The organism is Geobacillus thermopakistaniensis, assembly GCF_000498995.1.
GTDB classification, from domain to species: domain Bacteria; phylum Bacillota; class Bacilli; order Bacillales; family Anoxybacillaceae; genus Geobacillus; species Geobacillus thermoleovorans.
The window spans coordinates 92,667-135,693 of sequence record NZ_AYSF01000111.1 but is presented as its reverse complement, the minus strand read 5'-3'; the positions used below and the strand labels follow the sequence as shown (position 1 = coordinate 135,693).

Genomic DNA, 43,027 nt, shown 5'->3' with positions numbered 1-43,027 from the left:
CCCCATCATCTCAAAAGAAAGCCGAAAACCGCTAAGGCCGCAAGCTCTTTCCACAGCTCTGGCTCGGATTTGGCCGGTTTCACCTTCAGCTCGCCGCGGAAGCGGACTTGTTCTGGAATATCGGCAAACAAGTCGTCAATCGAGGCGACGCCGATCGTCTTCAGCATCTCCTGTTTGTCTTCTTCCGTCATCGGCAAATAACGATGGAGCACTGCGTTTTTCCCCTTTCCTTGTCGCTTTGGAATCGTCACTTGGCCCGCCTGTAAAACGGAATCGGCACGATGTTCGCTTTCAGCCGCTTGCCGCGGATGTCCACCTCCACCTCCCGGCCGATGGCAGCCACATCCGCTTTCACCAAGGCCAAGCCGATGTTTTTCTTCAGCGTCGGCGACTGCGTGCCGGTCGTGACGAACCCGACCTCTTCGCCGTCGGCAAATACAAGGTATCCGTGGCGCGGAATGCCTCTGTCGATCATTTCAATGCCGACGAGCCGGCGCGGCGGCCCTTCCTCTTTTTGCCGTTTCAATACAGCTTGGCCGATAAACGGCGTCTCTTTTTCCGTTTTGACGGCAAAACCAAGCCCGGCTTCAACTGGTGAAATCGAGTCGGACAGCTCTTGACCGTAAAGCGGCAGGCATGCTTCAAAGCGGAGCGTATCGCGCGCCCCCAGTCCGCATGGGAGAACGCTGTCACGAGCTCCGGCCGCTAGGATCGCCTCCCATAGCGCGGCGGCGTCTTCCGCTTTACAATATAGCTCAAACCCGTCTTCCCCCGTATAGCCGGTGCGCGAAACGAGCGCCTTCACGCCCGAGACTTCGACGCCGTCGGCGAATGAAAACGGGCGCAGCGCCGCCAAATCAAAATCCGTCAATCGCTGCAAGACGCGCTCCGCTGCCGGCCCTTGCAAGGCAAGCTGAGCCGTTTCGGACGATACATCTTGAAGCTCGACGTCGCCCTCAACATGCCCGCTTAGCCAAGCGAAGTCTTTTTCCGTATTCGCTGCGTTGACGACCAGCAAGTAGTCATTCTCTCCTTTTTGATAGATGAGCAAATCATCGACTGTGCCGCCGTCCTCATAGCACATGAGCGTATATTGCGCCCGGCCGGGCCGCAGTTTGGCGACGTCATTGGTCATGAGCTTTTGCAAAAACGCGAGGCTCCCACGGCCGCGGACGACAATTTCCCCCATATGGGAGACGTCAAACAGCCCGGCGCGCGTTCTTACAGCCTCATGTTCTTCCTTGATGCTGGAAAACTGCACCGGCATTTCCCAGCCGCCAAATTCAATCGTTTTGGCGCCGCAACGGGCGTACACCGAGAATAGGGGCGTGCGCTTTAGCATCTGATTCCCTCCTTTGATCCACGTCACACAAAAAAGGACAGACTTCCCCTATCAACAAGTAAGGGGGCTCTGTCCTGGCACCTGAAAGTTTCCCGCCGGCCCGTTTGGCGCGTCCGTTCGCGGTCCATGGGGCCGATCGGTTTCCTCTTGGGTGGCCTGCGTGAACGCAGGCGCTCTCCAGAGCTGCGTCAAGCAAGAGTCTTTTTGCCTGAGAGATTCGCGTTTCCGCTTGCTCCTTCGGCGCTACATTCCGTAGTCTCTCCCCTTGCCGTCATCCGCCCATCAATAAATTGTTTCCATATCGGGCATACTAACAAACACCCTGATCAACGAGTCATGAGAATGTTCTAAATTTATACTACCATCAATCACAGTCAAAGGGCAATAGGAAATAATCGAACTTTCATGGCAATTAGTCATAATAATGTTCTTTTTTTATTCAACATACCACATGCAATCTATATAAACATTCGCAACAAGGGAAGGGGATCGCCATGAACATTGACCTTGAAATGGATGAAACATGGAAGGAGGAATTTTTGGCACGCATCGAAAAAGACGGTCCGTGGGCGAGCTGGGAAATGTACGAACTGGCTCTTGAGGCCGCCCATCATTTAAGCGTCCCAGAATTTAATGGCTTGCAGGCGCCCAAACACCTGCCCCACTTGACGATCCTTCCGCACCAGCTTGAAGTGGCGCGCCGCGTCGTCGAGGAGATGAACGGCAAAGCCATTTTGGCGGATGAAGTCGGGCTTGGAAAAACGATCGAGGCCGGGCTCGTCTTAAAAGAATATATGATTCGCGGCCTTGTGAAAAAAGCGCTGATTCTCGTTCCCGCCTCCCTTGTTTCGCAATGGGTGAGAGAGTTGAACGAAAAATTTTTCATCCCGGCCGTCCAGCAGAAAAAGAGCTACGTCTGGGAGCAGTGCGATATCGTCGTTTCCTCGATCGACACGGCGAAAAAACCGCCGCACCGTGACATCATCTACGGGCAGTCGTACGACATGATCATCATCGACGAGGCGCACAAACTGAAAAATAACAAAACGAAAAACTACGAGTTTGTGCAAAATTTAAAAAAGAAGTTTTGTTTGCTCCTGACAGCGACGCCGATCCAAAACCGGATCGAAGAAATTTTCAACCTCGTCTCGCTGTTGAAACCCGGCCATTTAGGCAGCTCGGAACAGTTTGCCAAAACGTACGGAAAAACGCGGGCCGTACAGACGAACGACCATTTAAAAGCGCTCGTCAACAAAGTGATGATCCGCAACCGCCGCGCCGATACGCCGATCGAATGGGCGAAGCGCCACGTTGAACCGGTGCTGATCGAGTTTACGAATGAGGAGCGGGAACTGTATGAAGCGGTCAAGGCGCTCCGCCGCGAATCGTTCGCCGGCTCGTTTTCGCTCATCACGCTTCTTCGTGAGGCGTGCAGCAGCCGCGAGGCGCTGTTTCTCACGATCAAAAACATGATCGATAAATGCAGCGGAGCGGTTCCGGAGCCGCTTGAACGCGTATTGGAAAAAATCAACGCCGTCACGACGAACTCAAAGGCGGAAAAAGCGCTCGAGCTTATCCGTTCCATTCATGACAAAGTCATTATTTTCACGGAATACCGGGCGACGCAGCTTTACTTGCAATGGTTTTTAAAGCAGCACGGCATCTCGTCCGTTCCGTTTCGCGGCGGCTTCCGGCGCGGCAAAAAAGACTGGATGCAGGAACTGTTTAAACACCACGCCCAAGTGTTCATCGCCACCGAGGCGGGCGGCGAGGGCATCAACTTGCAGTTTTGCCGCTATGTCATCAACTACGACTTGCCGTGGAACCCGATGCGCCTTGAGCAGCGAATCGGCCGCGTCCACCGGCTCGGGCAGACGGATGACGTCTACATTTATAACTTCGCTGTCAAACAGACGGTCGAAGAACATATTTTAACGCTTCTGTACGAAAAAATCCGCCTGTTCGAACGAGTCGTCGGCGAGCTGGACGACATTTTGGCGAAAATGAACCTCGCCAACCTGGAGCGCTACTTCGAAGACGCCTTCGTTCATTCACGAAGCGAAGGGGAGATGAAAATCAAAATGGAAAACATCGTCGCGATGATCGAGCTGGCGGAGCAGCTTGGAAAGGAAGGAGGAGAGCGGCATGCAGCAACATGAAATCCGCCGCTTTGTCGAACGCTATTTTGCGGCCAACGGCTGCACGTTTGTGGAAGCAAGCGACGACTACCTCACCGTGCAGCTGACGGCAGAAATGGACAAAGAACTGATGAATCGGCCGTTTTACTGGCATTATATTGAACGGACAGGCGGCGTGCCGCAGCCGATGCGACTGACGCTCATCACCCGCGCGAGCGAGCGGACGGACAAACTCAAAGGCGAGCGCCTCCATTTCGGCGCTCCCCGGCTGCACCAGCTGTTCCGCTCAGCGCAAAAACGCGGCAGCTTCATCCGCCTGTATGAGGAGCCAAGCGCGCCTTTGGACGGCAACGCCGCCCTCCATCCATGGCTCGGCATGAACGTCACGATTTCGTACGAATGCGACCGAAAAAAAGATGAAATCGTCTCCCTTGGCCTTCATCTCATTAGCGGAACGATCGTCGAGTCGTTTCATGAGCGGATGCGCGAGCGACGGCTGACGCCGAAAATCCCTGATTACTGTTTCACCATCTCCCCGCTCATTAAACCGAGAAGCGGCATCGGCCGTCTCGAGCAATACATACGCAGCCGCATCGCCGCCGACAACCATGCGTGGGCGGATGAGGCGCGCCGACGCTGGGCCGACGATTTGGCGTTGCTTGATGAATTTTACAAAGACTGCGAAGAAAAGCCGGAGTGCTATTATATTGAGAAGGAAGCGTTGGAAAAGCAGTACAAGCCGCGCATCACCGTTTCCGTCATCAACGGCGGACTGTTTTATTTGCTGCCCCGCTCATCGTGAATCAACCCCGGGATGGGTCCATCCGGCTCACAGCGCTCAAACCGACGAACTCCCTTCCGTCGGCACGAAAACCGCCCGCCGGCCTAGGCCAGCGGGCGGCTGCTACGGGCGGCGCCGAAACAGCAAGCGAAGCGAAAGCGGCACCATGCCAAACAAGCGGTATGAAAGCGGAAGCTGCTCTTGTTTCCGCACCTGACGCCGCTGCCTCCGCTCCTCTTTCGGCAAGTCCATGTAGGCGACAAATTGTTGGGTGACAAACTTGACATAATCGTTGACCGCCATCAAATCCCCCCTTTTTTCTTTTAGTTTTTCCGCTTCTTTCCTCTTTTAACCGTTTTGCTCGCTCCATTCGACAATATGAAGCGCCGGAAGCGTGACAGTAAACATGACAGCGCGCCTCAGCCCAGAGGCTGAACGGATGGACAAAGAAACCCGAACGTGCGCTGCATCTTCCCGCACCCACCGGTAGACGGCCCTTCCGCGCGGATAGGTCCATTCCCCAGCCTCTCCCGCGGTCGACGGATCGGCTGATGCGATGCGTTCTTTTACGTCAAACACGGCCATCTGCACAAGCTCGTCCGCCTCGGCTGCCTGCCGGGCCGCATAAGCCGCCTGTCGTTCCGCTTCATAGAGGAGCAAGACATGCGTGACAGAAAAGACAAGCAACAAAGAAACGACAGCCACAATCGGAAAAATGACACCATCTTGTCGACCCATTTCCCCTTCCCTCGTTTTTCCAGTCTAAAAGGGGGAAGCGGCGGTCAAGGGGGTCTCACCGTACAAGCCGCCCGCTAAAACGCCCGCGCCACAAACGCCTCGCAAACGGTGCCGTCATCAGCCGTCACTTGCAAAAATATCCCGCGGGTGCCGGCGCGGTACGAAACAGCGCGCACATGACGGAGCGCCGTTTCATTGCCAGCGCCGTCCACCTGGCGGATCAGTTGGGCTCTTGACGCAACAACAGAAAAACTGACCGTCTCACCGCTCCATTTTTGCAAATAGAGGACATGGCCCCCAGTCGACCACTGCCTCGTTTCATTCAGCTCGATTTGCAGCTGTTGCAAAAACAGCCGCCATTCCAATCGGGAAAACGCGTCCGTCGGCTCCGGAGCCAGCAAGCGGACGGACAACAACGCCGGAACGACCGCCGCCACCGCCATCGCAGCCGCCAGCGCCAACAGCGCTTCGATCATCGTAAACCCGTTTTCTTTTGCCGCTACCGCTTGCCATACCCGCACCGCTCCATCTCGCGGCCGACGTAATCGTTCCAACGCACGCATACTTTCCACATTCGTCCCCCTTCATCGCTCGCTTGCAGCCGAAATACTGTACGCCCGTCGGCGATCATGGTTTCTCCGGCAAGCGGCTCCTCATACAACGCGATGGCCAACAGCCGGCGCGCTTTCTCCTCGAGAATGAAGCTGTTGCGCTCATGCGCCATTTGCATCAACAGTGGAAGAAGAACGGCCGCTGTCGTCCATAGCAGCGCCAAAGCGAACAATGCTTCAACAAGCAAAAATCCGCCGCTACATTTTTTGCACATAAAATCGCCCTTTCCCCAGCAAAAAGGTGACTTTATAAGTTATTTGGCCACCCCCTATCCAAATAGTTCCAGCCCGTTCAATGTTGCCGTTGTCAGTAAAGATGAGCGGATTGCGCAGCGTGCCGAGCCGAAACCGCCACGGAGAAGGGAGCGAACGAGCGACAATCTGCCGGCCGCTCGTTGCATCAATCGCCTTGTACCCAGCGCCGCCGTCTGTAAAAAAAACCGCTACATTCACCCGCCGGGCGATGGCATGCTGCTGCGCGCCATACAAATCCGCGCGCAGCACAGCCAGCATATACATCTCCTCTTGATGGCGCACAGCGCCGCCAAGCGTCGGAACAGCCAGCGCGGCAAGCACCAGCACCACCGAGAAAACGATCAGCATCTCAAGCAGCGTAAACCCGCCGTTACGAGCCACTTTCACTCACATCGCCGTTCGCGCTGATTTGGATGGCATGACCGTTCGGACATTTGTCCGACTTGATATAGCGGCCAGCGAGCAATTCCTGCACCGTCGGAATTTTGTTATGCTCCATCTCATACGCTTTCACCTGCGCTTGCACGGTGTTCAAAAACGCCTCGCATCCTTTCGAATTGATCATGCTGTTGTGCTTTGTCATATTCGGAATGGCAATCAGCAGCAGGACAGAAATCACCATCATAACGATCAACATTTCGATCAATGTGAATCCCTTTTGATTCATTGTCACTCCTCCTCGCATACGAAATTTCAGAAAGAGCGCTTAGCGAATGGCCGGTTCAGTTCGATCCGTTCCTTGACCATCGAGTCTGTTCATTGATTGGGCCTTGGGAGGAGGGGCGCGTCCCTCTCTCAAGGAGCCAACATATCAAGATTGAGCATCTTGTTCCTACAGAGCCGTCCCATCCTTGTTAAACGGAAGTTATTTACAGTTCATTCAACATAGAAAACATCGGCAACAAAATCGCCAAATACATGCCGACGACAAACGAGCCAACCACCGCCAACAAAAGCGGCTGCATGCATTTTAAGACCGACTCGATTCGTTGTTCCATCACCTGCAGCAAAAACTCGCTGTAATGTTCAAGTTCTTTGCCAAGCTCGCCGTTCGACTGGCCGTGGCGGATGACAAGCGCCAGCTCTTGTTCGTAATAGCGGGCGACGCCGATTAATCTGTCAAGCGCCATCCCTTTCATCAACCCGTGGCGAAGGCGCCGGCCTTCCATTTGCAAAAATGGCCAGGACGACGGCTCGCTGAACACGCCGAGCGCATCATAAACCGACAACCCGGCCTGCAGCAAGCGCCCGAGCTGTCGGGCAGTCAGGCAGGTGAGGAACAGTCTCAGAAACGAAGCAAGCCCTGGAATTCGCAAGGCGAATTGAAGTTTTCGGGAGACCGGCCAGCGGCGGAAATAAGCGGTGTAAAACAGCCCGGAGAACACCGCCAAGACGGCGATGGCCGCCATCGCCATAGGGGCATGGGCGACCACCGCAAGCAGCCAAGCGGTGTGCCCGCGTTGTGGAGAAAACGCCGCCGCCGCCCGTTCAAACTGCGGCAGCAGCCACCATTCCATCAAGACGAGCATGATGATGAGCAAAGAAAGAAGGAACAGCGGATAGCGGCTGAAGCGGTGAAGCTGCTCGTAGAAGCGCGCTTTTTGCGCCAGCGCTTCCCCTGTCTCTGCCATGCCGCGCGGTAAATCGCCATGCCGTTCGGCAAAAAAGAGAAGGTTAACCGCCATGCGGTCGACCGACAGCGCTTCGACAGCCGCAAACAGCGGCAACCCGGCGCGCAGCTGCTGCAGACAGCGTTCCACTTCCATCCGGCGGTGTGTGGGAGCCTGAATGGCCAAAAACTCAAGCGCTTGCCCAAGGGGGTAACCGCGCTCGAGCAACCGGCCGAGCCGAGTGAAAAACAACGCCTGTTCAGCGAGCGGCCACATTTTGCGTTTCATCTTTCTCCCCCTCCGACGAGCTCAAGCATGCGAACGGGCAGGTAGCCGAGCGCAATCCCCTTGCGGATCAAGCGCGCCAGCGTCATATTAGAGCGCTTTGGCTTCCCTCTCCCATTGGAGAGGGAACGAATCACGTCCTCCAGCGCTGAACCGCAAAGCAACTCATAAACAGCCGTGCGCCGGCGTCGTCCAAGACGGCCGCACGATGGATGGCAATCGTCGCCGCACAGCGGGCAGCAAAGCTCGACAAGCCGCTGGGCAGAGACGGCAAGCAGCGTCTCGGCCAAATCGCCGAGCGGAATGCCGAATTCATGCAGCCGGTAGACGGCGCCGACTGCATCGGCGGCGTGCATCGTCGAGACGACCAAATGGCCGCTCAACGCTGAACGGATGGCAATGGCCGCCGTATCATGATCGCGGATCTCGCCGACCATCAACACATCCGGGTCATGGCGCAGCGCCGCTTTTAACCCGGCGGCGTATGTGATGCCTGCTTTTTCATTGATTTGCACTTGCAACAATCGTTCGTTCTGTTTTTCGATCGGATCTTCAAGCGTGATGATGTTGCGTTGCCTTTCAGCTTGGCAAAGATCAAGAAGGGTGTAGAGGGTCGTCGTTTTTCCCGACCCCGTCGGGCCGGTCAACAGCACAAGCCCTTGCGGATGCTGCATGAAGGAAAATAATCGTGCGGTGGAGCGGAAGAATAAAGATAGTTCGCGAAGCGGCAGCGAGAGGCGCTGCGGCAGAAGCCGAATGACGAGGCTTTCATCGTAGAGCGTCGGCAATGTCGATAAACGCAAATACACCGTTTCCCCAAACTCAGCCACTTCCATGGCGCCGCTTTGCGGACGGCGTCGTTCCCCGATGTCCATGCCGGCTAAAAATTTAAAGTGGGCGATGAGACGTTCCGCCGTTTCCTTCGAAAGCACGCCAACGTCGACAAGCATGCCATCAAGCCGAAGACGAACAGCGGCATCGCGGCGGCGCGGAACGAGGTGAAGATCCGAGGCGCGGCGCTGCACCGCTTCGGCGAGAAGGCGGTTTGCCGTTTGTTCGATCTCGTTCAGCACATATTCCCTCCTTTCGACAGACTGCTTTGTATTTCGACGAGCATGAGTCGTTATCCTGCTTTTGGCGCAGCTTTTTTGTGAAATTTTTTTGAATGTCAGTCCACTCACTGCCAATAGTGACAAAAATCATTCCTCGCTTTGGACGATTTCATTATAATAACCATATCAATGATTCATTTAGGAGGGAAACCAATGGAACAAACGCTGAAAATCACAAGCGTATTGTCTGACCCGACAAGATTTCATATTTATGAATATATGGCAAAAGTGCATCGCGAAGTTTCTGTTCAAGAAATCGCAGAAAAATTTCATATCCATCCAAACGTTGCCCGCTTGCATTTAACGAAGCTTGAAGACGTTCGCATGGTCGTATCGGATACGCAAAAAACGGGAAAAGGCGGGCGGCCGAGCCGGCTGTACCGCCTGTCCGACGAAGTGATCGGGCTGTATTTTCCGTTCCGCGATTATCAACTCCTCGCCCGCATCGCCATTCAAACGATGGCCAAACTCGGTCCCATTGGAAGCGAGGCGTTGCGTGAAACAGGAAAGCGGTTCGGCCGTGAGCTCATCGCCAGCCGTTTGCCGCATAACGGCACAGCGAGCGCGCTCACCATGGCGGACAAAATCGCCATAATGGAAGAGGCGGCCGAAGCGGCTGGATTTTTGCCGCAATTGCACTATGATGAAGAAAAAGGAGTGCTATACCTCGATATTTTCAACTGCCCGTTCAAAGAAATCGCCGCGCAAGCACCTGATACCGTCTGCGGCATGCACCACGCTTTTTTGGAGGGAATGGTCGAGACGCTGTTTGCCGGTGCTGAAGTAACGGAAACGGAAAATATGATGGAAGGCAGCCACCGCTGCGCCTACCGCACCATCATCCGTCCGTGACAGCGTCCCTCCTTCCTTCTTTTTTGTCTGAAGCAAGCAACGGCCGGCATTGGCATCATTTCTTACCACTTGTCCGAAAGCGTTATTTACATTCCCAATCATTGTACATTATAATAAGTAAGGACCAATGGTTTGCACAAACAAAGGAGGGATACATAATGGACCGCATGTTCCGCGTGCTCGCCTTTTGGACCGGCATTTTTGCTGTCATGTTTTACCTTGGCCATATGCATACGACGTCGCTCATCTTCTTTGGCCAAACCGTATTTTTCCTGTTCCTCGGCTTTTTAAAGCTGACCGAGAGAATGTACATTTACATTTTCGGGGCATATTTGACGATTTTCTTCGCGGCATTTACGTATTGGACGACTTTTATGATGGTGCCCGGCATGGGTGAATAAAAAACAGGCAGAACCTCCTGCCTGTTTTTTTGCCGCTTTGACCGGAACCCCTTTTCTCCATTGCAGATAGGCGAAGGAAGCCGTTAATCGGCCGGCAAAAACTCGGGCGCTGGCCAAAAGTCTCGCGCGGGGAGACTCATTCCTTTCTGCAAAATAAGCACGTCAAAAAAGCGGCTGACGCCATCGTCGGCGATCAGCGCGCGGATCATTCGATTTTGGCGGCTTGCCGGCGAAAAGAAATCGCCGCCTTCTGAAACGTTCCATTCATGCAAAAGGCCGGCCGCGAGCAAAAACCGATCTTGGCGAACGAACGCCACTTCCTCCCACCCAGCCTGACGGGCGTACAAGCGAAGCGCATCCCATTGTACATGGCTCGTCAAGTCCATCTCCCCCGGATGGCGAAGCGGGTCGGCAACAAGCTGATGGCGGAAATATCCGCGCAAGCTTCCATGCCGCCGTGCCGGGGCGCGCAACTGTTCGTCCGTATAGCCATAGTCGACCGTCACCATCACCGCCTGATGAAACAGCGGCCCAACCTCGAGCCAAAACGCCTTCATCGCGAGAGGCACCTCAAGCCTTTGCCCTTCAGCAAGATCCAATCCGCGCTCATGTAAATAGCGGACAATAGCGGGACGGCAAAGCGGCGCCTTTTCTTCAACGAGCCGGCCATCGCGGGCGGCGACAAAACATTCGTGCAAAACGCCGCCTTCCTTTACAATGACGTGAACGGGAAACGCATCAAAAAATTCGTTGCTAAACACAATGCCGGAAAACGGCCCACGCTCGGCCAGCCAGCGAGAGACATCGTCATATTGCTCCACCTTCTCGGCTGCGGGTTGAAGCGTTTCGCGCTGGCGCCGGCGGTGGAACGGGCTTTGGTCGATGATCGTATACGACAAGCGGTCGTATGTATGTGGACTTTTTTTCTTCCATTCTTCCAATACCGAAAGCGCCAATCTTCCGTCTCCGCCCCCCCACTCGCAAACAGCGGGCGGCAGGCCGCTCTGTTCCACCATCCGAACCCAAAGCGAAGCAAGCGCTTTGCCAAACACCGGCGCGAATGAGCTGTTCGTAAAAAAATCGCCTTCCTTGCCGATTTTCGCCCGCTCTCGCATATAGTAGCCGAATCGTTCGTCGTAAAGAACCATCTGCATGTAATCGGCGTACGACACCCGCCCACCCGGCGCTGCGGCAATCTGTTCATACAATCGACCCATCACCATTTCTCTACCCCGTCTTCATCATCATTCCGAAAGAAGCTCCCGCCTCAAGCAAAGTGAAGTGGGAGTCGTTCACTTTTTTACTGTTGACATAGTGAAAATAATCATATATTGTTATAGTAGCAGCTTAACTATATCCCCTCCCATTATTGTGGATAGAACATCCCCCAAAAACCCTTCTTGGCGCGGCTAAGAAGGGTTTTTTTGTGTGTTCCGGCGCCAGGAGGCCTTCCGTTGCGCTTTTCCTTGCCCAAAGGAGCCGCCTGCGTTTGCCCGAGGGAATTGCTTGTGTGAAGCCGACGTAGACGGCTTTTTTTCTTACGAAAACCCATGCAAAAACGGATTTGCATCCATCTCCGCGGCGATCGTCGTCTCTGGCCCATGGCCTGAAAGAACGATCGTTTCCTCCGGCAGCGTAAGCAGTTCGTCATGAATGCTTTTCAACAGCTGCTGATGGTTGCCGCCTGGCAAATCCGTGCGTCCGATGCTGCCGGCAAACAGCGCATCGCCGGAAAACACAATATTGGCTTGTTTGCAATAATACGAGACGCTGCCCGGGGAATGACCCGGCGTTTCGCGGACATCCAACGCAAACGGACCAATGTTCAGCACCGTCGGTCCTTTCAGGCATGTCGGTTCGCAGCGGACAGCGACCGGACCGCCGAAATAAAGCGAGCCATTCAATGCCGGATCTTGCAGCCATTGTTTTTCCTTTTCGTGCACATACACTGGAATGTCCCAGCGGGCAAGCACGTCCGGGATGCCGCCAATATGGTCAAAATGCGCATGCGTCAGCAAAATCGCCAACGGGGTCAGCCCTTTTTCCTCGATCCGGCGGACGAGCGCCGCGCCTTCCGCGCCGGGGTCAACGATCAGGCATTGTCGATCTGCAGACGACAACAAGTAAGCGTTGGCCTGAATCGGGCCGACAGGGATGCGCGTCCATTCCATGGCCATCTCCTCCTTTCCTTGACATGTCCAATATTTAACTTTATTTTACTGCTTTTTTTCAAGCGATGGAAGAGAAAAGAGAAAGGGACCTCGACAAATGGAGGAAAAAAGATTACAATGAAAAAGAATGGACACGTTTGTACATACTGTTTCATGAGGGGGTAAAACGATGGGTACGGTCATTATTTTTGCACTTGTGACGTTGCTTGCCCTTTATGGAATGCTCCGTACATTGCGCGAGAAAAACGTGCTCGGATTTTTGTTTGGACTTGCCACTACCGCCGTATTCGGCTGGTTTACCATCATGACCATTTTACATCATGGCATTCCAACCGGCACGCACTGAAAACGCAAGAGGCGAATCATGCCTCTTGCGTTTTTTTATGCCATTTTGAGCGCTGCTAAAAACAGGCCGAGGCTGTCGCGGTATATTCGCGCAAACTGCGAGAGCGGCAATGGATTGACACCCTCGCCGAGCTCCACCGTGTAACCGCGCCGTCTCCACGTTTGAATGAACCAATCGCGGTAGCCGGCATGGCTGTCAATGTAGCGAACAGCCTGGTAGCCGCTTGCTTCAGCCATCGCCTGAACCGTTGCCTTCGCCTCCGGCGGCTCGAACCCTTCATATCCCCAATAAATTTCCTTGCCTTGTGTATGAAACGCGACGACCATCGCAAAATCGCCCGACTCGGCGAGCTCCGCCATCGCTTTCGCCTCCGGCTCCGTAAGTGGGGCGAATCCTGGAAAATCACGCGGTGCCGGCGCTTTCGGCGGTTTGCGGGCCTGTTCTATTTCCCAGTTAGCTGGGAATTGATTGTTTAAATCAACGCCGCGGATGTTCGCTTTCCATTGCGAAAAGTCGAGCGATCCACCGTTGATGCAGACGACTTCGCTCCGATGCGGCTCTTCTTCCGGCGGGCCGTTCAGCACAAGGTTGACGCCGTCAGGATTGACCATCGGCACAACGGAAAGAGTCACTTTACGGTAATAATCAAGCACCCGATGGCCAGCAAGCTCGTCATCGTTAACCAACGCCCTCGCGTACTCGTCGATGAGCGCCATGATTACGGCCGTCGTGATCCACTCATTCGCGTGGAATGATCCGTTCATATGCACGCGCACCGGCCCGCGGCCGATTTGCAGTTCAACGAGCGGCAAGCCGAGAACGCTATGGCCGATCGTCCGCTGGCGCACAAACGGATAGCGACAGACGAGGGCGGTGATATCCTCCATCAAAGCGGCAAAATCGTACGGACGGACGCTGCGGACGACCGGGGACGAAATCCGCTTCGGCAGCGGCGCTGTTCCGTTGATGACCGCCATCGCCCAAAACAGCGCCGAAAANGTCCGCTGGCGCACAAACGGATAGCGACAGACGAGGGCGGTGATATCCTCCATCAAAGCGGCAAAATCGTACGGACGGACGCTGCGGACGACCGGGGACGAAATCCGCTTCGGCAGCGGCGCTGTTCCGTTGATGACCGCCATCGCCCCCGGCAGCCGCCGCAGCACCTCCGTCGGCAGCGATAGGCGGTCAGCGAGCGCTTCCCACGTATCGATCGGCGCGTATCCCGGGATGGCAACGGTCTGCCCAGGGCGCAATCCCTCTTCCACATGCGGATTCGAATCGATGATCAGTTCAGTCGGCACCGAAAACCATCGTCCATATGTTTCAAACGTATCGCCGGGCCATGCTTGAAGGTGCATGCGCCGTCTCCCCTTCCCATTTCTTTACCTTAACATATGTCGGCAGACGGCAAAAAATGAGCGCCTGGCAGGCGGCAGTGCACGAATGTTCGCAAACATCTCCTTCTTTAAAGTTCGTTCCAATCTCATATCATCCAACAATAAGAAAAGGCGCCCCAACCTTTTTGGGACACCTTCCGTTGTTTACGCGCCGACAAGCTCTTTCGCCAGCCAGGCGGCGCCGATGACGCCGGCATCGTTGCCAAGCGTCGCTAAAACAAGCTTCGCCCCAGCGGCGACGCGCGGGAACGCGAAGCGGCGGAAATGGGCGGCCACGCGCTCGACAAGCATGTCACCCGCCTTGGACACGCCGCCGCCGATCACGATTTTCTCCGGGTTCGTCACATTGGCGGCATTCGCCAACGCCCAACCAAGATAGTACGTTGCTTCATCGACCACTTCCAATGCCAGCGCATCGCCCGCTTTGGCGGCGTCAAACACCGCTTTGGCCGTCACATCCCCGTTGCGAAGCTCACTCGGACGCTCATCTGCGGTCAATTTCTCCTTGGCGATCCGCACGATGCCGGTGGCGGACGCAATCGTTTCCAAACATCCGGTTTTGCCGCAGTTGCAACGGGCGCCGCCATCAGGGATCATCGTCATATGTCCGATCTCTCCGCCGGCGCCGTTTATGCCGCGCACAATGGCTCCGTTGGCAATCACACCGCCGCCAACGCCGGTGCCAAGCGTCACAAACAACAAATGGCGCGCTCCTCCCCCTGCTCCTTTCCACATTTCGCCAAGCGCGGCGAGATTGGCGTCATTATCGACCGAAACGGGCAGCCCCGTCGCCTCTTCCAGCCGTTGCTTCAATGGATAATTCGTCCACCCTATATTGACCGTCTCATACAACATGCCGGTTTCCTCTTCGACCGGTCCGGGGGCGCCGATGCCGGCGGCAAGCAGCCTCTCTTTCGCTCCGCCGAGCTGGGCGAGCGTCTTTTCAAGCGATCGGGCAATGTCAGCGACGATATGCTCACCGCGATTGGCGGTGTTCGTCGGAATTTCCCATTTGTGCACGATGTCACCCTCGGTGGTGACAAACGCCATTTTGATTGTCGTGCCCCCGAGGTCAATGCCTACCAACCATGGTTCCATTGCATCCTCATCCTTTTTTCATCCGTTTTTCCCGCTCCATTTGCGCTTCCTGCCGCAAAATAAACAAAGCGGCTTGCAGCTGTTTCGCATCGATCAGCTGGGACTGGTACAGCTCTTTCACTTCCTCTTCCATCAGCTCCAGATCAGCGAGCCGGTCGCCCACGTAAATGATCGTGCCAAACCGTTTCAACAGCTGCTGAACATCGTATACCGTCTTCATCATCATTCATGCTCCTTTTTTCCTCTTTTAATGTAGCGGCAAACGGCCGCGGCCGTCAAGACAAAAAACGCAGGCGCTAAAAATCAGCACCTGCGTCAGCGGTCAGGGTCGCGCGGGTGAAGAATCGCCGGTCGCCGGTTTTTGAGCGGCATCGGCGACCGGATGAGCACGTCGCGCATCGCTCGGTAGGAGAACGGGATGAACGGCCATAAGTACGGAACGCCAAATGACGTCATCCGCGCCAAGGCAAGAATCCAAACGGTGATGCCGATGACATAACCGTACAGGCCGAACAGGCCCGACAAAATGAGCAAGGCAATGCGGACGAGCCGGTTCGCCAAACTCATTTCATAGCTGGGCGTCGCAAACGTACCGATGGCCGTAACGGAAAAATACAAAATCACTTCATTGGAAAAGAGTCCAACTTCCACCGCGATGCCGCCGATCATAAGCGCGGCGACGAGGCCGAGCGCGGTCGCCAGCGAAGACGGTGTATGAATGGCGGCCATTCGCAGCATATCCATCCCGATTTCAATCATCAAAATTTGTGCAAACAGCGGAATGTCTCCCAATTTGGCCTTTCCCAAAAACTGGAGTGGATCCGGCAGCAGTTCCGGCTCGATCATGAGCAAATACCAAAGCGGCAGCAAAAACACCGACGCCCAAACGGCCAGAAAGCGGACGAGCCGCAAATACGCCCCGACGATCGGCTTATTCCGGTACTCTTCAGCGTGCTGCAAATGATGCCAAAACGTTGCCGGGGTAATAATGACACTTGGCGATCCATCGACGATCACAAGCACATGGCCTTCATACAAATGGGCCGCTGCCGTATCAGGGCGTTCCGTATAGCGGACAACCGGGTACGGATTCCAATGCCGTCCGGAAATAAACTCTTCCACCGTTTTCTCAGCCATAACCAGCCCGTCTGTGTCAATGGCGGTAATCGATTCCCGAACGCGGCGAACGAGTTCTGGGTCGGCTATTTCCTCGATATAGCAAATGCAAATATCGGTCTTCGAGCGCCGCGCCACCTGCACGTACTCCATGCGCAAGGAAGGGTCGCGGACGCGGCGGCGGATGAGCGCGGTGTTAAAGACGATCGTCTCGACAAAACCGTCGCGCGCCCCGCGTACGACCCGTTCCGTATCCGGCTCTTGCGGCCCGCGCACCGGATACGTGCGGGCGTCAATCAAAATGATCCGCTCAACGCCGTCAACGACTAATGCCGTCGGCCCAGCAAGCACCATCGCGACCGCTTCTTCCAAGTCGTCTGTCTGTCCGATCTCGACGTACGGAAGATATTTTTTCAGGAGCTTCTCAAGCGGGTGAACGTCCAGTTCGTGTTCCTCAAGCCGGGACAAATATCTCATCAAATAATGCAAAATATCGTCTTTGACAAATCCGTCAATCATAAACAACGCCATCGCCCGGCCGCCATATTCGACGTCAAGGCGAATGACATCGAAGCTCTTCCCGACTCCAAGCCGTTCGGCTAAATAGGATGCATTGTCATGAAGGCGACGGGACGCCAGGCGTTTGGGCATCTGTTTCTCCATCGTCATCCCCCTGCATCGTTTGCACTGTATACTCCCCATCATAGACAAGCATGAGGAAATTCATACATAAATGTTCCTTGCAATGCATATATTGGTGAAAACCTTGTCCAATCCGGGAGGATGTCATGAAACGATGGATGATCCCCTTCATGGCGCTTGCTTTTTTCCTTGCCGCCGCGCTCGCCTCGCTGTGGGAGCACGATCAGACCGCTGAAACGATCAAGTTTTTCCCGCTTGATCGCGAAGCGGCGTTCATCGAAGCGAAAACATCGCTTGCGCTTGAGGGCGGCAATGAACCCGGACGCTACGCGCTCCGCTGGTCAGCCGCCTCCATTTTAAACCGCCGCGCCTATTTGCGTCAGGACGTCTCGTTGTTGTTTGCCGATGGCCGCTTGGCCGATGTGCTGTCGAAATGGAAAACGAACACGGATGCCATCGACATGGAAAAGAAGGTCCGGATGCGGGACAGCCGCTTTTTTCAAGCCGTCTCGTTCCATCACGGCGAGCTGCATACAGGAGAGAACATCACAAGCAGCCAAACGATGTCAAGCAGCTATTTGTACGTCATTGACTCACCGTACCATCCGCGCGCATCGTTCCGGCGGCCAAGAACAGATGACGAGCGCGAATGGCAGCGCGTCTTGAACAAAGCCACGAATGAATTTCTTCGTCATAAAGCGGACGAGCTGCTCACCCACTTTTCTTTGTCAAAGAAAGATTATTACGCCCTTTATTTGCCGGAGCTCGTCGCCTACACGGAACAACCGTTGCCGGGGTTGTCAACGGCAAAAACGCAAACCGTCATCGGCCGTCTTTGGGAAGGATTGTACAAGTCGTACATCCTTGGCATAAAAAAAGAGGATGGATCCATCCTCTCGCCAATCGGCAGCACGATGCCGCTCATTCTCATTCGCAAAGATTACAGTAGGCTCTTCGTTCTCATTGAAGCGAAAACCGGGGAAAAAGTGATGCTCGTGCAACTTCTTTAACACATTTCGAAAAGAGGCCTCCCACTTCAAACAAAGCGAAGTGGGGGCGTTTACCGAAATCCGATCCATAAGCCAGCGGCGACAAGCAACGCCGCCACCGCCAACGCTCCCGCCTGCCGCCCTAAAGCGGTGTGTTTTGGCAAATGAACGACGCCAGCCGCCAAAAAACCGCCAACCAGTCCGCCGATATGGCCGGCGTTGTCGATGCCGGGAACAAGCAGGCCAAACAACAGGTTGACGATGATTAAACTGATGACGTTCATCCCCATCGTTCGAAAAAATAAATGCCGGTAGACAGTGCCGAAGTAAAGAAGAGCCCCGAACAGCCCGAAAATGGCTCCCGACGCCCCGGCCGATAATGACGGTGTAAACAAAAAACTCGCCAGCGCTCCGAAAAATCCAGCCGTTACGTAAATGAACAAAAAGCGAAGCGAGCCGTACAGCCGCTCAACCGTGATCCCTAAATAATACAAGGCGAGCGTGTTGGTCAGCAGATGCAAAAAACCAATATGCAAAAACATTGGCGTCAACAGCCGCCACCATTCTCCCGCCTCAATGAGCGGATTGAATTTGGCGCCGTAGTGGATCAACACATCCGGATTCGTGCTCCCGCCGCTCCATTCGAGAACCAAAAACATCGCAACCTGCACGACGATGAACAGCCGGGTGAACATCGGCTTGCCATACTCAAAAATGCGCCGTTCCTCCTCACGGCGGCGCCGCCATTCGCGGACCACCTCGCGCTTTAAGCGCTCGGCGGCAGCAAACGGATCGGACGTTTCCACAGGCGGCTCAAAACGGAGCGCAACACCCGTCATCTCCGCAAGCCGCGGCAGCACGTCCCCCATATTGCCGCTGTGAAGGAGGAGCGTATGAAGCACGCCATCGGACACTCCAGAGAGCGGCAACGGCTCGGCGACAAGAAATTCCCAATCGTCAACCGGCGGATACACCATCACATAAACATTGATGACCCGGCCCGCTTTGCTGAAATTCCATCCCCTCATTTGCTGAACGAATTGCCATGTATATTCCATATCAAGGCGCAACGATCGGCTCCAATCAAAATCAGCGCGCACGAGGCGGATGAGTGTTGGGCGACGCCAATGGTTTGATTCCAGCCATACTTCATCGGCCTGCTCAGACATCCGTACGATGCGGTAGCCGCCGCGAGACAAACGCTGAACAAGCTGCCAAAACAGTACATCCATCGTTCCCATCACGTTCTCCTCTCCCTTTCCCTGGCGAGGCCAAGTCCGACAAACAGCAACAAAGCCAACTCATCGACCGTCCGGCAAACCGGAGCGAATGGGCCGGCGGGCGCCGGCCGCGGCGGCCGGTTTTTTCATAACCGACTTCTTCAAAAATGATTCACCGCTATTGCATCATGGACGCAACATTTGCGAAACAAGAGCGTTGCGCACAGGAGGAATGTGGAGCGCAAATCGGACAAGTTGCTTTCGCAACGACGGAACGCGCAATGCGAAGGCGGCCATTCGGTAGCGATAGCGGTAAGCAAGACATCCAGCGGCAACGACAAGCAGCGGGTACGACCATTTATTCATCGTTGTTCCTCCTTCATCATATGACATGCTCGTTATTCTTTTTCCCTTTTTCTCTCCAAATATGAAGCGGGGCGCGTCTAACGCGCCAGCACGAAGGCGGCCAGCACCGCAAAGATGACCGAAAGAACGTTCACCGCATCATTGTCAAGCCACCGCCAGCCTTTCATATGAATGGTCGCCTGCCCGCAATGCCATTTCCGCTCAGTCGTCGCCCCGCATGCCGGACAGCGGTAAGCCGCTTGCCAAGCCGCGCCAAGCCACGTATCGAACCAGCTGCCGAGCCAACCGAAAAAGGCAAGAGTAAAAACGGGTCGGACGTCGAGAAAAAACACGCCAACAGCCGCAATAAACAGTGCGCCGGCAAACGAAGCAGCCGTGCCAAGGAGCGTCACAGCCCCTGAGGTGCCGGCTTCCACCGGCCGAAAGCTCGGCCAAACCCGAGGCGGCCACGGGCTTAAAGAACCGATTTCAGATGCCCACGTATCAGCGTTCGCTGCAGCGACGGCGACAACAAACAGATCATCCCAAATCGGGTCGGGACGGACAGCGGCCAATAGCGCCAACACNAAAGATCGCCCAAAACCCATTTGGAAACAAGCCCCCATGGTCTGTAAAGTTCGAGAAAAAACACGCCAACAGCCGCAATAAACAGTGCGCCGGCAAACGAAGCAGCCGTGCCAAGGAGCGTCACAGCCCCTGAGGTGCCGGCTTCCACCGGCCGAAAGCTCGGCCAAACCCGAGGCGGCCACGGGCTTAAAGAACCGATTTCAGATGCCCACGTATCAGCGTTCGCTGCAGCGACGGCGACAACAAACAGATCATCCCAAATCGGGTCGGGACGGACAGCGGCCAATAGCGCCAACACGGCCGGCACCCCGCCATTGGCCAGCACTTGGATGGCATCGCGCCGCCCGCCTTTCGCCAATTTTTCAGACAGTTTTGCCTTGCGTTGCCTTCCGATGTGGCTAAAGAAGCTGGAGCTGACAAAAAAGCAGCCTAACACCCATATTCCGCCCCATGAAAAGCCGCATCCAACCGCTGCGCCGATGACAACGGTTGCCGCCGCTCCTGATATGGACAACAAGCGCAACAACCACCCGCCGCCGGCGGCGAGGGCAGAGACCGCGATATACCACCATTCATCGCTCACAGTGAAGAACTCCTTGATCAGTAATAATGAATTTCACCGGCACATCATGCTCCTCGGCCGGAATGTCGTCCATCACTTGAAAGGAGTAAGCCAGCGCTGCCGTCACCGCCGAAGCTCCCGGCAAATATCGGTCGTAATACCCGCCGCCATAGCNCTGGCTTTTTTTGTATAAATATTCGTCTAATTTGAAACCGTTTGCAAAAAAATTCATTATAAAAATACAGAAAAATTGATAAAAAAGTGGCCGAAAATAATGAATTTCACCGGCACATCATGCTCCTCGGCCGGAATGTCGTCCATCACTTGAAAGGAGTAAGCCAGCGCTGCCGTCACCGCCGAAGCTCCCGGCAAATATCGGTCGTAATACCCGCCGCCATAGCCGATCCGGTAGCCGGTTTTGGCAAAACAGACCCCCGGGACAATGATGAGATCAAACTCATCGCGGTCGATCGGCGTTGTTTGTTTTTCAATCGGCTCAAACAATCCGGCGTACGCTTTTTCGAGCTGGGCAAACGACTCAAGCCGCCGAAAGGACATCGTTTTCGCCCTTGGATCGCATTTCGGGACGCCGATCGTTTTTCCTTCCCGCCACGCCTGTTCCATGATCGGCAAGGTGTTGACTTCCGTCTCTCTCGACACCGTCATGGCGATCGTCCGCGCCGTTTGCCATAATGGCCACCGATATAAATGAGCGGCGATTTGCCGATCGTACATCTCTTTTTCTGCCGCTTTAAGCTGCCGAAGCTGATTCAACATGCGCTGGCGCCATTCCTGTTTGCCGTCCATCATCTTCCCCTTCCTCCCATAAAGATAAAAAGCAGCAGGAATCATCTTCCCACTGCTTACTTCGTTTCGCGGTGCAACGTGACTTTGCGATCGCGCGGGCAATATTTTTTCAATTCCAAACGCTCTGGGTTGTTGCGTTTATTTTTCGATGTAATATAGTTGCGTTCGCCGCATTCTGTGCATGCCAATGTAATGTTCACGCGCATCTTTTTTCCCTCCAAACGAGCTTTATACTTTATATATAATCAGACCTTTCTATGATACCATTTTTCTTCGGCGATTTCCACCTCTAAATTTCATCTTTGTTCAATAAGAGCGCCACAAGCAGAGAATGGTATGGTATAGTGAAAAGGGGAGGGATGCATGTGGTGGAATACGCAATCATCGCTTTGGCAGCTCTAGCCATTATTCTCCTTGTTCTTTCCTTTTTTGCGAAAGATGAACTGAAACCGCTCGAAGAACAAATCGATCATTTGACCGTTTCCCTGGCGCAAGAAACGTACCAGATCAAAAAGCGGCTGCAAGTCATCGAGGAGGAGCTCCTCATTCCGGAGCGGCAACGGTCCGCTTCGCCGCGGCTTGGCGGATCATTGTCGCCGGCCGATCGGCGCATCTTGTTTTTGCATAAACAAGGATTCCCGCTCGAAGACATCGCCCGTGAGACGGGGCTGACCGTTGCGGAAGTCGAGCGGGCGGTAAGGAGGTTGCGCCGATGAACAAGCGATCCATGCGTTCGTTTTCCCTCGGGTTGCTTGTATCGACAGCACTGATCGGCGCCTCGTATTACGCTTCACCCCCGGCTGCACCGACGGAAGCGGAAATCAAGACGTTCCTCAAACAGCATGGGCTTGTCGCCGTGGCGAAAGAGGAATACGACAGGCTCCGCAGCGCTCAGCCGAACGCCGCTCCGAAAGCGGCGTCCAAGCAGATGTCCGAACCATCAGGGCAAACCGTTTACGTCTATCGACTCGTTATTCAAAAAGGAGATACGCCAGAGACCTTTGCCCGCGAACTTGAAGAGGCTGGCATCATTCAAAGCGCCCGCGCCTTCAACGACTACTTGGAACAACATGGGCTGACGCGCTCCATCCGCCCCGGCGTCTACAACGTGCGGAGCGATATGGACTACGCAGCGATCGGCCGTTTGATTGCCGAACCATAACGAAAGAAGGTGTCCCTCCCAAAGGACCGGGACACCTTTTCTTAAGGCTGTGTCTGCGCATCAAACAGCGTTTTTTTGAAAGAAACACATCTTTTTTGAAACGAACTTTTTGTCCGTCATGGCCGACGCAGCCCGGCCGCTTTTATCATCCGAACCGCCCGGCGATATAATCCGCCGTCCGCTGATCAGCTGGACGAGAAAACAACGTTTTTGTCTCTCCGTACTCAATCACTTCTCCGTTTAAGAAAAACGCTGTCCGATCGGAAATGCGAGCCGCCTGCTGCATATTATGCGTGACAATGATGATGCTGTATTTTGTTTTCAGCTCGCCCATCAACTCCTCGACCTTCGCTGTCGAAATGGGATCGAGCGCTGATGTCGGTTCATCCATTAAAATGACATCCGGCTCGACGGCCAAACAGCGGGCGATGCACAGCCGCTGCTGTTGGCCGCCCGATAAACCGAGGGCATTTTCATGAAGCCGATCTTTGACTTCCTCCCAGAGCGCCGCTTGGCGCAAGCTTTTTTCGACGATCTCATCGAGCCGCCGCCGGTCGCGGATCCCATGAATGCGCGGCCCATAGGCGACGTTGTCATAAATCGACTTTGGAAACGGGTTGGGCTTTTGAAACACCATGCCCACTTGCGTCCGCAGCTGTTCAACAGGGTATGACGTGTCAAAAATGCGGCGGCCGCGATACAAAATCTCCCCTTCGAGCCGGACGTTTGGAATGAGCTCGATCATTCGATTGAGCGTTTTGATATAGGTTGACTTGCCGCATCCTGACGGGCCGATAATCGCTGTAATCTCGCGTTCATAAAAAGACAGGTGAATATGTTTTAACGCATGATGCTCGCCATACCATACGTTCAGTCCATTCGTTTCGTAAACAACCTCTTTTTTCACCAACTGGGCCGAAGGAATGTCCTCTTTTCGGCGCTCCACCACCGCCATCGTACTCATCGGCGTGACTCCTTTCATTTCCTTCCGCCCTCACTGGCAGCGGAAGATCGAGTTTTTCCTATCATAAGCATACAAAACGATCGTTAACGCTGTGTGGACGGTATGTAAAGTTTTTGTAAACGAACATCATTTTTTGGCTCTTCACCACAACATGTACTTGACAAGCAATACGGTTTCCTGCACAAAGATATGCAAAAAGTGCTGATTTTCCCTCACAAGCGTAAATAGGGTATGTTCAGAAAAAATCAAGTACAACTTTTAGTGAAGAGCCATTTTTTTACAAGCGCAAAAAAAGAGGCGCCTGGCTAGGCGCCTTTCATGTCAGCGCGCATCGGCGGCCTCCGCACCGCCTTGCGCATCGAAGCTGCTCCCGTCTCCGGCCGCCCGCTTCGCTTTCAATTCAAAATAGGCGTCCAAAATGCGGCGGCCGATCCGGTCATTAATCCCGTCGCTCTCCCCTTGCGTCGCCCACGGGACGACAACGGCGAACGACACTTCTGGATCGTTGTACGGCGCATAGCCAACAAGCGTCAAGTTGTACGTTGGATCATTCCGTCGGCTTTGGATCGGTCCATCGTAAAACGCCTCTGCCGTCCCCGTTTTGCCGGCCGGCTTGTACGAAGCACTCGCAAAGTACGAATACGCCGTTCCGCCCGGCTCTTGCATCACACGGCGGAATCCTTCTTGCACCCGCTTGATGTATTCCGTCTTCATATCAATCCGGTTTAGCACAACCGGTTCGAACCGTTTCATGATCCGGCCAAGTTTTTTTCCGTCAGCCGACGGCTCACGAATTTCTTTGACAAGCTGCGGCTTCATCCGATAGCCGCCGTTGGCGATCGTCGAGACGTATTGCGCCAGCTGCATCGGCGTATACATATCGTACTGGCCGATGGCTAAGTCGAGCAAAAATCCGCCGCGCGTGCTTTGTCCTTGGAAGCCGCTAAGTTCGTTCGGCAAATCGATGCCCGTTTTCACGCCAAGGCCAAATTGGCTGAAATAGTGGCGAATCGTCGCAAATGCCTCTGGATTGATGCGAAGCGGCGCATGCGGACGGTACACACCGCCCCCGATGGCGATCGCTGTTTTGAACATATAGACGTTCGACGACTGCTTGAGCGCTGTCAGTTCGTTGATCGTCCCCATCGTCTTCCATGATTTTTTCACCGGGGTTCCTTTAATATACAGCGGCTCGTCCTTTATATACGTATTCGGATGAAGCACCCCGGTTTGAAAGCCGGTGAGAACGGTCGCCCCTTTCACCGCCGATCCCATCGCATAGGCGGACGTGATGTTGCCGATGGCAAAGTCGACAAATTTGCCGTCTTGAAGAAGCTTGCCGGCCATCGCCAACACTTCGCCCGTCTTCGGGTTCATCATGACGACAAACGCCCGGTCCAAGAGCGGCGATCGGCCTTTGCGCTTCGTCGCCAGAATCTCTTGTTGAATGATTTGCTCAACCTTTTGCTGGAGCTCGGCATCAATGGTTAACACGAGGTCTTTGCCGCGCTCGCCTGGATACACTTGCTCAACCGAGATGACATTGCCCGATTTGTCAACAACGTTTTTCACTTTTGCCTTTTTGCCGTGCAGCACTTCTTCATACTGCATCTCCAAATAGCTTTTGCCGACGCGGTCATTGCGGCTGTAGTCGCGGGCTAAAAAGTAATCGAGCCGTTCGCGCGGGACGCCTTCGTCTTCTTCAGTCACACTGCCGAGCACAGAGCGGAATGTGTTGTCATAGACGTATTTCCGGTCCCAATCCACCGTCGTATTGACGCCGGGCAGCTCGCTCAAATGCTCGCTGACGACCGCATATTCGCGGTCGGTCACTCCTTTGCTTTTGACCGTCTGTGGCGTCAAGGCGTAGCCGCTCTCCATCTCATGTTTAATGGCGATCACTTCAAGCTCTGCTTTCGAAATTTGCGCCAAATCTTGCTTGGTGATGCGATCGAGCGTCCACTCGTACACTTTTTTGTCGATCTCTTTTTGCGTCAATCCTTGATCAGCGAGCTTTTTCCGTTCTTGTTCGCTCACCTTCCGTTTCGCTTCTTTCGGATGCGTTAAAATCCAATAATCTTTCATATCGCGCTCAGTTACTTTTTTCTCAGCATCGGGAATGTCGATGTATTGGGCAAGTTTCCTTGCTATGTCCAATATTTCTTCCGGCTGTGTCGTTTTGGAGCGCGTGTACGTAATCGCCTTTTGCGGTGTGTTGTCGACGATCACGCGGCCGAATCGATCGTAAATTTTGCCGCGCGGCACCGGCGTGCTGACGATTTCATCCTGCGTTCGCTCCACTTCGCGCCGATAATCTTCACCGTAGACGATTTGTACGACGCCAAGGCGTAAAATCAGTGCTGAAAACAACAAAAAAACAAAGAAAAACAAAATGTTTAACCGAATCGGCACTTGTGCTCGCTTTTTCCGTTTCATCCCCCGGTCCTCCTTCTCCTCCCCCTATTGTAAAAGAAAAAGTCGGTCATGGCTAGGGAAAAACTTGGCCCCTCACACCGGCGAACGGCCTCGTTCGCCGGCCAGCTTCGGCCGAAGCAAAAGCCTCTCGCGCTGATCGCGCTCCGGACGGCCATCGGTGAAGCGAATGCGGCGGACAAACCAATAAATCACCAAATGCCCGGCCCCGCACACAAACATAAGCACCCGAATGCCAGCCTCTTCACCAAAGAGCGCCATAGCCGTCAAAAAGGCTAAAATCGATGCCACCCGTCCGGCGTTTAAAAACAATTCCCGGACAACAATGTATTCGACGCGCGCCTCGGCCGATTTCCAGCTCTTTCCGATGACGTCAAACGTCAAGGAGGAATACGGAACAAGCAGCAATGGATACGCAATGGCGATCGTGATGGCATAAAGAATGAGGCGCGGATAGGTTGGATGGAAGACGATCAAAAAAATCGCTCCGTATAGCAACGCTCCTCCCAGCAAAATCGCTTTCATCCGATATTCACGCTTGATCAGCCGGGAGACAGCATAATAGGCGACAAACGATGTAAACGAGTTGACAAGCCCGAATTTGCCGAGCGCCCATTCACTTCCAGAAGTGACATACACAAGCACGGAAATGATAAACACAAACGTGCCTTCGCGCAATCCTTGAAAAAAGTGGGCATTCGTAATGAGCCGCCAGTTCCGGTTTTCATTCCGCTCCTTTAAAATGCGGACGAACAAATATTTCCCCGCGGCCGCGCGGCGCTTCAAGAAAAAGCTGAGCAGCACAGCGACAAGAAACAAGCCGAGCGACAGCGAGAAAACGAACGTATACCCTTTCGCTCCATGAAGCGATGAGATGATATAACCGGCGGCAATCGGCCCGATCATGCCGGCTGATGAGGTCAACACCCCGAAAAAACCGTTAAAAAAGTCGCGCGTCTCCGGTTCGGTAATTTCAAATGTCAACACGTTAAACGCCAACCAATAAAAACCATAGCCGACGCCGAGCAGCGCGCCGAGAAAAAGCAAATATTGATGAGCGCGAGAGCCGACCAATAAAACGGTGACAAAAAAAACGGCTAAACACGACACGCCAAGCCGCAAAACGAGGATGCGGTCAATTTGTTTCGCCAGCCGTCCGGCGAAAATAAACGTCAGCGGCTGCATCGTGACGACCGCCAAATTGTATAGCGCCAAGTCGCGGAAATCGCCGGTCTGTTTCCATAAATAAATGTTGACAAACGTGTTTGAGAGGGAAACACCGAGCGTGTAAAACCCGCCGATGCAAAGCAAAAGCAACAGGTCGCGGTTCACTTGTTCTTGGCCGGTTAGTTTTTGGAAAAATGCCATTGCAAACTCCCCTTTTCATCTATCCGGTAGTGTGGCCGTTTCCGCAGCCTCTATGCACCCGGCGCGAAGAAAACCGCTTCTTTTGCCTACACCCTCCGTCGCTAAAAAAAGCGGGGCGCTTTGTTTCGCCCCGCTTTGTTGATTACTTCGCTTTCGCTTCGCTGTACCGTTTCGCCACTTCGTCCCAGTTGACAATGTTCCAGAATGCGGCAATGTATTCCGGACGGCGGTTTTGGTATTTCAAGTAGTACGCATGCTCCCAAACGTCCAAGCCGAGAATCGGCGTTTTGCCTTCCATAATCGGCGAGTCTTGGTTCGGCGTGCTCGTAATTTCCAGCTCGCCGTTGTTCACGACAAGCCATGCCCAGCCAGAACCGAAACGGCCGGCCGCTGCTTTCGAAAACTCGTCTTTAAACGCGGTGAAGCTGCCGAATTTTTTGTTGATCGCCTCAGCCAGCTCACCCGTCGGCTCACCGCCGCCATTTGGCGACAAAATCGTCCAGAAAAGCGAGTGGTTTGCATGACCGCCGCCGTTGTTGCGCACCGCCGTGCGAATGCTTTCCGGAAGGGCTTCCAAATTGCTGAGCAATTCTTCGAGCGATTTGTTTTGCAAATCCGGATGCCCTTCAAGCGCCGCATTCAAATTTGTAACGTATGTGTTATGGTGCTTCGTGTGGTGAATGTTCATCGTTTCTTTGTCGATGTGCGGCTCAAGCGCATCATACGGATACGGCAATGCTGGCAATTCAAATGGCATACCGATCTCCTCCTTTTTGGTTTATGTACACGAACGCCAAAGCGTTCGCTTGAGATTAGCTTACCAAAGTTGGCACAATGTTTCAATCGATTTGCTTGTCCTCGCTTTTTGTTTACATATTTTCAACACACCGTTGACCGTTTCTTCATAATGACAAGCTATAGTATAAGGTAGCTTCCAGTTAAGGGGGAACTCAGCGAAAATGGAAACAAAGCGATCACGTTCTTTATGGAACGCCTTTCGACTTGAGACAATTGTCATGATGGCCATGGTGCTCACAACGACGTTGTCGGCCCTTGTCATCACCTCAATCAGCTATATTCAAGGGCGCCATTCAGCGATTCAGTCGATCCAACAACAGTTGCAGCTATCAAGCGAAACGATGGTTGAAAAAATTTCTATTTTAAAAGCGACAACGACCAATGAAGCATTTTCTCAAAAACTGAATTATTCATTGACGCTAAATGAACGGAAATTCCACGCCTTACACCTTCATCCGGTGCAATTGATTGTAACGAAAACGGGAAAGGCGGTGGCAAAACGGCCATCCTCGCCCAATCAAACGCTGCCCGAACAGGTCGTGCGCGATATATTGAAAAAGAAGCAAGGTGTTTTGCATACAGACCAATGGCTGGCTGCATTTTCTAGTTCAAGTGATTTGCAAGGAGCCAAGATGTGCAAAGCCAAATCGAGGCCGCGGTTCAATCGATGAAAGAAAGCGCAAAACAACTCGATGAAACGAAAAAAACGTTCACGGAAAGCCAACAAGCCTTTGAAGAAATCACCACAATGGTGTCGCATTCATCCGCACATACGCTGCAAATTTCAGAACAATTCGCCGCCATCGAGCGGCAAATCAGCGAAATGCGTGAACATATCGCAGAGATTGCCACCGTCGCCCAACAGATTGCTTCGTCGATGGAGCAAATTTCGAGTTTTACCGACGACCAGCACAATGCCATGGCTGCCATTCGTTCCGAAGCCGATGCACTAAATGAACGGGTGTTGCAATGGCGCGCCTTGCTTGAAACCTTTCATTTGCCTTCTGACTAAAGCGGGAAGATGCCCGCTTTTTCTTTGTCTCAAGTTGAATTCTTCCTCTTTCCCGGCTACAATGGAAAAGGAGACAAAGAAAGGTGTGTCTGCGATGAACGTATTCGTCCAGCTGTGGAAAAGCTTATATTCTCCGAAAGACATCGCCCGCTTTCGATTTCAGGGAATTGGGAAAACGATCGGTTATTTGTTTTTGCTGACTTTGCTGTCCATTCTTCCGACGTTTTACTATGTCTCCTCGTCGCTCACTGAAGGCATCCGCACAACGAGCGCCTTATTGAATAACGAGTTGCCGCCGTTTTCGATTGAAAACGGCGAACTTCACTCGGAGGCGGCCACGCCGATTCATATTGATCAAGGCGGATTTACGATCATTTTTGACAGCACCGGCAAAGTGACGAGTGAGAACGTCGAGCAGTTTCCGAACGCCATCGCGCTCTTGAAGCATGAAGCCGTGCTCGTCGCCGGCCATCAGGCGCAGCATTACAGCTATGCCACGTTTCCGGATGTGACCATTACCAACGAAGACGTTCGCGCGTTCATCGCCGGTCTTCAGTCGCTTCTCCCTGTCCTCATCCCGCTTTTTGGGCTCGTTTTATACGTGCTCGCCTGCGCCGGGAAATTCATCAGCGTGTGCATCTTTGCCTTTTTCGGCCTGATTCTTGCCGGCGTGCTCGACAAAACGCTGCGCTACCGCCATACATGGGTGATGTCGGCTTACGCCATTACGCTGTCGACCGTCTTTTTCACCGTGATGGAAACGGTGCAAGCGGTCGTGCCCTACGGCGCGTTGATCCATTGGTTCGTTTCGCTTGTCGTTCTCTTTTTGGCAGTCAAGGAAGTGCCATCAGCCAAACGGGAAATATAAAAAAGCTGCCTGTCGATGCAGGACAGCTTTTTTTGTGCTTACGCTGCTTTGCTTCTTTCTCCTCGTCCTCGACGCGCGCGCCGCCCCCCGGAGAAATGCCGCGCAAGCAAGGAAGAAGCGAGCCGTGCAGCCAAATTGAATAAAAGAACGGCCACCATCAACACAGCCGCCGATTTGGCCGCGATCAGCTTCGCGTCTGGGACAATGCCTTCCGAATTCAATTTCCAAATATGCACCGTCAGCGTTTCGGCCGGCCGGAACACGTTCAGCGGGTTGGCCTGGCTGCCCCAATCCGCATCCCAACGAAGCATCGGAGTCGTCAGCCCAGCGGTATAAATGAAAACAGCCGCTTCGCCGAAAATGCGCCCAGCCGATAAAATGACGCCGGTGACAATTTGCGGGATGGCGGCCGGAAGCACCGCTTTGACCAACGTCTGCCAGCGCGTCGCTCCAAGGGCAAGACTCCCCTCTTTAATGTTGGCTGGAACATCCAAAATCGCCGTTTCGCAAATGCGCGTCAATCCAGGCAAATTGATGATCGTGACGGCTAACGCTCCGCCGAGCAGCGTATAGCCCCAACCCGTCAAGGTGACAAACGCCAACAATCCAAACAACCCGACGACAATCGACGGCAATGATGCCATCGTTTCCAAGCAAAGGCGAATGAACCCGACGATCCGCCCTTGTTTGGCGTATTCGGCCAAATAAATTCCAGCTCCCAACGAAAGCGGAACCGACAAAAGCAATGTCACAACCAACATATAAAATGAATTGATGAGCTGCGGACCAATGCCGCCGCCCGCTTGCGTATTGCTCGGCCGTCCGAACAGAAACTCAGGTTGCCAAAACCCCGCTCCTTTCGACAACACAACGGCAAAAAAGAACATGAGCAACCCGATGACTGCAGCAGCCACCGCATAGAAAATGCCTGTCCAAACTTTATCGATCATTCGCGCTGTCATCTTATCGCTCCTTTCTCGGGCCGACCAAACGGATCACGGCAATGAAGAAAAACGAGATCAAGAGCAAAATGAGCGCCAATGTCCATAACGCGTTGTTCCATGGTGTTCCGTTGATCGTATTTGCCATATCCATCGTCAATACACTTGTTAACGTCGCCGTCGGGCTGTCAAGGCCTGAAGGCAGCTTAATCGTATTGCCGATCACCATCTGCACGGCAAGCGCCTCGCCAAACGCCCGCGCCAAGCCGAGAACGACGCCGGTGGCAATCCCGGCTTTCGCCGCCGGAACGATGACGCGGGAAATCGCCTGCCAACGCGTAGAGCCAAGCCCGTATGATGCTTCCATATACGTCATCGGGACATTGGCCAAGGCGTCGGCCGCAATGCTGGTGATGGTCGGCAAAATCATCATACTAAGGACGATGATCCCCGCCAACAGACTAAAGCCGGAGCCTCCGAACCATTCGCGCAAGAGCGGAACGAGAATCGTCACCCCAAGCCAGCCATACACCACCGACGGAATGCCGACAAGCAGCTCCAGCACCGGCTTGAGCAACGAAACGAACCATTTGGGAGCGATAAAGTTCATGAAAATCGCCAACGCCAACGCGATCGGCGCACTGATCAACAAAGCGCCAAGCGAGACGAGCATCGAGCCAACAATAAAAATGAGCGCCCCATACTTCGGCGGCGTGCCGTTTGGATCCCATTGCATCGAAAGCAACATGTCGGAAAGCGAAAGACCGCTGTCCGTAAAGGACTGAATTCCCTTTACCGCCAAAAAGATGATCATCGTCACCGTAATCAGAACGATCAGCCAGCCGCAGATGACCGCAAACGTGCGGCCGATGTACTCTTCAAGCCAGCGATTCCGCCGTTTCGTATGCATTTGTTGCATGGCTTCATCCCTCCATTGTCAAAGGCCGGCCTAACGAGCCGGCCTTCCGCCCTTCTCTACTCCAATTCCGTCATCGGGATATACCCCATCTTTTTAACGGTCGGCGCAAATTCTTCGCTCTTGACAAAGTCGATAAACGCTCGCACTTCTTCCTTCGCTTCCCCTTTGGTAATCATGTATTCATACGACCAAAACGGGTACTTTTCCGTGCGGATGTTTTCCACCGTCGGTTCCGCGCCGTCAATTTTGACCGTTTTCAAGTTTTTCTTTTCCCCAATTAAATACGACATGGCTACATAGCTGACAGCGCCCGGCGTCGAGCTGATCGCCTGTTCGACCGCTCCGTTCGAATCTTGCACCGTACCGATGGAATCATCGATTTTTACGCCTTTCATGATCGTTTTCTCAAATGTCGCCCGCGTACCCGATGACGCCGGACGGTTGATCACGTGAATGGCTTCATCTGGTCCGCCGACTTCTTTCCAGTTTTTAATCTTTCCGCTGAAAATATCTTGAATTTGCTTCGTCGTTAAATTATCGACCTTCACATCGTCGTTGACCACAATCGCAAAGGCGATGCCGGCCACTTTATGGTCAACAAGCTCTGACGCTTTCGATTTGTCGTCCAGCTTCTCCGCCGCCGGCACATCCGAGTTGCCGATTTGCACGGCGCCGGCTGCCACTTGGTTGACGCCCGTACCGCTGCCGCCGCCTTGAACGGTGATCGATACGTCCGGATACTTTTCCATAAACGCGTTTGCCGCTTCCTCTGCCAGCGGCTGAAGCGCTGTAGATCCCGCTAGTGCAATGGTGCCGGAGTAGGTTTCTTCTTTCTTTGCCGTTCCTTCATTGCCGCCCGCGTTGTTCTTTTCAGTCTGCCCGCAGCCGGCCAAAACGCCGGTCATCAACAAGGCGGCCAATCCCAATTTGACTCGTTTGCTCCACATTCAGAAATCCCCCCGTTTTGTTTTCGTACTTTCAACGTACAAGACCATTGTAGCGAGACATTGTTAGGCCCTTATAAAGCAGTTGTTAAGTTTCTGTAAAGACAAAAAACAGGAATATTTTCAAAAAGCCGTCAAGCGAGCCTTGAAGGCAAAGAAGAACGGTGATGCCGTTTTTCAAATTGGAGACATTCTTTTGTTGAAGTGTTTTCCTCATGAACTCAACGACCTTGCTAAGGAAGACATATTTTCGCTGGACAAGCATACATATGAAATAGATATACGCATGCGGAGGAAGCGTCATGAAAAAATTCATTTTTCTCCTGCTTCTCTTTCTTTCCAGTTATATCGTTTACCGCGACCTTGTCATCGGAACGCTTCACCCTTCATCTGAAACAGCGGCAGCCGTTGTCCAGTCGAAACAGGCGGCCATCCCGTACCGGACGGTGACCATTCGCCCTGGCGATACGTTGTTGTCCATCATCGAGAAAGAACTCAACGGTCCATTGCCCGTTCCGCTCGAGCAGCTGATCCGTGATTTTGAACGGTTAAATCCAGGCGAACATGCGCAAACATTAAAAATCGGGAAAACTTATAAAGTGCCGATCTATCGCTAACCGGCGAATCGCTTGTCAAACGGCGGATGGCACTGTTACAATAATGCAGAAAGCGACTTGAATGTTAAAGGAGCGAATTCCCGTGGGTGAAATCATCCATCGTTCAAAGACTCGGCCGGTCCGCGTCGGTCCGCTGACAATCGGCGGCAGCAACGAAGTCATCATTCAAAGCATGACGACGACAAAAACGCACGATGTCGAAGCGACGGTGGCGCAAATCCACCGCCTCGAGGAAGCGGGGTGCCAAATCGTCCGCGTCGCCTGCCCGGACGAGCGGGCGGCTGAGGCCATACCGGAAATCAAAAAGCGAATCAACATCCCGCTTGTCGCCGACATCCACTTTGACTATAAATTGGCGCTGAAAGCGATCGAAGGCGGCGTCGATAAAATCCGCATCAATCCAGGCAACATCGGGCGCCGCGAAAAAGTCGAAGCGGTCGTGAAAGCGGCGAAAGAGCGCGGCGTACCGATTCGCATCGGCGTCAACGCCGGATCGCTGGAAAAACGCATTTTGGAAAAATATGGATATCCAACAGCCGACGGCATGGTTGAGAGCGCCTTATATCATATCCGCATTTTAGAAGAACTTGATTTTCACGATATTATCGTTTCGTTAAAGGCGTCCGACGTACGCCTCGCCATTGAAGCGTACGAAAAAGCGGCGCGCACGTTCGACTACCCGCTCCATGTCGGCATCACCGAAGCGGGAACGCTTTTTTCCGGCACGATCAAAAGCGCGGTTGGACTCGGCGCCATTTTAAGCAAAGGCATCGGCAATACGATCCGCGTTTCGTTAAGCGCCGACCCGGTTGAAGAGGTAAAAGTGGCGCGCGAAATTTTAAAAACGTTCGGACTCGCTTCCAATGCGGCGACGCTCATTTCCTGCCCGACGTGCGGGCGGATTGAGATCGATTTGATTCGCATCGCCAACGAAATCGAAGACTATATCGCCAAAATTCAAGCGCCGATCAAAGTCGCTGTGCTCGGATGCGCCGTCAATGGACCAGGGGAAGCACGGGAAGCCGACATCGGCATTGCCGGCGCCCGTGGCGAAGGCTTGTTGTTCCGCCACGGCAAAATCGTCCGAAAAGTACCCGAAGAGCAAATGGTGGAAGAGCTGAAAAAAGAAATCGACAAGCTGGCGGAAGAATACTTTGCAAAGCAAAAGGAAAACAAAGCCGCTCTGAAAGGCAACGCCGCCCAATGAGCGGAAGGTTCCTGCACAACGAGAAAGGGCGTCCCCGCTTGGGGACACCCTCGCTTTTTACGTATAAAACGGCATAATAAACAGGCGGACGAGAATAGCGATGACGCCGATGCCGATGGCCCACGCACCGAGCGTCTCTGCGCCGCGCCGGCGCGCGATAAACCCGACAATAATGCCGGCCGCCCCTAACAAAATCGGCCAAATAAACAAGGCGATGATGGACAGGGCCAAAGCGAGCCAGCCGAGCCCGGCGCCGTCCGCGCGTTCTTCGTCCCGTTCGTCGCCGCGGCGAATCGGTTCAGCGACTTCCGCCGCTGTTTCTTCCATAAAATTGCGTTCTGGTTCCTCTTTTCCGATCGATTGCACGTAACTTCCGTTATACGTGCGCTCGCGGTCGTCTGCCATATGCTTCCCTCGCTTTCCTAAAGTAAGAAGCATTATTAGTATGAGAAACCGGCGTTATTTTATCAGTGTGAATATTTTCTAACAGGAGGATGAAGCGGTGAAAAAACGGCTTGGCATCGACATTGACGGCACGGTGACATGTCCGAGCACGTTCATTCCGTATTTAAACGAAGCATTCGGCAAAGAGCTCGCATTAAACGACATTACGCAATACAATTTGGCGCCGTTATACGGCGTGGCGGAGGAAGAAATGGACCGCTGGCTTGAGGAAAACGAAGCGGATATTTATGAGAGGGCTCCGCTTGCCCGCTATGCGCTTGAGGTGATTGACAGCTGGAAAGACAAATACGAGCTGTATTACATCAGCGCCCGTGGCCGCCATTTGTACGATCTCACCGAGCGCTGGTTCCGGCGGCACGGCGTCCATTACCACCATATTGATCTGATTGGGTCGCACGACAAAATCGCCGCCGTCCGCCAATATAAGCTGTCGGCCTTCTTTGAAGACAAGTACGATAATGCCTGCGAAATCGCCGAAACATGCGGCATTCCCGTCATTTTGTTTGACACTCCGTACAACCAAGGCCCGCTCCCCGAAAACGTCATCCGCGTCAATAACTGGCTTGAAGCAAAGCGAGAAATCGAACAGCGCCTCCGGCCATAAACAAGGGGCTGATCCAAAACGCGAATGCGTTTTGGGATCAGCCCCTCTGTTGACATTGCGGACATGTGCCGTAAATTTCAAACTTATGGTCCGTGATCTCATACCCATCGAGCTGCGCCGCAAGCCCATCCATCGGACAAGCGTCAATCTTCTTCGTTTTTCCGCACTGGATGCAAATGAAATGATGGTGGTGGCGGCGGGCGCCGCAGGCAAAACGGAAATGTTTCTCCCCGGAAAGCTCGGTCATTTCCAAAATGCCAAGCAGCGCAAAGAGCGACAAATTGCGGTACACGGTATCAACGCTCAAGCCCGGATAGACGGGACGGAGCGCTTCAAGCACGTCTTTGGCCGTCAAGTATTTGTCGCTTTCGGCAAACAACTCAAGCATTTGTCTCCGTTTTTCCGTATATTTAAATCCTTTCTCTTTCATCAACTGCAACGCTTCGTCGATATTCATCGCTGCCGCCCCCTTTTCCATCTGAGTGCGAAAAGCAAAATGACAACCGCTGCGATGACGATCGTTCCACCCGGCGCCCAGTCTAGCTCATACGCCGCCCAAAGCCCGGCGATGACGGCCAGCTCCCCGAACAAAATCGAAAGCCCGATCATCTGTTTAAAACTTTTGGCGATGCGGATGCTCGCCGCCACCGGCAGCGTCATGAGCGACGAGATGAGGAGCACGCCGACGATGCGCATCGATGCAGCAATGACGAGCGCAACAAGCACAATAAACAAAAAATGGATCAATGTGGTGCGAACGCCGGAGACACGGGCGTATTCCTCGTCAAAGGAAAGAAGAAACAGCTCTTTGTAAAACGTCAAAATCACTATCGCGGCAGCTGCGGCGACAGCAAACGCTGTCCAAACGTCAGCACGGCTGACGGCGCTGACGCTGCCGAATAAATACGAAAACAAATCGGTCGTAAACCCGTTGGCCATCGAAATGAAAATGACGCTCAAGCCAAGACCGGACGACAACACGATTGGAATCGCAAGCTCTTCATAATGCCGATACACAGCGCGCAGCTTTTCGATAAACAGCGACCCGACGACGGAAAACCCCATTCCGATGTAAAGCGGGTTCCAGCTCGCGGCCGCCGGCGCCGATGAACTGAGCAAGAGCCCGGCGGCAATGCCCGCAAGCGTCACATGACTCAATGCATCAGCGATGAGCGACAGCCGCCGAACGACAATAAAAACGCCGAGCAATGGCGCCGTAAAACCGGTCAAAACGCCGGCAACAAACGCATTGCGCAAAAATTCGTATTGCCAAATGGCTTCCCACACGTGTCATTCCTCCACCGTCACCGTTTCATTCCGCTCGTTCATGCTCGTGAGAGAGAACGTGGAGCGGATGGCCATAAAACTGCGAAATCGCCTCGTTGCCAAGATGTTCGAACTCTTCCGCCTTTCCATGGAAATAGAGGCGCTTGTTCAAACAGGCGATATCGGTCACCCGGTCCGTGATCGTCCCGATGTCATGCGTCACTAAGATAAGCGTTAAGCCGCGGCGGTTCAAGTCGCCGAGCAGTTCGTAAAATTCATGCACATGGCGCGCATCCACGCCGACCGTCGGCTCGTCTAAAATGAGCAAATCCGGCTTGCTCGCCAGTGCGCGGGCGATAAATACCCGTTGTTGCTGGCCGCCGGACAGCTCCGCGATATTGCGCTTTGCCAGGCCGCTCAACCCAACGGCCGCGAGCGCCGCTTCGACCGCACGGCGGTCTTCGTGTGTCAGCGGCCGAAATAAGCCGCGTTTGGCCGCCAACCCACTCGCCGCCACTTCCTCAACCGTCGCCGGAAAGCTGCGGTTGAAGCTGTTCGCTTTTTGCGACACGAAACCGATTCGATGCCATTCGCGAAACGATTCAATCGGCTCGCCGAACAAAAAAATGCGGCCGCTGTTCGGTTTTAACAAGCCGAGCACACATTTGAGCAGCGTCGATTTTCCCGAGCCGTTCGGGCCGACCAATCCTAAAAATGCCCCTTTCGGCACCGTTAAACTAACATGCTCAAGCACGTTCTCGTTTTCATAGCGGAACGACACATCCTCAATTTGCACAACAAGCCCATTTTCCATGGCGGTTCTCCCTTGCTAATTCAGAATCATTCCGATTTGCTTCACTATGCAAGTATACCCCACCATCCGCGTTTTGTAAACCTCAATGAATCGCTGATTTAAAGCGGGCGCCGCGCACTTCATGCGTCGGCATAATGGTGATGAACGCATCCGGGTCGATTTCATTGACGATCGATTTTAGTTTTGTCACTTCCAAGCGCGTGACGACTGCATAAATGATTTCCTTTTGCTCGTCCGTATATCCGCCTTTGCCGAGCAATTTCGTCGTCCCGCGGCCGAGCCGGTGCAAAATGGCGTCGGAAATTTCCTCATAATGATCGGTCACAATAAAGGCCGCCCGCGTCTCGTCAAGCCCTTCAATGACCGCATCGATCGTTTTTGAGGCGATGTAGTACGTCATCACCGAATACATGGCTGGCTCGAGGCCAAACACAAACGCCGCCCAGCCAAAAATAAAAACGTTGACAAACATGACAAACTCGCCGACCGAAAACGGGATTCTTTTCGTCATCAAAATCCCCAAAATTTCCGTCCCATCGAGCGATCCGCCATGACGGATGACCAATCCGACGCCAAGACCGAGCGACAACCCGCCAAAAACGGTGGCTAAAATCGGCTCGGTCGTCAGCGGGGAAAGATGGTGAAACAGCCGTTCGGTGACGCCGAGGATCACGACGCCTAAAATCGTTGACAGCATGAACGTTTTTCCGATTTGCTTGTAGCCGAAATACATGAACGGGGCGTTTAAGAGGATGACGAGCGTGGCGAAATTGAACAGCCGCCATTCGTCCGGAGTCAAGTAGTCCAGAATCAGCGATATGCCAATGATGCCGCCGTCGATCATTTTGTTCGGAACGAGCAGCCGCTCGATGGCAAACGCCGCCAAAGAGGCGCCGATGGCGATCATCAACACCCGATACAACACATGGCCTAGCGGTTCTTTTTTATGCTGTTTTGACGCCAAACTACCACCCTTTCCCTTTTTGTTTTTTCTATTATACCATACACGCCTTTTCCATTCACGTCATATGATGGAACAGAAGCAAGGAGGCGGCTGCGATGAACATTTACCAACAGCTTGTCAAGCAAAAATTAAAAACGATCACCCCGGAAGAACTCGTTGCGTACAGCCGAGAGTACGGCTTGCCCATCACGACAAGCCAAGCGAAACAAATTCTTCATCTCGCCCGGACGAACGACATTAACGTCTTTGACCCCGAGGAGCGGAAAAAATGGGTGCGAGAGTTAGCGAAAATCACCTCGCCGGACATCGCTCGAAAAGCGAACGAGCTATTTTTGAAATTCGTGCAAAAAAAATAAAAGGGCGCATAGCCCTTTTCTCATTCCGCCCCAGCGTTGATTTTTTCAAGCAACTGGTCATCGAACGACTGCGCCCGCAGCATGGCGATTTCGTGCTTGTACGGTGGTTTTTTGTTGTGTTTGTCCTCGCCCACGTATGGGGTTTCTAAAATTTTCGGAATATCCTCAAGCTGCGGGTGATGGACGATATAGTTGAGCGCAGCAAACCCGATATGGCCGAAACCGATGTTTTCATGGCGGTCTTTCCGGCTGCCGCGCGGGTTTTTGCTGTCGTTGATGTGCAGTACTTTCAGCCGCCCGAGACCGATGATCCGGTCAAACTCCTCAAGGACGCCGTCAAAATCGTTGACGATGTCATAGCCGGCGTCATGCGTATGGCATGTATCAAAGCAAACGGACAGCTTATCATTATAGGCGACGCCGTCGATAATGTACGCGAGCTCCTCAAACGTCCGCCCGCATTCCGACCCTTTGCCGGCCATCGTTTCTAGGGCGATTTGCACGTTCTGTTCGCGCGTCAACACTTCATTCAGTCCACGAATAATTTGGCGAAGTCCGGCTTCCACCCCTGCGCCGACGTGAGCGCCTGGATGGAGCACAAGCTGTTTGGCTCCAATGGCTTCCGTCCGCTCGATTTCCGCGCGCAAAAAGTCGACGCCTAGCGAAAACGTATCGAGATTGGTCGTATTGCCGATATTGATGATATACGGGGCGTGGACGACAATCTCTTCGATGCCGTGCGCTTGCATATGCTGGCGCCCGGCTTCGATGTTGAGCTCTTCAATCGACTTGCGCTTTGTGTTTTGCGGCGCCCCGGTGTAAATCATAAACGTGTTCGCTCCGTAGGAGGCCGCTTCCTCGCTGGCGGCCAGCAGCATTTTCTTTCCGCTCATGGAAACATGTGAACCGATTTTTAACATGTTCTTCTCTCCCTTTTCTTTGCGTTAAAGGCGGACGGCTATTATGATTTTTTGAAGCGGCCAAGCCGCTTTTTCTTCTTCTCCAGCTCCGCGCGCAACTTTTTTTTGTAGCCCGGCTTCACCTGCTTCGTTTTTTTCAGTTTGGCGAAAAGCAGCGCCAGTTCGTCATCCTTTTCGCCCGCCCGCTTGCTCCGCCGGTTCCACGGCGGCAGCTCCTTCCATTCGCCGCGCACGAAATCACGGTGGACAAACGAAATTCCCATTTTTTCCAACCGAGCAATCGCATCTTGGTCAGACGGCTCGTAAATCGTCGCCGCAATGCCGCTATAGCCAGCGCGCGCCGTCCGTCCGGCCCGGTGAATATAAAACTGCAGATCATCAGGCAACTCGTAGTTGATGACATGACTGACGCCTTCAATATCGATGCCGCGCGCCGCCAAATCGGTCGCGACGACATATTGAAACTCCAAATCGCGGATAAGATTCATCATCTTTCTCCGCTCGCGCGGCGTCAAATCGCCGTGCAGCACGCCGACTTTCAACCCTTGCTCAGCGAGACGGTCGGCGACCTCGTCAGCCATTTTCCTTGTGTTGACAAATACGATGGCCAAATACGGGTTGTAGCTGAGGAGCACATCACGGAGCAGTTTTGTTTTCTCGCGTCCACGCAGCGGGATGAGCACATGTTCGATGTTTTCGTTCGCCGTCCGCTTCGGGTCGACGTGGACAAAGGTCGGGTTTTCCATATATTTTTTCAAAAACGGCTTCAGCTTTTCCGGAATCGTCGCTGAAAAGACGAGCATTTGCAAGTCTTTCGGCATCCGGGCGGCGATTTGGTCGACATCAGTGATAAAGCCCATATCGAGCATCAAGTCAGCTTCATCGACGACAAGGATGTGGGCCGTATGCACATCAAGCGCCTGCTCGCGAATGAAATCGTTGATGCGCCCCGGCGTGCCGATGACAATATGCGGCTGCACGTTGAGCTTTTCGAGCGCTTTTTGCTTATCCGTCCCGCCGATCAAGCAACGGGCGACGATCATCCGATCTTTCGGGCAAAACTTCGTAATTTTCAGCGTTTCGTGATAAATTTGCGTCGCTAACTCGCGCGTCGGCGCCGTGATGACGGCTTGCACTTCGGCGCGTTCCGGCTTGATTTTTTCAATGATCGGCAATAAGTACGCATGTGTTTTTCCCGTTCCGGTTTGCGATTGGCCGACCATGCTTTCGCCGCGCAGCGCCCCCGGAATGATGCGCTCTTGAATTTCCGTCGGTTTATAAAAACGAAGCGTCTTGATCGCTTCGATGATAAACGGCTGAAATGAAAAACGAGTGAACTGCGTTTCTGTCATCAAGCACCACTCCCTTCTATGAAATAAATGCAACTGGAAGGTTTCCCATCTCGTTGGCCCAAAAGCGTGCCGTCTATTTTTCCGACTGTCGGCGGCAAGCTTTGACGCGACGGAAGACGGAACAACCAACCGTTTCACAAATCCATGCATCGGTCTGGAAGCGGTATGGTTCGATCACCCGACAGTCGATCAAATACTGGCTGGCTCCATAAAAAAGCGTAAACGTGAACATTTTAAATGGCATATGGGCACCGCTTCGTCCGCTTCATCATTATAGCGAATCGCTGCCCCCTGCCGCAACTAAAGACGATCCTGCAACAAACCTTTCCCGCCTTGCCCGCATATTGTAGAAAGGAGGACATTCGTTCATCCGCACGACCGAAAGGAGGAAGCTGCTATGAGATACAGTCGGCCCCCGATGATGCCTTCTCCGTTTGCCGGAAGGCCGCCATCCCCGTTCGCCCGCATGCCGGCGCCGCCTTTTGGCCCCAGCGGCCCCGGCGGCTTCTTGGCCCGCTTGTTTTCGCGCGGGCAGCCGCCGGCTGCTGCATCGTCTCCGTGGGGGCTGCCGTTGCTGTCCAACGCCGCTAACACCGCCGCATCCAACACGGGCGGCGGCTTGGTTGGCATGTTAAACAACGTGCAAAAAATGCTTGGCATCGCACAAAACGTCATGCCGATGGTGCAACAGTATGGACCGCTCATCCGCAATCTTCCGGCGATGATCCGCATTTTCCGCGAGTTGAAACCGGCCGATGAAGGGGAAGGCGAAACAACGTCGGAAAGCGCACCGGCCAACGAAACGAAACAAAAGCCGGCCGCCAAGGCGCCAAAAAAACGCTCCGTTCCGCAGGCAAAGCGCGAAGAGTCGCAAGAAAAAGAAGCACCGGCCGCCCCGAAGCCTTCCAAGCCGAAACTGTATATCTAGTTTCTTTCCCCGCCCTAGCGCACCCGCTGTTTAGGGCGGTTATTCTTTGTCTTCTCCCCGGTGCTCCGATATAATGGAAGGTGAACAACCGCCGCACAACCGGCGGCAGGGAGGGAATATGATGGAAGTGATTAAAATTACCCCGCGCGGGTATTGCTACGGGGTGGTCGATGCAATGGTCATCGCCCGCAACGCGGCGTTGGACCCATCTTTGCCGCGTCCGATTTACATTCTCGGCATGATCGTCCATAATAAGCACGTCACGGACGCGTTTGCCGAAGAAGGCATCATCACGCTCGATGGAGAAAATCGTTTGGAAATTTTGGAAAAAATCGACCAGGGCACCGTCATTTTCACCGCCCACGGCGTCTCACCGGAAGTAAAAAAACGAGCGCTCGAAAAGGGACTTGTCACGATTGATGCGACATGCCCCGATGTGACAAAAACGCATCGGCTCATCGAACAAAAGCTCGCCGATGGCTACGATATCATCTATATCGGCAAAAAAGGACATCCGGAACCGGAAGGAGCGGTCGGCATCAATCCGGAAAGAATCCATCTTGTGGAAACCATTGATGATGTCGAACGGCTGTCCATTCACAATGAGCGCATCATGGTGACGAACCAAACGACGATGAGCCAATGGGACGTCGCCGACATCATGGCGAAAGTGAAAGAAAAATACCCGCACGTGGAAATGAAAAAAGAGCCGAAAA

Annotated in this window: 49 protein-coding genes, 5 pseudogenes and 1 riboswitch; of the genes and pseudogenes, 17 read left to right on the top strand and 37 right to left on the bottom strand. The window is 53.6% G+C overall.

The features are described from left to right. Positions 1-29 precede the first annotated feature (29 nt). Together T260_RS121610 and gcvT are read right to left on the bottom strand one after the other, a co-directional pair. A pseudogene (locus T260_RS121610) lies at positions 30-212 on the bottom strand (glycine dehydrogenase); the annotation flags it as partial. Between the two features lie 35 nt (positions 213-247). Next, the gene (gcvT, locus tag T260_RS121615) at positions 248-1,342 is read right to left on the bottom strand and encodes a glycine cleavage system aminomethyltransferase GcvT (protein WP_011231907.1); all 1,095 of its coding nucleotides are present in this window, start codon (positions 1,340-1,342) and stop codon (positions 248-250) included. A 186-nt stretch (positions 1,343-1,528) separates the two neighbouring features. Further along, positions 1,529-1,617, bottom strand: a riboswitch (glycine riboswitch). 219 nt (positions 1,618-1,836) lie between these two features. On the opposite strand from gcvT, the gene T260_RS121620 reads away from it, so the two are divergent. Continuing rightward, a complete protein-coding gene (locus tag T260_RS121620; RefSeq protein WP_014196337.1) occupies positions 1,837-3,501 on the top strand; it encodes a DEAD/DEAH box helicase in 1,665 nt (554 codons plus the stop codon). Further along, on the top strand, positions 3,488-4,282 hold the full coding sequence (locus T260_RS121625) for a YqhG family protein (protein ID WP_011231909.1): 795 nt from the start codon (positions 3,488-3,490) through the stop codon (positions 4,280-4,282). The genes T260_RS121620 and T260_RS121625 overlap by 14 nt, the downstream gene beginning before the upstream one ends. Positions 4,283-4,384: 102 nt before the next feature. Here the strand turns inward: T260_RS121625 and T260_RS121630 are convergent, their stop codons facing one another. From T260_RS121630 to comGA, 8 genes are all read right to left on the bottom strand, one after another. Then, complete coding sequence (locus tag T260_RS121630) at positions 4,385-4,564, bottom strand: YqzE family protein (protein ID WP_011231910.1); 180 nt, start codon at positions 4,562-4,564, stop codon at positions 4,385-4,387. Between the two features lie 45 nt (positions 4,565-4,609). Next, positions 4,610-4,999 (bottom strand): competence type IV pilus minor pilin ComGG, encoded by a 390-nt coding sequence (gene comGG, locus T260_RS121635; protein WP_011231911.1) that lies wholly within the window; start codon positions 4,997-4,999, stop codon positions 4,610-4,612. A gap of 74 nt (positions 5,000-5,073) precedes the next feature. Continuing rightward, positions 5,074-5,520, bottom strand: a complete 447-nt coding sequence (comGF, locus tag T260_RS121640; RefSeq protein ID WP_021322351.1) for a competence type IV pilus minor pilin ComGF — start codon at positions 5,518-5,520, stop codon at positions 5,074-5,076. Continuing rightward, positions 5,499-5,825 carry a type II secretion system protein gene (locus T260_RS121645; protein WP_011231913.1) on the bottom strand — a complete coding sequence of 109 codons (327 nt, stop codon included), beginning with the start codon at positions 5,823-5,825 and terminating at the stop codon, positions 5,499-5,501. The genes comGF and T260_RS121645 overlap by 22 nt, the downstream gene beginning before the upstream one ends. Then, positions 5,809-6,246: a competence type IV pilus minor pilin ComGD gene (gene comGD / locus T260_RS121650; RefSeq protein WP_011231914.1), complete on the bottom strand. Its 438-nt coding sequence runs from the start codon at positions 6,244-6,246 to the stop codon at positions 5,809-5,811. The genes T260_RS121645 and comGD overlap by 17 nt, the downstream gene beginning before the upstream one ends. Beyond that, positions 6,236-6,532 carry a competence type IV pilus major pilin ComGC gene (gene comGC / locus T260_RS121655; protein ID WP_011231915.1) on the bottom strand — a complete coding sequence of 99 codons (297 nt, stop codon included), beginning with the start codon at positions 6,530-6,532 and terminating at the stop codon, positions 6,236-6,238. Before comGC ends, comGD begins: the two co-directional genes overlap by 11 nt. Before the next feature lie 202 nt (positions 6,533-6,734). Continuing rightward, positions 6,735-7,763, bottom strand: a complete 1,029-nt coding sequence (comGB, locus tag T260_RS121660; RefSeq protein ID WP_023634670.1) for a competence type IV pilus assembly protein ComGB — start codon at positions 7,761-7,763, stop codon at positions 6,735-6,737. Then, positions 7,760-8,833 (bottom strand): competence type IV pilus ATPase ComGA, encoded by a 1,074-nt coding sequence (comGA, locus tag T260_RS121665; RefSeq protein ID WP_023634669.1) that lies wholly within the window; start codon positions 8,831-8,833, stop codon positions 7,760-7,762. The genes comGB and comGA overlap by 4 nt, the downstream gene beginning before the upstream one ends. A gap of 192 nt (positions 8,834-9,025) precedes the next feature. Here comGA and T260_RS121670 point away from each other — a divergent pair, with 192 nt between their 5' ends. Together T260_RS121670 and T260_RS121675 are read left to right on the top strand one after the other, a co-directional pair. Next, positions 9,026-9,724 carry a helix-turn-helix transcriptional regulator gene (locus tag T260_RS121670; RefSeq protein WP_011231918.1) on the top strand — a complete coding sequence of 233 codons (699 nt, stop codon included), beginning with the start codon at positions 9,026-9,028 and terminating at the stop codon, positions 9,722-9,724. A gap of 158 nt (positions 9,725-9,882) precedes the next feature. Next, positions 9,883-10,125, top strand: a complete 243-nt coding sequence (locus T260_RS121675; RefSeq protein WP_008879854.1) for a DUF2626 family protein — start codon at positions 9,883-9,885, stop codon at positions 10,123-10,125. An 83-nt stretch (positions 10,126-10,208) separates the two neighbouring features. Here T260_RS121675 and T260_RS121680 read toward each other — a convergent pair whose 3' ends face one another. Beyond that, positions 10,209-11,342 carry a class I SAM-dependent methyltransferase gene (locus tag T260_RS121680; protein WP_020278526.1) on the bottom strand — a complete coding sequence of 378 codons (1,134 nt, stop codon included), beginning with the start codon at positions 11,340-11,342 and terminating at the stop codon, positions 10,209-10,211. 321 nt (positions 11,343-11,663) lie between these two features. Further along, positions 11,664-12,296 (bottom strand): MBL fold metallo-hydrolase, encoded by a 633-nt coding sequence (locus T260_RS121685; protein WP_011231920.1) that lies wholly within the window; start codon positions 12,294-12,296, stop codon positions 11,664-11,666. 169 nt (positions 12,297-12,465) lie between these two features. Here T260_RS121685 and T260_RS1000000139290 point away from each other — a divergent pair, with 169 nt between their 5' ends. Further along, positions 12,466-12,642, top strand: a complete 177-nt coding sequence (locus tag T260_RS1000000139290; protein WP_011231921.1) for a DUF2759 domain-containing protein — start codon at positions 12,466-12,468, stop codon at positions 12,640-12,642. Between the two features lie 35 nt (positions 12,643-12,677). On the opposite strand, the gene T260_RS121695 is transcribed toward T260_RS1000000139290, so the two are convergent. From T260_RS121695 to T260_RS121710, 4 genes are all read right to left on the bottom strand, one after another. Further along, positions 12,678-14,003 (bottom strand): M14 family metallopeptidase, encoded by a 1,326-nt coding sequence (locus T260_RS121695; protein ID WP_023634668.1) that lies wholly within the window; start codon positions 14,001-14,003, stop codon positions 12,678-12,680. A gap of 183 nt (positions 14,004-14,186) precedes the next feature. Next, positions 14,187-15,140, bottom strand: coding sequence for an ROK family glucokinase (locus tag T260_RS121700; protein ID WP_011231923.1), 954 nt, complete (start codon positions 15,138-15,140; stop codon positions 14,187-14,189). Positions 15,141-15,147: 7 nt separating this feature from the next. Beyond that, on the bottom strand, positions 15,148-15,360 hold the full coding sequence (locus T260_RS121705; RefSeq protein WP_011231924.1) for a YqgQ family protein: 213 nt from the start codon (positions 15,358-15,360) through the stop codon (positions 15,148-15,150). Between the two features lie 95 nt (positions 15,361-15,455). Beyond that, a complete protein-coding gene (locus tag T260_RS121710) occupies positions 15,456-16,919 on the bottom strand; it encodes a spore germination protein (protein WP_021322345.1) in 1,464 nt (487 codons plus the stop codon). A gap of 125 nt (positions 16,920-17,044) precedes the next feature. On the opposite strand from T260_RS121710, the gene T260_RS121715 reads away from it, so the two are divergent. Next, positions 17,045-17,908, top strand: coding sequence for a hypothetical protein (locus tag T260_RS121715; protein ID WP_011231926.1), 864 nt, complete (start codon positions 17,045-17,047; stop codon positions 17,906-17,908). Positions 17,909-17,958: 50 nt separating this feature from the next. Here the strand turns inward: T260_RS121715 and T260_RS121720 are convergent, their stop codons facing one another. The 7 genes and pseudogenes from T260_RS121720 to rpmG all read right to left on the bottom strand — a co-directional run bounded on the left by T260_RS121720 (position 17,959) and on the right by rpmG (position 21,615). Beyond that, positions 17,959-19,128 carry a rhomboid family intramembrane serine protease gene (locus tag T260_RS121720; protein WP_014196348.1) on the bottom strand — a complete coding sequence of 390 codons (1,170 nt, stop codon included), beginning with the start codon at positions 19,126-19,128 and terminating at the stop codon, positions 17,959-17,961. 165 nt (positions 19,129-19,293) lie between these two features. Next, complete coding sequence (gene yqgO, locus T260_RS121725; protein WP_011231928.1) at positions 19,294-19,473, bottom strand: protein YqgO; 180 nt, start codon at positions 19,471-19,473, stop codon at positions 19,294-19,296. 77 nt (positions 19,474-19,550) lie between these two features. Next, positions 19,551-20,051, bottom strand: a pseudogene (locus T260_RS0121295) (DUF92 domain-containing protein); the annotation flags it as partial. A 35-nt stretch (positions 20,052-20,086) separates the two neighbouring features. Further along, positions 20,087-20,623: pseudogene (locus tag T260_RS0121290) on the bottom strand (DUF92 domain-containing protein); the annotation flags it as partial. Further along, positions 20,613-20,774 (bottom strand): annotated as a pseudogene (locus T260_RS121730) (5-formyltetrahydrofolate cyclo-ligase); the annotation flags it as partial. The pseudogenes T260_RS0121290 and T260_RS121730, both read right to left, overlap by 11 nt. Before the next feature lie 59 nt (positions 20,775-20,833). After that, a complete protein-coding gene (locus T260_RS121735) occupies positions 20,834-21,412 on the bottom strand; it encodes a 5-formyltetrahydrofolate cyclo-ligase (protein ID WP_050582952.1) in 579 nt (192 codons plus the stop codon). A 53-nt stretch (positions 21,413-21,465) separates the two neighbouring features. Beyond that, on the bottom strand, positions 21,466-21,615 hold the full coding sequence (rpmG, locus tag T260_RS121740; protein WP_011231931.1) for a 50S ribosomal protein L33: 150 nt from the start codon (positions 21,613-21,615) through the stop codon (positions 21,466-21,468). Positions 21,616-21,774: 159 nt separating this feature from the next. Between rpmG and T260_RS121745 the strand changes: the two genes are divergently transcribed. Together T260_RS121745 and T260_RS121750 are read left to right on the top strand one after the other, a co-directional pair. Next, positions 21,775-22,125, top strand: coding sequence for a sigma factor-like helix-turn-helix DNA-binding protein (locus tag T260_RS121745; protein WP_012820534.1), 351 nt, complete (start codon positions 21,775-21,777; stop codon positions 22,123-22,125). Then, the gene (locus tag T260_RS121750; protein WP_011231933.1) at positions 22,122-22,571 is read left to right on the top strand and encodes an endolytic transglycosylase MltG; all 450 of its coding nucleotides are present in this window, start codon (positions 22,122-22,124) and stop codon (positions 22,569-22,571) included. The genes T260_RS121745 and T260_RS121750 overlap by 4 nt, the downstream gene beginning before the upstream one ends. A gap of 145 nt (positions 22,572-22,716) precedes the next feature. Here T260_RS121750 and pstB read toward each other — a convergent pair whose 3' ends face one another. From pstB to sodA, 4 genes are all read right to left on the bottom strand, one after another. Next, positions 22,717-23,526, bottom strand: coding sequence for a phosphate ABC transporter ATP-binding protein PstB (gene pstB, locus T260_RS121755; protein WP_119878022.1), 810 nt, complete (start codon positions 23,524-23,526; stop codon positions 22,717-22,719). A 330-nt stretch (positions 23,527-23,856) separates the two neighbouring features. Next, positions 23,857-25,971 (bottom strand): peptidoglycan D,D-transpeptidase FtsI family protein, encoded by a 2,115-nt coding sequence (locus T260_RS121760; protein ID WP_023634665.1) that lies wholly within the window; start codon positions 25,969-25,971, stop codon positions 23,857-23,859. 72 nt (positions 25,972-26,043) lie between these two features. Then, the gene (locus tag T260_RS121765) at positions 26,044-27,336 is read right to left on the bottom strand and encodes an MFS transporter (protein WP_023634664.1); all 1,293 of its coding nucleotides are present in this window, start codon (positions 27,334-27,336) and stop codon (positions 26,044-26,046) included. A 142-nt stretch (positions 27,337-27,478) separates the two neighbouring features. Further along, positions 27,479-28,093, bottom strand: coding sequence for a superoxide dismutase SodA (gene sodA / locus T260_RS121770; protein WP_011231937.1), 615 nt, complete (start codon positions 28,091-28,093; stop codon positions 27,479-27,481). A 202-nt stretch (positions 28,094-28,295) separates the two neighbouring features. Here sodA and T260_RS1000000140430 point away from each other — a divergent pair, with 202 nt between their 5' ends. From T260_RS1000000140430 to T260_RS121785, 3 genes are all read left to right on the top strand, one after another. Continuing rightward, on the top strand, positions 28,296-28,805 hold the full coding sequence (locus T260_RS1000000140430) for a hypothetical protein (protein WP_023634663.1): 510 nt from the start codon (positions 28,296-28,298) through the stop codon (positions 28,803-28,805). Continuing rightward, the gene (locus T260_RS1000000140425; RefSeq protein WP_023634662.1) at positions 28,769-29,146 is read left to right on the top strand and encodes a methyl-accepting chemotaxis protein; all 378 of its coding nucleotides are present in this window, start codon (positions 28,769-28,771) and stop codon (positions 29,144-29,146) included. Before T260_RS1000000140430 ends, T260_RS1000000140425 begins: the two co-directional genes overlap by 37 nt. A gap of 94 nt (positions 29,147-29,240) precedes the next feature. Continuing rightward, positions 29,241-30,014, top strand: a complete 774-nt coding sequence (locus T260_RS121785) for a DUF1189 domain-containing protein (protein ID WP_011231940.1) — start codon at positions 29,241-29,243, stop codon at positions 30,012-30,014. Between the two features lie 38 nt (positions 30,015-30,052). Here the strand turns inward: T260_RS121785 and pstA are convergent, their stop codons facing one another. From pstA to T260_RS121800, 3 genes are all read right to left on the bottom strand, one after another. Then, positions 30,053-30,976, bottom strand: coding sequence for a phosphate ABC transporter permease PstA (gene pstA / locus T260_RS121790; RefSeq protein WP_011231941.1), 924 nt, complete (start codon positions 30,974-30,976; stop codon positions 30,053-30,055). A 1-nt stretch (position 30,977) separates the two neighbouring features. After that, positions 30,978-31,865, bottom strand: coding sequence for a phosphate ABC transporter permease subunit PstC (gene pstC, locus T260_RS121795; protein ID WP_020278347.1), 888 nt, complete (start codon positions 31,863-31,865; stop codon positions 30,978-30,980). Between the two features lie 65 nt (positions 31,866-31,930). Continuing rightward, complete coding sequence (locus T260_RS121800; protein ID WP_011231943.1) at positions 31,931-32,821, bottom strand: phosphate ABC transporter substrate-binding protein PstS family protein; 891 nt, start codon at positions 32,819-32,821, stop codon at positions 31,931-31,933. Positions 32,822-33,120: 299 nt separating this feature from the next. Between T260_RS121800 and yqfZ the strand changes: the two genes are divergently transcribed. Beyond that, positions 33,121-33,435, top strand: coding sequence for a protein YqfZ (yqfZ, locus tag T260_RS121805; protein WP_011231945.1), 315 nt, complete (start codon positions 33,121-33,123; stop codon positions 33,433-33,435). Positions 33,436-33,517: 82 nt separating this feature from the next. Then, a complete protein-coding gene (gene ispG, locus T260_RS121810; RefSeq protein ID WP_023634660.1) occupies positions 33,518-34,642 on the top strand; it encodes a flavodoxin-dependent (E)-4-hydroxy-3-methylbut-2-enyl-diphosphate synthase in 1,125 nt (374 codons plus the stop codon). A 57-nt stretch (positions 34,643-34,699) separates the two neighbouring features. On the opposite strand, the gene T260_RS121815 is transcribed toward ispG, so the two are convergent. After that, positions 34,700-35,047: a hypothetical protein gene (locus tag T260_RS121815; RefSeq protein ID WP_011231947.1), complete on the bottom strand. Its 348-nt coding sequence runs from the start codon at positions 35,045-35,047 to the stop codon at positions 34,700-34,702. 97 nt (positions 35,048-35,144) lie between these two features. On the opposite strand from T260_RS121815, the gene T260_RS121820 reads away from it, so the two are divergent. Then, positions 35,145-35,711: a nucleotidase gene (locus tag T260_RS121820; protein WP_011231948.1), complete on the top strand. Its 567-nt coding sequence runs from the start codon at positions 35,145-35,147 to the stop codon at positions 35,709-35,711. A 37-nt stretch (positions 35,712-35,748) separates the two neighbouring features. Here T260_RS121820 and T260_RS121825 read toward each other — a convergent pair whose 3' ends face one another. The 4 genes from T260_RS121825 to T260_RS121840 form a co-directional block, all read right to left on the bottom strand. Further along, positions 35,749-36,168 carry a Fur family transcriptional regulator gene (locus T260_RS121825; RefSeq protein WP_011231949.1) on the bottom strand — a complete coding sequence of 140 codons (420 nt, stop codon included), beginning with the start codon at positions 36,166-36,168 and terminating at the stop codon, positions 35,749-35,751. After that, entirely contained in the window at positions 36,165-36,998 is an 834-nt protein-coding gene (locus T260_RS121830) for a metal ABC transporter permease (RefSeq protein ID WP_023634659.1), read from the bottom strand. Before T260_RS121830 ends, T260_RS121825 begins: the two co-directional genes overlap by 4 nt. Before the next feature lie 25 nt (positions 36,999-37,023). Then, on the bottom strand, positions 37,024-37,791 hold the full coding sequence (locus T260_RS121835; protein ID WP_011231951.1) for a metal ABC transporter ATP-binding protein: 768 nt from the start codon (positions 37,789-37,791) through the stop codon (positions 37,024-37,026). Positions 37,792-37,873: 82 nt separating this feature from the next. Next, positions 37,874-38,755 (bottom strand): YitT family protein, encoded by an 882-nt coding sequence (locus T260_RS121840; protein ID WP_011231952.1) that lies wholly within the window; start codon positions 38,753-38,755, stop codon positions 37,874-37,876. A gap of 95 nt (positions 38,756-38,850) precedes the next feature. On the opposite strand from T260_RS121840, the gene T260_RS121845 reads away from it, so the two are divergent. Next, positions 38,851-39,111, top strand: coding sequence for a DUF2624 domain-containing protein (locus T260_RS121845; RefSeq protein WP_011231953.1), 261 nt, complete (start codon positions 38,851-38,853; stop codon positions 39,109-39,111). A gap of 20 nt (positions 39,112-39,131) precedes the next feature. On the opposite strand, the gene T260_RS121850 is transcribed toward T260_RS121845, so the two are convergent. Both T260_RS121850 and T260_RS121855 read right to left on the bottom strand, forming a co-directional pair. Next, on the bottom strand, positions 39,132-40,031 hold the full coding sequence (locus T260_RS121850; protein WP_014196359.1) for a deoxyribonuclease IV: 900 nt from the start codon (positions 40,029-40,031) through the stop codon (positions 39,132-39,134). Positions 40,032-40,072: 41 nt separating this feature from the next. Further along, the gene (locus tag T260_RS121855; protein WP_023634658.1) at positions 40,073-41,383 is read right to left on the bottom strand and encodes a DEAD/DEAH box helicase; all 1,311 of its coding nucleotides are present in this window, start codon (positions 41,381-41,383) and stop codon (positions 40,073-40,075) included. 397 nt (positions 41,384-41,780) lie between these two features. Here T260_RS121855 and vrrA point away from each other — a divergent pair, with 397 nt between their 5' ends. Further along, entirely contained in the window at positions 41,781-42,311 is a 531-nt protein-coding gene (gene vrrA / locus T260_RS121860; RefSeq protein WP_023634657.1) for a VrrA/YqfQ family protein, read from the top strand. Between the two features lie 121 nt (positions 42,312-42,432). Then, positions 42,433-43,027: pseudogene (locus T260_RS01000000138200) on the top strand (4-hydroxy-3-methylbut-2-enyl diphosphate reductase); the annotation flags it as partial.

Excerpts from the sequence above, each read along its gene's own strand:
- gcvT (WP_011231907.1), bottom strand. The coding sequence starts at position 1,342 with ATGCTAAAGCGCACGCCCCTATTCTCGGTGTACGCCCGTTGCGGCGCC.
- pstC (WP_020278347.1), bottom strand. The coding sequence starts at position 31,865 with ATGCATACGAAACGGCGGAATCGCTGGCTTGAAGAGTACATCGGCCGC.
- comGG (WP_011231911.1), bottom strand. The coding sequence starts at position 4,999 with ATGGGTCGACAAGATGGTGTCATTTTTCCGATTGTGGCTGTCGTTTCT.
- T260_RS1000000139290 (WP_011231921.1), top strand. The coding sequence starts at position 12,466 with ATGGGTACGGTCATTATTTTTGCACTTGTGACGTTGCTTGCCCTTTAT.
- vrrA (WP_023634657.1), top strand. The coding sequence starts at position 41,781 with ATGAGATACAGTCGGCCCCCGATGATGCCTTCTCCGTTTGCCGGAAGG.
- T260_RS121765 (WP_023634664.1), bottom strand. The coding sequence starts at position 27,336 with ATGGCATTTTTCCAAAAACTAACCGGCCAAGAACAAGTGAACCGCGAC.
- T260_RS121750 (WP_011231933.1), top strand. The coding sequence starts at position 22,122 with ATGAACAAGCGATCCATGCGTTCGTTTTCCCTCGGGTTGCTTGTATCG.
- T260_RS121720 (WP_014196348.1), bottom strand. The coding sequence starts at position 19,128 with ATGGGAACGATGGATGTACTGTTTTGGCAGCTTGTTCAGCGTTTGTCT.
- T260_RS121670 (WP_011231918.1), top strand. The coding sequence starts at position 9,026 with ATGGAACAAACGCTGAAAATCACAAGCGTATTGTCTGACCCGACAAGA.
- T260_RS121680 (WP_020278526.1), bottom strand. The coding sequence starts at position 11,342 with ATGGGTCGATTGTATGAACAGATTGCCGCAGCGCCGGGTGGGCGGGTG.
- T260_RS121800 (WP_011231943.1), bottom strand. The coding sequence starts at position 32,821 with ATGTGGAGCAAACGAGTCAAATTGGGATTGGCCGCCTTGTTGATGACC.
- T260_RS121850 (WP_014196359.1), bottom strand. The coding sequence starts at position 40,031 with ATGTTAAAAATCGGTTCACATGTTTCCATGAGCGGAAAGAAAATGCTG.
- T260_RS121710 (WP_021322345.1), bottom strand. The coding sequence starts at position 16,919 with ATGGAGAAACAGATGCCCAAACGCCTGGCGTCCCGTCGCCTTCATGAC.
- T260_RS121715 (WP_011231926.1), top strand. The coding sequence starts at position 17,045 with ATGAAACGATGGATGATCCCCTTCATGGCGCTTGCTTTTTTCCTTGCC.
- comGB (WP_023634670.1), bottom strand. The coding sequence starts at position 7,763 with ATGAAACGCAAAATGTGGCCGCTCGCTGAACAGGCGTTGTTTTTCACT.
- T260_RS1000000140430 (WP_023634663.1), top strand. The coding sequence starts at position 28,296 with ATGGAAACAAAGCGATCACGTTCTTTATGGAACGCCTTTCGACTTGAG.
- T260_RS121630 (WP_011231910.1), bottom strand. The coding sequence starts at position 4,564 with ATGGCGGTCAACGATTATGTCAAGTTTGTCACCCAACAATTTGTCGCC.
- sodA (WP_011231937.1), bottom strand. The coding sequence starts at position 28,093 with ATGCCATTTGAATTGCCAGCATTGCCGTATCCGTATGATGCGCTTGAG.
- T260_RS121815 (WP_011231947.1), bottom strand. The coding sequence starts at position 35,047 with ATGGCAGACGACCGCGAGCGCACGTATAACGGAAGTTACGTGCAATCG.
- T260_RS121705 (WP_011231924.1), bottom strand. The coding sequence starts at position 15,360 with ATGAAGACGGTATACGATGTTCAGCAGCTGTTGAAACGGTTTGGCACG.
- T260_RS121855 (WP_023634658.1), bottom strand. The coding sequence starts at position 41,383 with ATGACAGAAACGCAGTTCACTCGTTTTTCATTTCAGCCGTTTATCATC.
- T260_RS121825 (WP_011231949.1), bottom strand. The coding sequence starts at position 36,168 with ATGAATATCGACGAAGCGTTGCAGTTGATGAAAGAGAAAGGATTTAAA.
- T260_RS121835 (WP_011231951.1), bottom strand. The coding sequence starts at position 37,791 with ATGGAAAATGGGCTTGTTGTGCAAATTGAGGATGTGTCGTTCCGCTAT.
- T260_RS121620 (WP_014196337.1), top strand. The coding sequence starts at position 1,837 with ATGAACATTGACCTTGAAATGGATGAAACATGGAAGGAGGAATTTTTG.
- T260_RS121785 (WP_011231940.1), top strand. The coding sequence starts at position 29,241 with ATGAACGTATTCGTCCAGCTGTGGAAAAGCTTATATTCTCCGAAAGAC.
- T260_RS121675 (WP_008879854.1), top strand. The coding sequence starts at position 9,883 with ATGGACCGCATGTTCCGCGTGCTCGCCTTTTGGACCGGCATTTTTGCT.
- T260_RS121645 (WP_011231913.1), bottom strand. The coding sequence starts at position 5,825 with ATGTGCAAAAAATGTAGCGGCGGATTTTTGCTTGTTGAAGCATTGTTC.
- comGC (WP_011231915.1), bottom strand. The coding sequence starts at position 6,532 with ATGAATCAAAAGGGATTCACATTGATCGAAATGTTGATCGTTATGATG.
- pstB (WP_119878022.1), bottom strand. The coding sequence starts at position 23,526 with ATGGCGGTGGTGGAGCGCCGAAAAGAGGACATTCCTTCGGCCCAGTTG.
- T260_RS121685 (WP_011231920.1), bottom strand. The coding sequence starts at position 12,296 with ATGGAATGGACGCGCATCCCTGTCGGCCCGATTCAGGCCAACGCTTAC.
- T260_RS121760 (WP_023634665.1), bottom strand. The coding sequence starts at position 25,971 with ATGAAACGGAAAAAGCGAGCACAAGTGCCGATTCGGTTAAACATTTTG.
- T260_RS121735 (WP_050582952.1), bottom strand. The coding sequence starts at position 21,412 with ATGATGGACGGCAAACAGGAATGGCGCCAGCGCATGTTGAATCAGCTT.
- T260_RS121845 (WP_011231953.1), top strand. The coding sequence starts at position 38,851 with ATGAACATTTACCAACAGCTTGTCAAGCAAAAATTAAAAACGATCACC.
- yqgO (WP_011231928.1), bottom strand. The coding sequence starts at position 19,473 with ATGAATAAATGGTCGTACCCGCTGCTTGTCGTTGCCGCTGGATGTCTT.
- yqfZ (WP_011231945.1), top strand. The coding sequence starts at position 33,121 with ATGAAAAAATTCATTTTTCTCCTGCTTCTCTTTCTTTCCAGTTATATC.
- T260_RS121700 (WP_011231923.1), bottom strand. The coding sequence starts at position 15,140 with ATGGAACCATGGTTGGTAGGCATTGACCTCGGGGGCACGACAATCAAA.
- rpmG (WP_011231931.1), bottom strand. The coding sequence starts at position 21,615 with ATGCGCGTGAACATTACATTGGCATGCACAGAATGCGGCGAACGCAAC.
- T260_RS121625 (WP_011231909.1), top strand. The coding sequence starts at position 3,488 with ATGCAGCAACATGAAATCCGCCGCTTTGTCGAACGCTATTTTGCGGCC.
- pstA (WP_011231941.1), bottom strand. The coding sequence starts at position 30,976 with ATGACAGCGCGAATGATCGATAAAGTTTGGACAGGCATTTTCTATGCG.